General features: G+C 71.7%; 35 protein-coding genes and 1 pseudogene. 15 read left to right on the top strand and 21 right to left on the bottom strand.

Annotation, left to right across the window (positions count from 1 at the left end; translation table 11 throughout):
- Window positions 1–291: 291 nt before the first annotated feature.
- From IE294_RS39930 to IE294_RS39895, 9 genes are all read right to left on the bottom strand, one after another.
- Window positions 292–1,188, bottom strand: coding sequence for a LysR family transcriptional regulator (locus tag IE294_RS39930; protein ID WP_189894293.1), 897 nt, complete (start codon window positions 1,186–1,188; stop codon window positions 292–294).
- A gap of 194 nt (window positions 1,189–1,382) precedes the next feature.
- Window positions 1,383–2,243 carry an NAD-dependent epimerase/dehydratase family protein gene (locus IE294_RS39925; protein ID WP_189894292.1) on the bottom strand — a complete coding sequence of 287 codons (861 nt, stop codon included), beginning with the start codon at window positions 2,241–2,243 and terminating at the stop codon, window positions 1,383–1,385.
- 329 nt (window positions 2,244–2,572) lie between these two features.
- On the bottom strand, window positions 2,573–6,661 hold the full coding sequence (locus IE294_RS39920) for a discoidin domain-containing protein (protein ID WP_189894291.1): 4,089 nt from the start codon (window positions 6,659–6,661) through the stop codon (window positions 2,573–2,575).
- Between the two features lie 496 nt (window positions 6,662–7,157).
- Entirely contained in the window at window positions 7,158–8,423 is a 1,266-nt protein-coding gene (locus tag IE294_RS39915; protein ID WP_189894290.1) for an MFS transporter, read from the bottom strand.
- A 253-nt stretch (window positions 8,424–8,676) separates the two neighbouring features.
- Entirely contained in the window at window positions 8,677–9,327 is a 651-nt protein-coding gene (locus IE294_RS39910; RefSeq protein WP_229917818.1) for a flavin monoamine oxidase family protein, read from the bottom strand.
- A gap of 386 nt (window positions 9,328–9,713) precedes the next feature.
- Window positions 9,714–10,385, bottom strand: a complete 672-nt coding sequence (locus IE294_RS39905; RefSeq protein ID WP_189894288.1) for a hypothetical protein — start codon at window positions 10,383–10,385, stop codon at window positions 9,714–9,716.
- 25 nt (window positions 10,386–10,410) lie between these two features.
- A complete protein-coding gene (locus IE294_RS48250; RefSeq protein WP_229917817.1) occupies window positions 10,411–10,677 on the bottom strand; it encodes a hypothetical protein in 267 nt (88 codons plus the stop codon).
- Between the two features lie 10 nt (window positions 10,678–10,687).
- Window positions 10,688–10,996, bottom strand: coding sequence for a hypothetical protein (locus tag IE294_RS48245; protein ID WP_229917816.1), 309 nt, complete (start codon window positions 10,994–10,996; stop codon window positions 10,688–10,690).
- 107 nt (window positions 10,997–11,103) lie between these two features.
- Window positions 11,104–11,871, bottom strand: coding sequence for a hypothetical protein (locus tag IE294_RS39895; protein WP_189894287.1), 768 nt, complete (start codon window positions 11,869–11,871; stop codon window positions 11,104–11,106).
- A 172-nt stretch (window positions 11,872–12,043) separates the two neighbouring features.
- Between IE294_RS39895 and IE294_RS39890 the strand changes: the two genes are divergently transcribed.
- Window positions 12,044–13,048: a helix-turn-helix transcriptional regulator gene (locus IE294_RS39890; protein WP_189894286.1), complete on the top strand. Its 1,005-nt coding sequence runs from the start codon at window positions 12,044–12,046 to the stop codon at window positions 13,046–13,048.
- Window positions 13,049–13,173: 125 nt separating this feature from the next.
- Here IE294_RS39890 and IE294_RS39885 read toward each other — a convergent pair whose 3' ends face one another.
- The 4 genes from IE294_RS39885 to IE294_RS39870 form a co-directional block, all read right to left on the bottom strand.
- Window positions 13,174–17,004: a S8 family peptidase gene (locus tag IE294_RS39885; RefSeq protein WP_229917815.1), complete on the bottom strand. Its 3,831-nt coding sequence runs from the start codon at window positions 17,002–17,004 to the stop codon at window positions 13,174–13,176.
- Between the two features lie 163 nt (window positions 17,005–17,167).
- Window positions 17,168–17,440 carry a DUF6510 family protein gene (locus IE294_RS39880; protein ID WP_014670476.1) on the bottom strand — a complete coding sequence of 91 codons (273 nt, stop codon included), beginning with the start codon at window positions 17,438–17,440 and terminating at the stop codon, window positions 17,168–17,170.
- A gap of 29 nt (window positions 17,441–17,469) precedes the next feature.
- Window positions 17,470–18,192 carry a ferredoxin reductase gene (locus IE294_RS39875; RefSeq protein ID WP_189894285.1) on the bottom strand — a complete coding sequence of 241 codons (723 nt, stop codon included), beginning with the start codon at window positions 18,190–18,192 and terminating at the stop codon, window positions 17,470–17,472.
- Window positions 18,193–18,194: 2 nt separating this feature from the next.
- The gene (locus tag IE294_RS39870; RefSeq protein ID WP_229917813.1) at window positions 18,195–18,800 is read right to left on the bottom strand and encodes a sulfite oxidase-like oxidoreductase; all 606 of its coding nucleotides are present in this window, start codon (window positions 18,798–18,800) and stop codon (window positions 18,195–18,197) included.
- Window positions 18,801–19,029: 229 nt separating this feature from the next.
- On the opposite strand from IE294_RS39870, the gene IE294_RS39865 reads away from it, so the two are divergent.
- The 3 genes and pseudogenes from IE294_RS39865 (at window position 19,030) to IE294_RS39855 (ending at window position 22,687) form a co-directional block, all read left to right on the top strand.
- A complete protein-coding gene (locus IE294_RS39865) occupies window positions 19,030–20,016 on the top strand; it encodes an AraC-like ligand-binding domain-containing protein (RefSeq protein WP_189894284.1) in 987 nt (328 codons plus the stop codon).
- A gap of 53 nt (window positions 20,017–20,069) precedes the next feature.
- Window positions 20,070–20,793 (top strand): annotated as a pseudogene (locus tag IE294_RS39860) (ABC transporter substrate-binding protein); the annotation flags it as partial.
- A gap of 541 nt (window positions 20,794–21,334) precedes the next feature.
- Complete coding sequence (locus IE294_RS39855; protein ID WP_189894283.1) at window positions 21,335–22,687, top strand: M28 family peptidase; 1,353 nt, start codon at window positions 21,335–21,337, stop codon at window positions 22,685–22,687.
- 141 nt (window positions 22,688–22,828) lie between these two features.
- Here the strand turns inward: IE294_RS39855 and IE294_RS39850 are convergent, their stop codons facing one another.
- The 5 genes from IE294_RS39850 to IE294_RS39830 all read right to left on the bottom strand — a co-directional run bounded on the left by IE294_RS39850 (window position 22,829) and on the right by IE294_RS39830 (window position 28,918).
- Entirely contained in the window at window positions 22,829–24,097 is a 1,269-nt protein-coding gene (locus IE294_RS39850; protein WP_229917811.1) for an MFS transporter, read from the bottom strand.
- A gap of 57 nt (window positions 24,098–24,154) precedes the next feature.
- A complete protein-coding gene (locus IE294_RS39845; protein ID WP_229917809.1) occupies window positions 24,155–24,913 on the bottom strand; it encodes a thioesterase II family protein in 759 nt (252 codons plus the stop codon).
- Between the two features lie 47 nt (window positions 24,914–24,960).
- Entirely contained in the window at window positions 24,961–26,268 is a 1,308-nt protein-coding gene (locus tag IE294_RS39840; RefSeq protein ID WP_189894281.1) for a cytochrome P450, read from the bottom strand.
- A gap of 28 nt (window positions 26,269–26,296) precedes the next feature.
- Window positions 26,297–28,126, bottom strand: coding sequence for a non-ribosomal peptide synthetase (locus tag IE294_RS39835; RefSeq protein WP_268252841.1), 1,830 nt, complete (start codon window positions 28,124–28,126; stop codon window positions 26,297–26,299).
- Window positions 28,127–28,261: 135 nt separating this feature from the next.
- Window positions 28,262–28,918 carry a hotdog fold domain-containing protein gene (locus IE294_RS39830; protein ID WP_229917805.1) on the bottom strand — a complete coding sequence of 219 codons (657 nt, stop codon included), beginning with the start codon at window positions 28,916–28,918 and terminating at the stop codon, window positions 28,262–28,264.
- 606 nt (window positions 28,919–29,524) lie between these two features.
- Between IE294_RS39830 and IE294_RS39825 the strand changes: the two genes are divergently transcribed.
- The 8 genes from IE294_RS39825 (at window position 29,525) to glyA (ending at window position 44,645) form a co-directional block, all read left to right on the top strand.
- Window positions 29,525–31,354 (top strand): non-ribosomal peptide synthetase, encoded by a 1,830-nt coding sequence (locus IE294_RS39825; protein WP_189894279.1) that lies wholly within the window; start codon window positions 29,525–29,527, stop codon window positions 31,352–31,354.
- A gap of 8 nt (window positions 31,355–31,362) precedes the next feature.
- The gene (locus tag IE294_RS39820) at window positions 31,363–35,376 is read left to right on the top strand and encodes a condensation domain-containing protein (RefSeq protein WP_189894278.1); all 4,014 of its coding nucleotides are present in this window, start codon (window positions 31,363–31,365) and stop codon (window positions 35,374–35,376) included.
- A gap of 32 nt (window positions 35,377–35,408) precedes the next feature.
- Complete coding sequence (locus tag IE294_RS39815; RefSeq protein WP_189894277.1) at window positions 35,409–39,338, top strand: non-ribosomal peptide synthetase; 3,930 nt, start codon at window positions 35,409–35,411, stop codon at window positions 39,336–39,338.
- Window positions 39,335–39,514, top strand: a complete 180-nt coding sequence (locus tag IE294_RS39810) for an MbtH family protein (RefSeq protein ID WP_014670462.1) — start codon at window positions 39,335–39,337, stop codon at window positions 39,512–39,514. The genes IE294_RS39815 and IE294_RS39810 overlap by 4 nt, the downstream gene beginning before the upstream one ends.
- Window positions 39,511–40,281 (top strand): thioesterase II family protein, encoded by a 771-nt coding sequence (locus tag IE294_RS39805; protein WP_189894276.1) that lies wholly within the window; start codon window positions 39,511–39,513, stop codon window positions 40,279–40,281. Before IE294_RS39810 ends, IE294_RS39805 begins: the two co-directional genes overlap by 4 nt.
- Window positions 40,278–41,555, top strand: coding sequence for an ATP-grasp domain-containing protein (locus IE294_RS39800; RefSeq protein ID WP_189894275.1), 1,278 nt, complete (start codon window positions 40,278–40,280; stop codon window positions 41,553–41,555). The genes IE294_RS39805 and IE294_RS39800 overlap by 4 nt, the downstream gene beginning before the upstream one ends.
- A 121-nt stretch (window positions 41,556–41,676) precedes the next feature.
- Window positions 41,677–43,290, top strand: coding sequence for a condensation domain-containing protein (locus IE294_RS39795; RefSeq protein WP_189894274.1), 1,614 nt, complete (start codon window positions 41,677–41,679; stop codon window positions 43,288–43,290).
- A 2-nt stretch (window positions 43,291–43,292) separates the two neighbouring features.
- Entirely contained in the window at window positions 43,293–44,645 is a 1,353-nt protein-coding gene (gene glyA, locus IE294_RS39790) for a serine hydroxymethyltransferase (protein WP_189894273.1), read from the top strand.
- 431 nt (window positions 44,646–45,076) lie between these two features.
- Here glyA and IE294_RS39785 read toward each other — a convergent pair whose 3' ends face one another.
- The 3 genes from IE294_RS39785 to IE294_RS39775 form a co-directional block, all read right to left on the bottom strand.
- Window positions 45,077–45,802: a class I SAM-dependent methyltransferase gene (locus IE294_RS39785; RefSeq protein WP_189894272.1), complete on the bottom strand. Its 726-nt coding sequence runs from the start codon at window positions 45,800–45,802 to the stop codon at window positions 45,077–45,079.
- A gap of 345 nt (window positions 45,803–46,147) precedes the next feature.
- The gene (gene wrbA / locus IE294_RS39780) at window positions 46,148–46,762 is read right to left on the bottom strand and encodes an NAD(P)H:quinone oxidoreductase (protein ID WP_189894271.1); all 615 of its coding nucleotides are present in this window, start codon (window positions 46,760–46,762) and stop codon (window positions 46,148–46,150) included.
- Window positions 46,763–46,966: 204 nt separating this feature from the next.
- Entirely contained in the window at window positions 46,967–47,941 is a 975-nt protein-coding gene (locus tag IE294_RS39775) for a GlxA family transcriptional regulator (protein ID WP_189894270.1), read from the bottom strand.
- 135 nt (window positions 47,942–48,076) lie between these two features.
- Between IE294_RS39775 and IE294_RS39770 the strand changes: the two genes are divergently transcribed.
- The 3 genes from IE294_RS39770 to IE294_RS39760 all read left to right on the top strand — a co-directional run bounded on the left by IE294_RS39770 (window position 48,077) and on the right by IE294_RS39760 (window position 49,706).
- Window positions 48,077–48,715: an HD domain-containing protein gene (locus tag IE294_RS39770; protein ID WP_189894269.1), complete on the top strand. Its 639-nt coding sequence runs from the start codon at window positions 48,077–48,079 to the stop codon at window positions 48,713–48,715.
- Window positions 48,716–48,972: 257 nt separating this feature from the next.
- Window positions 48,973–49,263: a hypothetical protein gene (locus IE294_RS39765; protein WP_189894268.1), complete on the top strand. Its 291-nt coding sequence runs from the start codon at window positions 48,973–48,975 to the stop codon at window positions 49,261–49,263.
- An 8-nt stretch (window positions 49,264–49,271) separates the two neighbouring features.
- A complete protein-coding gene (locus IE294_RS39760; protein WP_189894267.1) occupies window positions 49,272–49,706 on the top strand; it encodes a hypothetical protein in 435 nt (144 codons plus the stop codon).
- The last annotated feature ends 183 nt before the right edge of the window (window positions 49,707–49,889 follow it).

Raw genomic sequence — 49,889 nt, 5'->3', positions numbered from 1 at the left:
ACGGCACCTTCTACGAACCGCAACCTGCCCCCACGGGTTGACGAAACCCATAGGGGCACCCCCAGGCCATGTGCTCGACAGGGGGAGAAAGTCATGCCAACTCCGGAGGCCGGGCGCCCCATTGCCGGGCCACCAAGAAGGTAATGGGGGGCACGCACCACGGCCCGGCCGGCGGTGAGGCCGTCCGCGCCTCTCCCCGCACTCCGGCACCGGGCCACCCACGCCTGAGGCCGAGCCCGGTGAGCCCGGCCGGTGTCTCCGGGGGAGCCGGAGTGGCTTCTCGGGTGGTCCTCAGCGTTGCGGCGGCTGTTCGTCGGTCCGGGGCCGGCCGAGGGTCTCCGCCGCGGCCTCGGCGAAGTCGTGGATGAGGGGCGAGCGCCGGGACGCCACCCATGCCAGGGCCACCTCGTTGGGGCCGATGCCCTCCACGGGCAGCGGGATCACATCCGGGCGGGTGTAGAAGGTGGCGGTGGACAACGGGAGCACGCAGATGCCCGCACCGGAGGCCACCAGTTCCAGCTTCTCCTCCACCTGGTGGATCGCGGGCACCCCGGGGCGCCGCCGCTCCCGCAACTCCAGTGCCACGTCACGCCATTCGGGTACGGCGTCCGGGTCCTGGAGCAGGTGCTCGCAGGCGAGGTCGCCGACGGTCACCGACGCCCTGTCCGCCAGACGGTGTCCCGCGGGCAGCATGACGACTCGGGGCTCCCGGAAGAGCGGTCGCACCTGAAGGCCCCGCTGGTCGATGGGCAGCCGTACGACACCGATGTCCGCCCGGCCGTCCTGGAGCACCTCCACCTGGTTGTCCCAACTGGTGCGCAGCAGACGCACGGCGACACCGGGGCGGCGTGCGGTGAAGACGGCCGTGGCCGGGGTGACCGTGATGCCGGGCATGAACCCGATGGTCAGCGTGGGGGTGCCCCGTGCCGCCGTCCCCACCCGCCGCAGCAGCGCCTCGGCCGAGGCGAGCAGCGGGACGGCGTCCTCCAGCAACTGCTGCCCGGCCGGAGTGAGCAGAGTGCCGCGCCGGTCCCGTGCGAAGACCTCGACGCCCAGGTCGTCCTCCAGGCTCCGGATCTGCCGGGACAGCACGGGCTGCGCGATGTGCAGCCGCTCGGCCGCGCGCCCGAAGTGGAGCTCCTCGGCCACGGCCACGAAATACCGGAGCTTCCGCAGGTCAAGATCCACCCGGACTCACCGCTCACTCTCTCCGAGGCGACGACCCAGTCGGGCGGTCGGCTCTTCCTGGAACGACTCCTCGATCGCCTCGCAGGACGATCCAGGCAGTTGCGCACGAATCTACCCGTCACGGCTACGGCGAGCCGTCACGGACGGTGCCCGCCGCCTTCGCGGTCGGGTGCCCGTCCTGTCCTTGACCGGGATCACTGCTCGCCGGCGAGGACGGCCAGCGGGTCGGTGTGCGCGGGGGTCCACCCCAGCTCGGCCTCGGCACGTGCCGGAGTGAGCCGCTGGTCCAGGGCGAAGGCGTCCGCTACCGGGCCCATCCGCTCACGGGCCCGCTCCAGCGTGATGGAGGCGACCTTGCCGTCGAGGCCGACGGAGCGGGCGACGGCCAGCGCGCACTCCTTGGCGGTGGGGTTCACGCCGCCCACACCGACGTACACCGAACCGGGCTTCGCCTTCAGGGCGGCGGCGTACAGCTCCGCGATGTCCTCGATGTGCACCAGTGCCCAGCGGTTCGCACCGTCGCCGATGTACGGAACGGCGCCCGCCTCCTTGCCCGGGACGGCGTAGAAGAGGTCGATCAGGCGGTTCTCACCGCCGTACAGCAGACCGGGCCGCACCAGGACGGGACGGCCACCCTGCTGTGCGCGCCCCAGTACGGCGTCCTCCACCGGCTTGCGCCAGGCGACCAGGGGCGGCGGGTTCCAGGGGGCGGTCTCGTCCACGACCCCGTCCGTGTCGCCGTAGACCCAGGTGCCGCCGGTGTGCACGTAGGTACCGGTGCCGATGCCGTCCTGCATGGCGGTGGCCGCCGCGAGGTCCTCGTCCCCGGTCCCGGCCTGCGCCAGGTGGACGACCGCCTCCGCGCGGGTCGCCGCCGCGTTCAGCACACCGAGATCCCCCAGCCCGCCGCGCACCGGCGCCGCCCCGAGGGAGGCGACGGTCTCGGCGGCGCGGTCGGTGCGGGCCAGCGCCTCGACGGTGTGTCCGTGGCGGACCAGCGCACTGATCGTGGCCTTGCCGATGTATCCGGACCCGCCGGTGAGGAAGATCTTCATGGCCAGGGCTCCTGTCTCCGTAGCTCGCTCGCTGACTTCGCTGACCAGCCTGAGCCCGGGGACGGACGCCCGTCCAAGACCTCTTCCGCCGCCTGTGATACCCGATGGGCATGAACTGCCTCGGGCCGTCTGCGTCGACTGACGCCCGTCAGGCGTCACCGGCGCCGACCATCACGGCGGCTCCCGCGTGCCCTGGCGCATCGCGCGCCCCGACCCTGCTCCTCGCGGTGGCCACCGGGGCGAGCACCGTCGAGCCGCGCAGGACGCGTGGCCGCCGCCCGGACCCGGCGTCTGCCGGGTCCGGGCGGCGGCCCGGTGCGCGCAGTGGCTCAGCCGCGCAGCGTCGCGGCCGGGCTGTTGTACGCCTCGGCCGTCAGCACCGGGCGCCGTGCCGAGCCGGCCCCCTTCGGCCAGGACAGCCGGACGGTCCGGGACTCGCCGGGCAGCAGCCACAGGTAGTTGTCGCTGTACAGCGTCGGCAGCACCCGGCGGCCGTGCGCGTCCTCCAGCAGCGACAGCCGGACCATGGCGGCCACCGCCGAGCCCTGGTTGCGGATCACGGCCGTCAGCTCCTGGCGGTCGCCGGAGCGCGACCAGCCGGTGATCGCACCCGTGAGCTTGACCTGCTTCACCTTGTTCAGCCCCCGCAGCGCGGCGGCCTCGCGGTAGCGCCAGTAGGTGTTCCGCGACAGCTCCCTGCCCCGGGAGTCCTCCAGCGTCAGGCGCAGCAGGTGCAGGTCCGGCAGGCCGTCCGTCCACGCGGCGGTGAACGCCTCGGCGGTGGCCGCCCGTTCTACGTCCACCCGGGCGGTCCTGCTGCCGCCGAGTTGCCGGCCGGACAGGTCGTACAGCCGGGCGGTGACGGTGGCGCCCCGCAGGTCCGCCGACGTGTGGTTCACCGCGATGACCCGCCACTTCACCGGATCGGCCTGCACATGCAGCGGCTCGCAGGCCGAACGGGCGCCGTAGTAGGTGCCGTTGACGTCGAAGTCGTAGTCGTACGTCTGCCAGACCGTGCTGTGCCAGGCCGGGTGGGACATCCACAGCATCAGACCGGAGGCGTTGTCCCACAGGTTGGCGTTCCACGCCTCGAACATGGCGCGGGTGTTCTCGTAGTTGACGAACTGCGCCTTGCGGGCGAAGTCGTCCAGGTCGCCGGACTCGCCCAGGCGGGCCTCGATGGCGGCCTTGTAGTTCTGCGGCGCCTGGTTCCCGCGCTCGCTCCAGTCGTGGTAGTACCACGCACCCCGGATCGGCCACTCCGGCTCGTCGCCCGTCATGTTGCGGGTGCTCGCCGCGGTGGAGACGACGGGCATGCCGATCTCGGTGTGGAAGCCGAAGTCATGGCTGCCGTACGTCATCGGGTCGAAGTACTTCTCCGGTTCCACCCAGCCGTAGGGGCCGCCGCCCGTGATGATGCCGCCCGCCGAGTTGTTCTGGTAGAGCACGCCGGGCACCTGCTGCTCCACCGCCTCGCGCATCCCCTTGTCGATGGCGGCCGGGGGATTGCCCTCGTTCGCGCCGCACCAGATCACCACGGACGGGTGAATGCGGTACCGCAGCACGGTGTCCCGTGCGATGGCGTTGAAGGCGTCGTGGTCCGGCGGGTCCATGCCCCACGCGTTGGGGAAGTCGTTCCACACCAGGATGCCGTGGCGGTCGCAGGCGGCGAAGAACTCCTCCCGGTCGCTGCTGCCGACCCAGTTGCGGATCATGGTGAAGTTCATGTCCCGGTGCATCCGCACCGCCGCGTCCATGCGCTCCGCCGGCATCCGGCGCAGCAGTTCGTCCCAGCCCCAGTTGCCGCCGCGAGCCAGCACGCGCACGCCGTTGACGCTGATCTTCAGCGGGTCCGGCGTGTTCGACACGGACTTGACGTCGGTCCACTGCTCGCCGTCGTCGGACACCTGGATCGTGTACGACTTCGGGTACGCGGTCTCCCAGACGACGGCGACGCGGTCGAACGTTCGCGGGGAGCCGAGGTCCACCTGGATCCACTGGTGGTCCTCGTAGGCGGACGACCAGCGGCTGTTCGGGTTTCCGTCGGTGGCGTTCGACGCCGGGTGGTCGGACTCCTCCGTGGAGGCGGTGGCCTTCTGGCGCAGGGCGAGGTCGGTGCCGGGCTCACTGCGGTCGACGACGGAGAGCGACCACAACGAGTTGCCCCAACTGGTATTGCGGAGCCCGCAGTCGAGGCGCACATAGCGTGCGGTCCGCCGGTCGAAGTCCTCGATCTGGAGGCTGGCGTTGCCGTTGTTGAACGGCAGCGGCACCGCCCCGTTGTCCACCGACTTCACATCGGTCCAGTCCGAGCCGTTCGAGGAGACCTGGACGACGAAGGTCTTCGCGTACGCCTGCTCCCAGGTGAGGTCGACCCGGTCGAAGGACTGGACGGACCCGAGGTCGACGCTGATCCACTGGTCGTCCTCGTAGGCGGAGGACCAGCGGGTGCCGGCGTCACCGTCGGTGGCGTTGGCCGCGCGGTTGCTGTCCTGATCGGTGCTGGACGCGTCGGCGTGGGCGTTCAGCGCGAGGTCGGTGCCCGGCTGGGTGCTGTCCCGTACGGACAGGGTCCACAGGGAGCTGCCCCACGAGGTGGCCCGCGTCAGGCAGCGGATGCGGACGTGCCGGGCCTGCCGCCGGTCGAAGGTCACGGTCTGCGTGTAGGCGTCGCCGGACGCCGTGAACGCGAGCGGTACGTCGTACTCGTAGCCGAACTGGCGGATGCCGAAGCGGGTGGTGCGCCGGTCGCTCTCCTGGCCGTCGACCGAGGCGGTGAGCGTGAGGTCGTGCAGGTGGGCCTCGCCCAGGCCGTTCGGCCACCACAGCCGGGGGTCGCGCAGCCTCAACTGGCCGAAGGCGTCCGGGGCGAAGACGACGTCCAGGCTCTCGCCCGCCTTCACGGTGACCGTCTTCGACACCCGTACCTTGTCGAAGGCGGCCGTGACCGTCGCCTGGTGGTCTGCGGTGTCCGCGTTGCGCACCGGCACCACGACGGTCAGCTCGGCCACCGAGACGTCCGGCAGCGAGGGCAGCACGGTGTCCACGCGAGGGTCGCCGATGACGACGTGCCCGGTCGATCTCAGCCGGACGTGGTTCCAGATGCCCGCCGCGCGGTCGCGTACGGCCGGCATCCAGTCCCAGCCCGAGGACGCCAGGTACGTCGGGGAGTTGAGGTTCATCTGCGGCGCGCCGGCGTCCACCCAGGACTCGCCCAGCGGACCCTTGTCACCGGGGCTGCCGGGGACCGGCATCGGCGTGATCCTCACCGCGAGCGCGTTCTCGCCGCTCTCGGCGAGCTGCCGGGTGACGTCGAAGGCGGCACGGGCGAACGGGTACGTAAGGTCGCCCACCTGCTTGCCGTTGAGCCACACATCGGCCTTGTGGTTGACGCCGTCGAACTCCAGCCAGACGTGCCGGCCGGCGCCGGTGCGCAGACCGCGCGGCAACGCGAAGTCCCGCTTGTACCACCAGGAGTGGCGCGACAACGCCTCCGGTATGTGCAGGTTGTTCAGACCCGCCACCGGGTCGGGCAGCTTGCCCTGCTCCACGAGCGAGCCCAGCACGGTGCCGGGAACGGTCGCGGGCAGCCAGCCGCTGGTGTCGACGGACGTCTTCGACAGGCCGGCGCCGTCCGTGCCGGCCCAGTCGTCCATGGTGAGCCGCCAGCCCGACTCCACGGGCACGGTCCCGTCGTCCGCGACCGTGAGCGCCGGTGCCTCGTCGTGCCGGGTGCCCCAGTCGGTCCAGCCGGTGGCCGAGGGGCGATGGCCCTTGGCGGTGCCGTACACCTCGAAGCCGTTGAGGCCGAGGGGCAGCGGACTGGAGCGCTTCCGCGAGGTCATGCGCACCCAGCGCGCGGACACCGGGCGGGGAAGCGGGATGTCCACGACGCCACCGGTCCCGGACGTGGTGCTGTACACCGTCGTCCAGGACTCGTGGTCCACGGACGTCTCGACCACGAAGACCAGCGAGAAGCTCGACTGGATCTCGTCGCCGGTGGTGCCGCTGTGCACATTGCCGGTGGTGGGCGGCGTGTACACCGGGTCGGAGGCGTCGGCCTCGAAGGTGAGGCGGACCCGCGTGACCTCGCAGGCCGCCTGGAGGTCGACGGCTATCCACTGCGGATCGCCGCCCTCGGCACGCCAGCCGCTGCCTTTGACACCGGGGGAGGAGAGGCGGTCGACGACGAAGGACCCGGGGGTCGCGGCGTAGGCCGTCGAAGAGGCCGAGACCGGCCGGTGGAGCGCCAGCTCACCGGGGGAGGCGGCGGAGCCCACCGGCGCGCCGTCGGGCGCGGCGACGGCGGTCGCCGCGGGAAGCACGGAACCCAGGCCGAACCCGGCCAGCAGGGTGGTACCCGTGGTGACGATGGCCCGTCGCGACGGATGGCGCGACGGATCCGACTGATCTGTCATGAACGTGACGTCCCATCAAAAGCGGTGCAGTCCGGACCTCTCTGGGTCTGCCGCAGGAGCAATGACAACGTTGCCAAAGGCTCGATGGCGCAGCGGCTCATGTCAACCCCTGGTACACGGATCGATGTCTGACCGCTTCCGCCGTCTTGTGACGGGTTCCGGTGGATCATGGCTGGAGCGAATGAGGGAAGCCTGCGGTCGCCATTCGTGTGCGTGCGGGCGGCTCGGGGGTGCCGCGTGGGGTCTGTGCGGGTGTGGAGGGCTTGAACGGGGGCCCTACGGCGGCGAAATCCCGCCATGTGGCACTCCTGCGGCGTGGCACGTCGTGTCGGCCGACCGTGACGAGGTGGGTGGGAGTTCGCCCCGAATCCGCAGGGTAGTTGCAGATGTGATCGGTGTCGGACGGCGATGGGTGCACGTCACGCCTCCGCGCCGGGAATGGCCGGTGCCGTCGACGGCGGTGTCCGGCGCGGGGATCTCCTGGCTCACGGGGCGCTCATCGACGGTAGGCGCTGGCGGCGACGGCGGGCAGGAGGGCGAGGGAGAGGAGGCCGCCGGTGAGGGCGAGGGCGGGGTAGCCGGCGGCGGCGACCATGATGCCGGAGGCCATGCCACCGGTGGCGCCGGCGATGGCGATGGAGACGTCGACCACGCCCTGGGTCCTCGCGCGGGTGGCCAGCGGCACGGTGTCGGTGATGATCGCCGTACCGGAGACGAGACCGAAGTTCCAGCCCAGCCCCAGCAGCGCCAGGGCGAGCGCCAGGAGGGCCACGGAGTCACCGGGCGCCGCGGCGGCGAGCACGCCGGCCGCCAGCAGGGTGATGCCGGAGGCGGCGGCGACCTTCATGCCGCCGTAGCGGTCGACGAGCCAGCCGGTCAGCGGCGACGGCAGGTACATCGCGCCGATGTGGAGGGCGATGACGAGGCCGGAGGCGGCGGTGCCGTGCCCGTGGTCGTGCAGGTGGACCGGCGTCATGGTCATGATCGCCACCATGACGAGCTGGGTGAGGACCATGACCAGCGCGCCGAGGACGACGCCTCCGCGCCCCTCGCCCCGGTCGACGGCCCCCGCGGCGGCCGGGTGCGCGGGCGCACCGGCTTCCTCGGCCTGGGCGACCTCGCGGGCCAGGAGCAGCGGGTCGGGGCGCAGCCGGAGGACGAGGACGAGCGCGGCCAGCGCGTAGGCGGCGCCGGACAGCATGAAGGGACCGGCGAGGTTCGGGACGCCGAGGTGTTCGGCGAACGTGCCGGTCGGAGCGGCGAGGTTGGGACCGGTGACACCGCCGAGCGTGGTCGCGACCAGGACCGTGGAGACGGCCCGGGCCCGGCGACCTGGGTGGGCGAGGTCGGCTCCGGCGTAGCGGGCCTGGAGGTTGGTGGCGGAGCCCGCGCCGTAGACGAAGAGGGCGATGAACAGCAGGACGGGGTTGTCCAGGACGGCGGCGGTGATGACGCCGGCCGAGCCGACGGCACCGGTGAGGTACCCGGCGGCGAGACCGGGACGGCGGCCGTGCTTGTCGGAGACACGGCCGACGGCCACCGCGGTGAGCGCGGATCCGGCGGTGAGCAGGGCGCCGGGCAGACCGGCGAGGCTGGTCGAACCGAGCATGTCCTGCGCGAGGAGGGCACCGACGGTCACGCCGGCGGCGAGGCCCGCGCCGCTGAGGACCTGGGAGGCGACGAGGACGCGCAGGATGCGGCGCTGTGCCTGTGCGGGGTCGCATATGGGGGCCGTCGTACCGGCGGGTGCGGTGCTGGTCATGTCTCTCCCGGGGCGGTGGTGTCGCCGTGCACGGGGAAGGCCGGGCACGGCCGGACAGGGCTTCGCACGGTGCGTCGGAAGGGGTTCCCGCGGTGCCGTCCGAAGGGGCTTCGTACGAGGGCGACGTCGTACGGTGTGTACGAAGGGGCTTCGTACGGTGTGTACGAGGGCGACATCGTCCGGTGTGTCGTAACGCGGCGGTGTGCCGGCCCACAACCTTCCCGTTGCGGGCCGGCGCACGACAACGGGATTTCTATGTGCCGGCGCCGATGACGCCGATGCCGGGCTCGTCCGCGCCCGAGGGCGCCGCGAGGACGGCCAGGGCCGCGCGCTCCCCGGAGGCGAGGGCGCCTTCGATGTGTCCGGCGTGCTCGGTCACCGTCTCGGTCGCTGCCCAGTGCAGCCGGTCCTCGAGCGCCGGGCGTTGACAGAGGGGGTGGCCGAAGAGGGAGTAGTCGTCGAGGCGCTGGACCCTGGAGGGGGAAGTCCACCGCTGCGCGCTCCCGTTCCGCGCGTACAGGGCGTCGGGGGTGGCCGCGGCCGGGCCGAAGAGCTGCGCGAGCTGAGCGAGGACGGTCTGGTCGAAGCCCGGGTGGACGGTGCGCGCGTGGGCGAATCCGAGGAGCGCGGCAGGCCGCCCGTCGGGCCCCGGCATGTCGTGGATCCCCTGGAGTGGTCCGGCCCTGCTGAACGCGGCACCGGCCGGTCCCCTCTCCCGCCAGAACGCGGAGGAGTACTGGGCGACGACCTTGACGACGGCCCCCATCCGGACCGGCGTGGACCGGGCGAGGCGCGGGAGGCCGGCGGGACGCGCGTCACCGAAGTCGATGCGCTCCACCGCCAGAGCGGGCGGCAGGGCCGGCACGACGTGCTCGGCGCGCAGTGTTCCGTCCGGGGTGTGCACGGCAAACCCGTCGCGGCCGTCCGGGTGGATGGAGCGGTGACGGGGCTCCTCAGTCGCACGGGCCCCATCTACGAGGAGTTCATCCCCAAGGCGGACGTCGACTCCGCGCTCGACGGGTTCGACACCTTCCACCCCCTCGGCCGCACCGGCACCCCGACGACGTCGCCACCGCCGTCGCCTTCCTCCTGTCGGACCGAACGACCGGGTCACCGGCGCCGTCTGGGACGTCGACGGCGGCGTCATGGCCGGACGCGACTGACCCGTCCCGGCCCCGCAGCCGCGACCACACCCGGTCGCGGCCGGCGAGGCGGGCCGGGCGATCCCCCGGCCCGCGGTGGCGCAGGGCGCCCGCCGCCCTGACGCCCGCCGGACAGCCGCACGGGTTCTCAGGCCGGGGGACCGATCCGCGCGAAGTCCCCGGCCAGACCAACGGGATCAGCATCCGGGTTCAGCGCCGCGACGATCTCCGGCGTCACCGGGCCTCCCGCCAGGACATGACGGACGGCCGCCACGTCGACGGGGGTCTCGTAGTGCTCGGATGCCCACTGCGCGTAGGCGTCCGGCGAACGGTCGACGAGGAGCTCGAAGAGGACCTCCGCGCCGTCCGGGTCGCCGTCGGCCTGCTCGGGGAAGACGATGACGCCGGTCCGCCAGCCGGGATCGGCCGCCCGCTGCCACAGACAGCAGGTGACGGCGGGGACCCCGGTCTCGTCACGCAGCGCGGGCTCCGTGACGTACCGGCGGAAGACCTCGGGCACGGTGTCGAGCACGCCGGGCCACACCGCGGGGGCGTCCGTGCGGGCCCAGGGGCTCATGGGCGATGCGTGGTCGAAGCCCCCGACGTACGCCCCTTCGTCCGAGAACACGATCGCGAACCCGCTCCCCATCCCGTCCCGCATCGACGCCAGTTGCACACCCTCGCTCCAGTGGGCGTCGAAGGAGTAGAACCGCGCGTCCCGCTCCGGGCTGAGCACGGCGTCCAGCACCGCGAGCCCACGGCAGTGGTCGCGCAGTTCCTCGATGCCCGGCAGCGCCCGGGCCACATCGTGCGCGGTCACGAGGCCGTTCCACCCCGCCCCGCTGTCAGACCAGGCATGCGAGGATCTCGTCCCGGAACGCGGAGTCGTCCACGTACGGCTCCAAGCCGATCATGCGCTCCCGCAGTTCGGCGACGACGGCCGCGCGTACCGCGTCGTCGTCCGACTCCAGGTCGTCGCCCGACTCGGCGATCAGCCCGAGGAGTACGGCGAGCACGGGGAGCGAATCGGCGGCCAGTCCCTTCCACCCGGCCCCGTGGTCCCACCCGTTGGGGTCATAGTGGGTGATGCCACCGTCCGCCGCTCCGAGCATCAGGCGCTGGTCACCCCAGAGGGCCACGGTGAAGCAGAAGTTCGTGGGCGGGGAGTCGTCGTCGGGGGGGGCGTTCCCCGTAGATCTCGTCGGCATCGAACGGTTCCCACGCGTCCTCGTCCCGCACGTGCCTCGTGTCGATCCCCACGACATCGAGGTCGACGGCGGGAAACCCGACCGCGAGCAGGAACTCCCTGGACCCGGCATCCGTCAGCTCGGCCGGCAGAGCGGCCTCGTCCGGTCGCCAGAGCGAGCCTTCGCCCAGCCGCTCCTCCAGCCACGCCGCATCCGGTACCAGTGGAATGTCGTCGCTCTTCACCGTATGGCCCCCATGGACTGCGCATCGTTCGATCCGTGCCGGCCCCAGTCAACCGCACAGCCGACCGGCGAACGGCAGGGAGGCCCACCCAGGCCCTGTCGTTCGGATCATCCCGGCGTCGCGGGGCAGGGCGTGGGCGAGGCGTCGGTGAGGGACATCCAGTGCCGGACCGTCTCCTGGTGGGAGCCGGTCGCCGTGCCCGCGGTCACCGCCTCCGCGTCGGCGACGCGGCACGGCACCCCCGCACGGGTCAGCAGCACGAGCGGCCACTCGGGGCCCGCGCCGGCTCCCGCTCCGTCGAAGGCGGTCCAGTCCCACGGTCCGTCGAACCGCCAGGCCCGCCCCGCGGCGTCGGCGACCTCGTCGCCCGGCCGGAGAAACGCGTACGGCCGCATCAACGGCTCGAAGGAGAACGGGATGCCGTCGCCCGGATGAAGGGTGTACCCCGAACCATCGAGGTGGCTCTCGTCCGGGAACTCCCGATAGGTCAGACCGCGGCGCAGCACGCTCACGGTCAGCCGGGGGCGCGGTAGCCAGCCCGTCTCCAGGGGCGGGTCGTGGTGGTCGACGGCGGTGACGTGAACCACGGTCGGCGGCACTCCGACCCGGCAGATGTCCCCCGCCTTCAGGTGCTCGGGCGGCGGGTCGGTCCGGAACAACTCCGACTCCGCCTCAGGGCCCGCGTACCCGCCGGTGTCCACCCCCAGGGCGACGACCCCGTTCCAGTGGACGAACGCGCTGCCGGTGTCGACGCGCCACCATGGCCACCGCACCGACACGTGTCCCCAGGCAAGGCCCTGTTCGACTCTGGCAGGTGTGAAGGGGCAGGCCACCGACAGTACGTCACCGACCCGGAAGTCCCCCTCATGCGCCATGGGCCCAGGCTAGTGCCGGCACCGCTCACGGTCCTCGCGGGTCCCGGTCACGGCCCCGGACCGGCCGCGGGCCGGCACCGTGCCGGTTCACCCCGTACGTGCTCCACGCGCCGCCTCCGCGCCCCGATGTACGATCTTCAACCGTTGGATTCCGAGATTCCGGGAGGCGTCCGTGGCGCTGGAGGTGGCTGGCGTCTCGCCCGAGGAGGAATCCCTCTACCAGATGCTCGTGACGTCCGGTCGGGCCACCAGCGAGGACATCGCCCAGCGGGCCGGCCTGACCGACGCGGAGACCGGGCGGATCCTGGACTCACTGGTCGCCAAGGGCCTCGCCACCCATACGGACGGCACACCCCGGCTGTTCCGTCCCGCTCCGCCGGAGGCGGCGCTGCTGCCCCGGCTGAAGCGCAGCGCCGACGCGCTGGACGTGGCCCGGTTCGAGGCCGCACGGCTCATCGAGTCCTACCGGGAGACGATGCGCAGGCATGACGCCGGCCAGTTGCTGGAGGTGATCACCGGGGCGGAGGCCCTGCGCCAGCAGCTCCGGCAGATCCAGTCGAGCGCGCGCCACGAGATGCTGTGGTTCTGCAAGGCCCAGTACGTGGCCATGCCGTCGGGCACCAACGCCGAGGAGTTCGAGGCGCTGGCCCGGGGCGTGCGCTACCGAGTGCTGTACGAGAAGGCGTTCTTCGACGACGAGGGTGCCTTGGAGAACGTCGTGGCGGGTGTACGGGCCGGCGAGGTGGCTCGTGCCGTACCGCACCTGCCGCTGCGCCTGGCCATCGCCGACCGCTCCGTCGCCGTCTTCCCCCTCGTGGCCGGTGGGCCGCACGGCAGCCCGGAAGAGCCGACCACGGCGCTGGTCAGGGACAGCAACCTGCTCGCGGCCCTCCTCGCCCTGTTCGACCGCTACTGGGAGGACGCCGTCCCCCTGGACATCGACGGCACCGGCACGCTCGCCGGGACCGACGGGGCCGGTCCGGGCGACTCCCTCTCGGCCACCGACCGCAAGCTGTTGTCGCTGCTCGTGGCGGGGGTCGCCGACAAGGCGATCGCCTCGCAGATGGGGCTGAGCCGCCGGACGGTCCAGCGCCGCATCCAGGGCATGATGGAGCGCGCCGGCGCGGTGACCCGTATGCAACTCGCCTGGCAGGCGTCGCGACGCGGCTGGCTGTGAACGGGCCCGCCCGGAGGTCCAGGACACCGGTATGCGCATACCGGCGCGGCGGGTGCCAGGCCCACCATGGGCATGGCACCCGCCGCACCGACTGACCGCACGAACCCGTCAGCGCCGTCCGCGCGTCACGCCGTACCGCGGTGCAGGTACGCCCGCTCCACGGTCTGGCGCACGCTGTCGCCCGCGGAGTCCGTCGCGGTCACGCGGAGTGTCACACAAGCGTCACCGCGTACCTTCGACGGCCGCTCCACGGTGGCCGTGAACTGCCGGCCGTCGCCGCGGCGTTCGGTGCGCGCCGTGGTCCAGGTCCTGCCGTCGTCGTACGACGCCTCGGCCTTCAGACGCACGCCGCGCGGGGCGGCCATGCCGTCCTGCATGCGGACGGTGAGGCCCAGCCGATGTGCGCGTGCCCGGCTCACGGCGCCCTGCGCGTCGACCGGTACGTCGTAGTCGAGTTGGAGCAGCGGCAGCAGGGCGGCATCGGCCGTGGTGTCCGAGCGGAACGTCCACGAGGTGCGCGTGCGCACGCCGAGGTGCCAGTCGTCCGAGACACGGGCGGTCGTCAGGTCCAGCCGGTATCGGGCATCACCCGGGGCCACTTCGAAACTGCCCCACGCTCCGTCGTCGGAGACCGCGGTCCGCTCGCCGTTCCGGTACAGCACCGCCGATGCGACGTCGTCGTCGGCGGTCGCCCGGCCGACGCCGAAGCCACTCCTCTCCGCGAACGACCAGTGGCCGGCGTCGGAATCGGTGAACTCCGGGACGTACACGGTCAGGGTGTCGCCGTTGCGGACCGACGGCCGGGTCCAGCCCCGGGGGATGGAGGGGCGGACCGGCGCTGCGAACCACCGCTCCGTCGCGTGCCGGCCGGGACGGTAGGTACGCGGGGCGTTCCGCATGCCGACCGCCAGCGGCAGGTCGGGGACGTCGACGACGTCGTGGTGCACGACGTGGTTCCACAGCGTGTCCCCGCCGGTCACGTACTCGACGCGTTCCCGGCCCACCGGGACGTAGCGGCTGTACTGGTTCCACGCGGTCTCTTGGTACGGTCGCCACCCGAAACGCTGCTCGCTGGCCCACAGCGCGGCACCGGTGCGGGTGTACGTGCTGCGCACCACGGCGCTCTCCCGCTCCGAGACGGTGTGCACGACCTGCTTGGGGACGAAGTCCTTCGACACCTGCATCACGTCGTACAGGTACGGGCTGCGCACCGTGCCGGAGAACGCCACCGTCGTGGTGCCCTTCCCGACGCGCTCCAGCAGGGCGGTGCCGTCCTTCCAGGAGGCCCGCATGCTGGGCAGAGCCGTCCGGTCACCGGTCGGCTGCCACCGGGTCCAGGCACTGCCCTGCTCCTCGGGCCACACCATCAGCAGCGCCTTGGCCCCGGCCTTCGCGGCGGACCGGGCGAGTTCCGGCTCGGTGACGGAGAAGTCGTACCGCACGACGGCGAGTTTCCCGCGTGCGCGGCGGAAGTCGGGCGCCGACGACGTGCCCGCGTCCACGGCGGTCAGCCGTGCGCCGCGGTCCGGGAAGACGGAGGAGTCGGGCTCGTAGAACGGGATGAACTCCCGGGAGCCGCCGGAGACCTTCGCCCGCAGTTGCGGGGCCACCATCTGCCAGCGCGAGGAGAACTCGAAGGCGCCGTCGGTCACCCGGGAGGTCGGGCTGACGTAGAGGCGTGTGACGTCGTCGAAGTACATGACTCCCTGGACCAGTCCGTGACCGTCGATCCGGCGGTACACGGTGGTGCTGAGGATGCCGTGCTGCTCGGCCGGGCGTGGTGTGCGGATGTGCACCTGGGTGGCCTCGGCGGCGTTCAGCGTCACCGTCCGGTCCTTGGTGACCTTGACCTCGGGGGCGACGACGGTGCCCGCCTCGCCGCCGTGATCGGTCATGTCGTAGAAGGCCGAACTGACGTAGTACGTGCCCTCCTCCACGAGGGCGACGTGGGCCTGCCTGTCCGTGTAGTCCACGAATCCGTCAGGGCCCCATATCGTGGGCAGCCAGTCCGGCATCACCTTGCCGTCGCGGTCGCGGTACAACACGGTCAGCCGGTGCTGCGGGGCGTGGACCGCGAGGGAGACGGTGGTGTGGGTGAGTACGGCGCCGTCCGCCGACTTCGCGGTGAGGTACCCGTAGTAGTTGCCGCGGACCGCGTTCCGGGCGTCGGTGCTCAGCGGCACCTCGGCCGTGGCGCCGGGGCCGAGCCGCACCGTGTCGGAGCCGAGGCCGACCACCCCGTCCGGGAGCGCGCGCCCGGATTCGGTGGCCAGGCCGAGGGCCAGGGAGAGCGTGACCGGGCGGTCGCCGGAGTTGGTGTAGCGCACGGTGGCCGACTGCTGCCGCCCTCCCGGGCCGCCGGTGGTCAGCGGGGCGAGGGAGACGGAACCGCTGGCCCGGACCGGACCCATGGCCGTGGCCACGTCGATACGGCCGCCGCCCTGTTCGGTCACCTGGGTGTGGGGCACGGTGTGCGCGGTGCTGATCAGGGCGTCCTTGAGCTGCTGGGCGTCCCAGTCCGGGTGCCGCTGGGCCAGGAGCGCGGCGGCGCCGGCGACGTGCGGGGTGGCCATGGAGGTCCCCGACAGGGCGACGTAGTGGGCGTCGACCGGGTCGCCCAGCGTGGTGCCGGACGCGCGGGCGGCGATGATGCCGACTCCGGGGGCGGTCACGTCGGGCTTGACCGCGCCGTCGCCCAGGCGCGGGCCGCGGCTGGAGAACGGGGCGAGGGAGTCGTCACGGTCGACGGCCCCCACGGTCAGCGCCGCGTCGGCCGCGCCCGGCGAGCTGACGCTGGACGGACCTGTCTCCCCCTCGTTGCCCGCCGCGACGACGAAGAGCGCGCCGCTGGACGCGGTCAGGGAGTCGACAGCCTGGCTGAGCGGATCGGTGCCGTCGGTCGGAGACCCCGACCCCAGGCTCATGTTGACGACCTTGGCGTGTTCGCGCGTCGCCCACTGCATGCCGTCGATGACGGCCGACTCGGTGCCGTAGCCGTCGTCGCCCAGGACCTTGCCGATGAGGAGGTCGGCCCGGGGCGCCACGCCCCGACGGGTCCCGCCCGACGCGGCGCCGCTGCCGCCGACGATCGAGGCGACGTGCGTACCGTGCCCGAAGTGGTCGTCCGTGTTGGCACTGTCGGAGAAGTCCACGGCTTCCGTGATGCGGCCGGCGAGGTCGGGATGGCTCGCGTCGACACCCGTGTCGAGCACGGCCACCTTGACGCCCTGGCCCTCGTCACCCGCCTTCCAGGCGGTGGGGGCGTTGATCTGCGCGGTGCTGCGGTCCAGCACGGCCTTCACCCTGCCGTCCAGCGACACCCGGGGGGTCAGCGCGGCACGGGCGACACCGGCCTTGCCGTCGGGGTTCAACGTCTTCCAGAAGGTCCCCAGTCGGCGGTCGGTGACCCGGAGCGACCGTGCGTGGATGCTCGGCAGGTTCCGGGAGGGGGTCCCCGGGGTGTTGAGCGCCACGAGCCGGTCGGCGGTGGCCGCCGCGGCCCGTGCCGCCTCGGCGGTGACCCTGGCCCCCTCCCGGGACGGCTCGGAGGAGACGATCAACGGCAGCGCGGAGGTGTGTGCCTCGTCGTAGCCCTGGGAGATCAGCGCGGTCACGTCGAACAGCCGGCGGTCCAGTGTGCCCGCGGACACCAGGCCCTCGGCGTCCCACGGGAGCACGGTCAGCGACTTGTCGTCCTCTTCGAGCGTCTCGAAGGGGATGTGCTCGCGACCGGGGCCGGGCCGCACCGACGCGGTGCGCCGTCCGCCGGGCAACGATGTCACGGTCACCTGGTCCCCGGTGATCAGCCGTACGGTCCTGGAGCGAGCCCCCGCCTCGGACGCGGGACGAGCGACGCTACCGCTGGTCGCCGTCCGCGCCACGGCGGTGGTGGGTACGACTCCGGCGAGCAGTATCAACCCTGTTGATATCACCGCCATGGGGCGGAACTTTGCCATCGGGGAAACACCTTTCGAACAGCCGTAGATCACAACTGTCCGAAATCATTTGGTGAGAAGGCCGGACCTGTCACGGGCGTGAGCTGTCACAGCTGCGACATGTCCCAACGGCGACACGCAGGAGCTTCCTGGGTGCGCGCGGCTCGTGCCGCCGCGTCGCCCCTCAGGCGGTGCGGAACCGGAAGGCGCCGCTCCCGCTGCCCAGGGTCAGCCAGATGTGGTCCTCCTCCTTGACCAGGCGCAGCGCGACATAGGCGCACCCCGGGCAGCGAGCGGTCATCCCTGGTTCGGGGCCGTAGAGGTGCAGTTGCGCCAGAGTCCCGGACCGCCGGCAGTTCGGGCATCGCCACCAGGCCGTGGTGGGCTCCACGGAGAGGATCTCCGACAACGGACCGGCAAGACTGTTGCCGTCGAGGAAGGCGGCGGGGTCTGACATGAGGATCTCCCCTGTCCTGGGCAGAAGGGTCAGCCGAAGCGTTCGGTGCGGATGGTCGCGGGTTCCTTCCCCTGGCCGGCGAACAGTTCGACGAGCAGGTCGCCGACGGTCTCCACGAATCCGGTGGGACCGCAGACGTAGACGGGGCTCACCGGTTCCAGGCGGGCCGTCGGCTCCCGCAGGTCCGCCGCCGTGATGCGGCCGGCCGCGCGGGAGGTGCCGGGCGGGGTCCGACGGGTGTGGATGAACCGGATGTCGAGGGACGGGCCGCCGTCGGCGAGTTCTTCCCGGTACCAGACGTCCTCGGGATCGCGCACGGAGTACACCAGTTGGAAGAGGCTGCGCGAGCCGGCCGAGCGGTGGGCGCGGATCATGGACATGAGCGGTACGACACCGGAACCGCCCGCCACCGAGAGCACCGGTTCGGTCCGCTCCGGGTGCCACACGAACCAGTTGCCGAGCGGTCCGCGCACCTCGACCTCCTCGCCCGGCGGCAGGTGGTCGGCCAGGTAGGACGAGACCTCGCCGTCGGCCACGGCCTGCACGCCCAGTTCCAGCCGGTCGTCGTCGGCGGGCGCGGCCAGGGAGTAGCTGCGGACGGCCTGGTAGCCGTCGTCGGCGGTGAGACGCACGTCGACGTGCTGGCCGGGCAGGTGGCCGGGCCAGCCGGGCACGGTGAACACCAGGGTGCGGGCGGTCGCGCTCTGCGCGCGGCGCCCGACCAGCCGTGCCGGCAGCCAGGCGAGAGCCATGGTCAGTCGCCCCAGTGACGCTGCTCGCGCCAGGGATCGCCGTAGTTGTGGTAACCGGCGGACTCCCAGAAGCCCGGGTCGTCCTCGTGCGCGAGCCGCAGCCCGCGCACCCACTTCGCCGACTTCCAGAAGTACAGGTGCGGGACCAGCAGCCGCGCCGGCCCGCCGTGCTCGGGTGAGAGCGCGTAGCCGTCGTAGGTGTGGGCGATCCACGCCCTGCCGCCGAGGAGGTCCGCGAGCGGAAGGTTGGTGGTGTAGCCGCCGTAGCTGTCGGCCACCACGTGTGCGGCGGTCGTCTCCAGTCCTTCAAGGAAGGCGTCGAGCGACACCCCGCGCCAGCGCGTGTCGAACTTGGACCAGCGGGTGACGCAGTGGATGTCCGTCACCGTGTCCTGCTGGGGCAGGGCCATCATCTGGTCCCAGGTCCAGCTGCGCGTCTCGCCGAACTCCGTGGTGACGGTGAACGACCAGTTCTCGGTCGGCACCCGCGGAGTGGGACCGGCCGACAGGACGGGGAACGACTCGGTCGGATACTGGCCGGGCGGCAGCCGCTCCGTCAACGCGCGCGGTCGCCCTCGGAAGCCGGGTGAGAAGGAAGTCAACGTCATCTCCTGCGCGATACGACCCGCCGCCGGAGGAGCAAGGGGGCTCTTCCTCCAGTCTCGGACCACGGAGGGGGTTTGACCACTCGGGCCGGGGCCGGGCGGAACCGCTGGAAAAGCGGGGGCAGGGACATGACCCGCTCTTCGGGGTGGACATTCCAGCCACCAGGGGTCAGGGTGGGCCCAATGCCGGCCGCAGCCTCCTGTTCACCGCACGACCTGTGGAGGAAGATCGATGCCCGTCATTGTGTCCACCGCGGAGCTGTCCGCCGCCGACCGGGTGGAGCGCTGGCACGAAGCGGTGACGAACACCTTCGTGCCGCTCGGTGTCGATCTCCTTGAGGAGGAGCCGTCACCCGGCGACATCGTCAGCGACCGGCTCGGTGTCCTGCGGATCTCCCGTGTCCGGGCGGGGCCGCAAACGGTGACGCGGAGCAGCCGCCTGATAACCGGCGACGATCAGGAATTCATCATCCTCACGCTCCAGGAGCGCGGTACCGCGATGAAAGAACAGGACGGGCGGCAATGCGTGGTCCGGCCCGGCCAGTTCTCCCTCTCGGATTCCTCCCGCGCATTCAGGAAAACGCTCCACGAACCATTTGCTTTCACATCCTTCCATTTTCCTCGCGAAGTGCTTTCCGTGCGGCACGAGGACCTGCGGTTGCTGACCGCGACCACCTTCACCGGCAGTGAGGGGAGTGCGGCCGTCCTGGCCCAGTACGTCGCGGGCCTGGCGCGCGTGGCGGCCGACGTCGACGACGCCGTCGGCCGCCGGCTCGCCGTGACCGCGCTGGATCTGCTGGCCCTGCTCATCGACGAGCGCCGCGGCGGTCTGTCCCGGCCGCACTCGGCGACGGCCGCGGCCACGCTGGTGCGCGTCAAGGACCACATCATGAGGAACCTCGCCGACCCCGACCTCTCCCCACGCACCATCGCCGCCGTTCACTTCATGTCGGTGCGCTACCTGCACAAGATCTTCGAGCAGGAGGGAACCACGGTGGCCGGATGGATCCGGGCGCAGCGCCTGGAACGGTGCCGCCGTGACCTCCTCCGCCCCCGCGCACTGGAGACCGGAGTGGCGGTCATCGCGCGGCGGTGGGGCTTCGTGAGCGCCGCCCACTTCAGCCGTGCCTTCCGCGACGCTTACGGGATGACACCCCGCGAGTGGCTGGTGCACGGGCTGTCGGACGTACGGCGGCCAGGGGGAGACGTGGCCGCCTGAGGCCCCGCTTGTGGCCCGAGGCCGGTTCGTGCGGCCCGGCGAGGACATAGTGCGTGCGGCCCGGCGAACAAGCCCCCGGGGAACGGCAACCGGGCGGATCATCCGTCCGGATCGGCGTACTCGCCCCGCTGACCCGGCCTGGCCGGGCCGAGGCCGGCCGGCCCTTGCTCGCCGGACTGGAACTGGCCGTGCGCGATGTCAACGACGCCGGCGGGATCGTCGGAAGGCCACTGGAGCTGGTGGTCCGGGACACCGAGGCTGATCCCCGCGGGGCCGCTGCGGCCGTGGACGAACTGGCCGGCCTGGGCGTGGCCGTCGTGGCGGGGGAGTACCACGGCGTCGTCGCCCGCGCGGCTGCCGCCCGGGCCGACGCCCTCGGCGTGTCCTGCTCGTCAGCGGTTCTCGACGCGCTCACCGAACAGCCGACGCCATGGGTCGCGCGCCTGGCCCCGCCGCAGTCCCGCGGGTGGCGGCCGCGGACTTCCTCCTCGGCGAGGGGCACAGCCGCATCGCCGTGCCAACCGAGCCGGTGTGTACTGCGCATCCGGGGCGCGCGTGCTGCGGGACCACCTCGCTCCGTACGGCGGCACCGTCATCGAACTCGACATGCGCGCGCTGGCCGACAACCGCGCGACAGCCCTGCTCCTCCTGGTCGGCCACCCGGAGCCGACGGTGCCGATCGGCGAGTCCGTCCGCCGCGACCGGCGCCTCGCCGGGATGATGATCGGCGCTCCGGCCGGGGAGCCGGAGTTCGCCGGATGGGCGATGTCGCCGGGGCTACGACACGGTCGTCGTCCTCGCCGAAGTACTGCGCTCTCCCGGCGCACCCCGATCGCTTCCGCGTCCTCCGCACTGGTTGAAAAACAGACAGCACCGAAGGGATCGAGCCAACCCCTTCTTCCTCAGGCGTTACTCAAGTACCACAGGGTATGGTCCTAGCGCCCGATCTCGAACAACCGTACGGATGAACGTCGCACTCGCGGCGAACGTGCATATGTCTCGGGAAATCGGGCGGACAGTACGGGGGCGCAGGTACGGGGGTACAGCACGGGGGTCCAGGCACGGGCGTGCACGGGGGAAACGTCCCCGTGCGGCTTCTCCGCGCCCCGAATCCCGCCGAACTCTCCTCCAGCCGCCTCTGCCGGGCCTCGGCCCCATTCCGCGGGCGGGGCATGCGACACGAAAAGGAGCCGACGGTTTCATGACGAGTTTTCCGCGACGGAATCGTTTACACATCCGGGCCCGGGCCTTTCTGGCCGCAGGGGCCGTTCTGCTTCTGGCCGGGTGGTCCCTCCCCGACCGGAGCGAGGTCTCGGACATGCCCGCGGACATCCTGGCCAAGAAGATGTCGCAGGCCGTGACCGGTGAGAAGGCCTGGCGTCACCTGGAGGCCATATCCGAGGCCACAGCGGCGAACGGCGGGCACCGGGCCGACGGCTCACCCGGGTACGAGGCGTCGACGGAGTACCTGACCCGCACGCTGACCGCCGCCGGCTACAAGGTCAAGCGGCAGGAGTTCTCCTTCCTGGACTACGAGATCTTCTCGGAGAAGGCGTCGGTCACGGCGCCGAATCCCCGGACGCTGACGCCGATCATCGCGCGCTTCTCGATCTCCACGCCCGAAGGCGGACTGACGGCCCCCGTCGTGGTCCCGTCGGGCAAGTCCACCGGCTGTACGGCGAGCGACTACGCCGGCCAGGACGTCAAGGGCAAGATCGTCCTGGTCGACGTCAACGACTGCTTCATCACCCAGAAGCAGATCACGGCGTCGGAGATGGGCGCGGCGGCCGTGCTCATGAACGTCAACGCCCCGAACCCCCAGCTGAACCTGCGCTACCGCATGGTGCCGCCGGAGGACGCCCGTATCCCGATCGCGACGCTGAACCGGGGTGAGGCCGAGCAGCTGAAGGCCGACATCGCGGCGGGGCCCGTCACCGTGAACGTCGATCTGCGGGGCCGGAACAAGATGACCAAGACCTACAACCTGCTGGCCGACACCCCGACGGGCCGTGCGGACAACACCGTGGTGATGGGCGCGCACATCGACAGCGTGGACACCACCCCGGGCATGAACGACAACGCGGCCGCCTCCGCGGTGCTGCTGGAGACGGCGGTGGATATGGCGCCGTACTGGAAGCACGTCAAGAACCGGGTCCGGTTCGCGTGGTGGGCCGCCGAGGAGAAGGGGATCTCCGGCTCCCAGTACTACGTCGACCAGTTGAACGACGCGGACAGGAGCGGGACCGCCCTCTACCTCAACCTGGAGATGATCGGCTCCCCGAACTTCCTGCGACAGGTCTACAACGGCCGGACCGCGGACGGTCCGGGCCCGGCGGGGTCGGACCGGATCTCCGGGCTCATCGGCGGATACTTCGCCGACCGGGGACTGCCGACCGCGGGACTGGTACTGGACGGCCGGTCCGACCACTCGCCCTTCATCGCCGCCGGCATCCCGGCGGGCGGGGTCAACGCCGGCTCCGACGCGGTGAAGACTCCCGAGCAGGCCAAGGTGTTCGGCGGCACGGTGGGCGAGATGCTCGACCCCTGTTACCACCAGGCGTGCGACACGCTGGCCAACGTCAACAGGACCATCTTCGAGCAGAACGGCCGGGCCATGGCCTGGGCGGTCGGCCGCTTCGCCGTCGACACCTCGGACGTCAACGGCAAGTGAGGACGGGCGCGGCCCGGGGACGGCCACGGCCGACCCGGCACGCCCCCAGGTGAATGACCGGACGGTCCGCCCGCGGCAGTACGCGGGCGGACCGTCAGGGTGCGACCACCGGTGTCGTGCCGGGACCCCCGTCGGGGGTGGTCAGTGGTCGTCCGCCGTCTCCGCGGCGGTCACCGTCTCGGGCACGGTCTCCTCATGGGTGACGAACCCCATCGTGCGCACCTCGCGCAGCGCCAGCAGGCCGAGGCTGCCGGCGCCGACCAGGACGGCCGCCACCACCAGAACGGCGGCGTTGCCGGTCGTGGCCGCGACCGGGGCGGCCAGGGCCAGGCCGAGCGGGCGTGCGGCGAAGGAGAGCAGCGCGTCGTAGGAGTCCGCACGGGCCAGGGTGTGCGGCTCGAACTGCTGCTGCATCACGGTCTGCCACACGGTGTTCAGGATGCCGAGACCCAGCATCGCCACGAAGTACGCCGCCGCGTTCACCGCGGTCGGAGCGGGCACCGCGAACGTGAGCAGCGGCAGGGCGAAGACGGCGCCGCCGAGCGAGGTCGCGACCAGCGGCCGTGGGATGGACAGCCTGGGCGCCAGATAGGCGCCGAGCAGCATGCCGACCATGCCGCACTGATAGGTGATGACCCAGGAGGTGTCACCCCCCAGTTCACGGACCGCGATGAGCGGACCGAGCGTCATCAGCACACCCGCGGTCAGGTTGGAGATGCCGTGGCCGACGAGGTTGGTCCAGAACCAGCGGTGCGAACGGACCACCTGCCAGCCCTCGGCCAGGTCCTTGAGGAAGGTGCTGTGGCCGGCCGGGCGCTCGTGCCGGGTCACCTTCAGGCCGCCCAGGGTGGTGGCGGCGACGAGGAACAGCACCGCGGTCAGCACGAACGACCAGCCCACCCCGATGGTGACGACCATGACACCGACGATGCCGGGGCCGGCGACCAGCGCGATGCCCCGTGCGGTGCCGAGGTGGCTGTTGGCGCGGAGCCGGGCCTCCGGCGGAACCACGGCGGTCACCAGCGGCGACACCGTGGGAGTGCCGATGGCGACGGCGGCGCCGGTGATGACGGAGAGGACCGAGAGGTGGAGGATGTTCACGGTCCCGGCCAGCAGCTCGATACCGATGGCCAGTTGGACCAGGCCACGCACCAGGTCGGCGGCGAACGCCACCCGCTGGGGCGGCTGCCGGTCGGCCAGGACTCCGCCGATCGGCAGCAGCACGAGCTGCGGGATCAGTTCGCAGGCCAGCACCAGCCCGAGGTCGCCCGCCGAACCGGTCGAGTGGATGACCGCCAGGGTCAAGGCGGTGGGAATGAGACAGGTGGCCAGCACGGACAGCGTCCGTCCGGTCAACAGGCGCCGGAATCCCGGGACACGGGTCAACGCGGTCGTAGGGGGAAGGGGCATGTGGTCAGAGTCCGCCGTTCACAGGGTGAGTTGAAGCCGTTGGGAGAGGTGACGTGCTCACCCGAACGGCTCTGCGGAGCACAGGCGCTCCGTCAGTGTGGTGAGGAGTTCGGAGGGAGCGTCGAGGAACGCGTGGTGGCCGCCCTCCAGGGTCGTCTCGGCGTACCGCCCGTCGTCCGCGTACGCGTGCCAGCCGCCCATCTGCTCCGGGCGGATCTCCTTGTCCTCGCTCCATCCGATCACGTGGACGGCGCAGGGCAGAAGTACCGGTTCGGTCAGGTGGTACCGCTGATTGGCGGTGATGTCGGCCCGCAGGACGCGCAGGCTCATCTGGATCATGTCCGGGCTGGGAGTACCTCCCATGGCCCTCGTCAACTCGGCCAGTTCGACGGCGAGTTCCGAGTTGGTGAGCTGGAGGAACCGCCCGAAGGGGCCGTCGTGCGGAGCGACCTGGGAGGAGATGAACAGCGTGTGCGGGGTGGGCAGCCCGGCCCGCGCCAGGTGCAGTGCGGTGGCGAACCCGGGCAAGGCGCCGCCGCAGTGGCCGAAGAAGGCGAAGGGCCGGTCGAGGTGCGGCAGCAGCGCCTCGGTGACCTGCTCGGCCAGTTCCTCGTAGGTGCCGTAGTGGGGCTCGCGGTAGCGGTTCTCGCGGCCCGGGGGCTGCACGCGGCAGATCTCCACCCCGTCCACCTGGTCGGGCCACTTGTTGTACATCGACGCGCCCAGGCCGGAGTACGGGAAGCAGAAGAGCCTCGCTCTGCTGTCCTGCTTCGGCGGACGCAGGAGCATCTTGTTCGGGCGGCTGCCGGGAGGCATGGACCACATCGCTTTCTCGGAGGGGGGAGGAAGGGCCCGCGCGGGCGTCAGGCCGGCACCGGGCCGTCCGCCGCGACGGCTTCGGCCAGCGTCCGCGCGGCGCCCTCGCGCAGGGTCGCGGTGAGGGGCATCCGCTTGATCCCCGCCACGAAGTTGGAGGTGAGGTGTTCGACGGGGCCGGCGGGAGCGAACGCCTCGACGAGGGCGACGATCTCCTCGAACAGCAGCCGCAGCGCGATGCGCGCCAGGGGCGCCCCGATGCAGTAGTGGGGCCCGAACCCGAAGGCCACGTGGCGGTTCGGGGAGCGGGTCACATCGAAGCGGAACGGGTCGGGGAAGACCTCCTCGTCGCGGTTGGCCGAACCCAGCCAGGCCACCACCGCGTCCCCGGCCCTCAGTTCCTGGCCGCGCAGGGTGATGTCCTGGGTGACGTAGCGCATGAAGTGGTTCGCCGGCGAGGCCCAGCGCAGCCCTTCCTCGACCGCGCTGGTCGTCAGCGACGGATCGGCCAGCAGCCGCCGGTACTCCTGGGGATGCTCCATCAGCGCGAGGACGGTGGCGGCGATCGCGTGCGGCGTCGTGACGTTGGCGCCCAGGAGCAGGCTGTAGCAGTTGTAGACGATCTCGTCGTGGCGCAGCCTTCTGCCGTCGGCCTCCAGTTCCGTCAGGAAGCCGATCAGGTCGTCCTCGGCGAAACCGTGCCGGACGCGTCGCTTGACCTGGCCGGAGAAGTACGCGAACAGCTCGTGGTGAGCGGCGGTCAGCGTGCTGTCTCCGGCGGTCTCCCGGAAATCGTGGTCCTCCGGGGCGACAGCCATCGTGGTCAGCCGGGTGAGCCGTGGCCAGTCCGCCTCGGGCAGCCCCATCAGCGTGCCGGTGAACGCCATCGGGAAGCCGGCGGAGGCCGCGGCCACGTCCCAGGTGCCCCCGTCCAGCAGCGGGGCGAGCAGCCGGTGCACCACCCGGCGGATCTGCGGCTGGCGGGACTTCAGGGCCCGGTGCGAGAGCACCTTGTTCAGCGGTTCACGCATCGCGGTGTGCACGGGCGGGTCGCTCGCCGCCATCATCTTGCCGCCCGCCGGGTCGGTACCGCCCAGGATGGACAGCAGTGTGCCGCGGTTGGACGTGAACCGGGTGTGGTCGCGCAGGACGTCGTTGACGTCGTGGTACTTCGTCACCGACCAGAACGACCGGCCGTCGGGGAGGGTCTGGCGGTGCACCGGGGCACGTTCCCGCATGACCGTCCAGATCGCGTGCGGGTCGCCGACGGCGTACAGCTCGGGGTCGAACAGGTCCACCGCGTCCAGATCGATGCCGGTGCCGGGGCCGCCCGGGTGGGGGGTGCTGATTCTCATCGGTCTCGCTCTCTCCAGGGGGAAGAGGTCACCCGGCCTGCGTGCCGTCGCTGTCGGGATCGGTCGTCAACGTGGTGAGGTAGGCCGCCAGTTCGTCGATCGTCGGGTGCTCGTAGAAGGCCACCGGGGGCACGTTCACGTCGTACTCGGCGCTGATCTCGCCGGTGATGCGCGCCGCCATCAGGGAGTGGCCGCCGAGTTCGAAGAAGTCGTCGTCGACTCCCACCGGGGAGAACCCCATGAAGTCGGCCCAGAGTTCGGTGAGCCAGGTCTCCATCTCGGTGGCGGGGGCGCGGTACTCGCTGATCATCTCGGGGCGTTCGGGCCGTGGCATCGCGGCGAGCCGCGCCCGGTCCACCTTGCCGTTGGAGTTCAGCGGGAGCGCGTCGAGCCGGACGAAGAGGGCCGGGATCATGTAGGCGGGCAGGCCGCGCCCGAGGTCACGGCGCAACTCGGCCGTGGTGACGACCTCTTCGCTGACGTAGTACGCCGTCAGCCGGCGTTCCGTGTCCGACGCCGGCTGTGCGACGACCGCGGCGTCGGTGATCTCGGGGTGTGCGCGCAGCGCGGCCTCGATCTCGCCGGGTTCGATACGGAAGCCCCGGATCTTCACCTGCTGGTCGGCCCGGCCGTGGAATTCGAGCGTGCCGTCGGGCCGGCGGCGGGCCAGGTCGCCCGTGTCGTACATGCGCGCGCCCGGCACGTCGGAGAAGGGGTCCGGCACGAACCGTTCGGCGGTGAGCGCGGGGGCGTTCAGATAGCCGTGGGCCAGGCCGAGTCCGGCCGCGTAGAGCCGGCCGACCTCTCCGTCCGGGACGGGCTCGTAGGCGTCGTCGAGCAGGTGCACGGTGGTGCCGCGGATGGGCCGCCCGATCGGCACGGGGCCGTCCGCCACGGGACCGGTGAAGGTGTGGCAGGCGGTGAAGGTGGTGTTCTCGGTCGGCCCGTAGCCGTTGGTCAGGGCGGTCTGGGGCAGTTCGCCCAAGGCGCGGTCGACATGCGCGGCGGAGAGCACGTCCCCGCCGGCCACCAGGTGACGCAGCCCGCGCAGGTTCTGGGTGCCGGACTCGACCATGGCGTGGAACAGACCCGCGGTCAGCCAGGCCACGGTGACCTGGTTCTTCTGGATGAACGCGGAGAGGTCCGCCGGCGTGATGTCGCCCGGGGGTGCCACCACGAGACGGCAGCCGTTGAGCAACGCGCTCCAGATCTCGAAGGTGGACGCGTCGAAGGCGACGGGCGCGAAGTGGAGGAAGACGTCGTCGGGCCGGACCGCCAGGAATCCGGGATCCGTCACCAGGCGGAGGATGCCCTGGTGGGGCACACAAACACCCTTGGGTTTTCCGGATGATCCCGAGGTGTACGCGATATAAGCGGTGTTCTGCGCGGATGTCGCGGGATGCGGTGATGTCGCGGGCGGCGTGGGAGTGGGCGCGGAGGCGGCATCGAGGAGGAGCGTGGTGGCCGAGTGGCCGAGCCGTTCGACGAAGTCGGATGTCGTGATGACGACCTTCGCTCCCGAATCCTCCAGGAGAGCGATGTGGCGTTCCCGGGGCTGTTTGGTGTCCAGCCCGAGATAGTTCCCGCCGGATTTGAGAACGGCGAGCAGGGCCACTATCAACCCCGCTGAGCGTTCCAGACAGATTCCCACGGTGTCTTCCGTGCCGACCCCCGCGGCACGGAGCCGGTCGGCCAGGATGCCGGATCGGGAATCCAGCTCGGCAAACGTGAGTTCCTCGTCGTGCGCACTGATCGCCACCGCGTCCGGATCCGCAGCAGCTCGCTGCGCGAATAAGCCGTGAACGGATTCCGTGGCCACAGTACCGGATGATCCTTTGGTTAGGGTTTCCGTCGACATTCTCCGTCCGTTCTGTGAGTTCTTGCGCACCACCGAGTTCTTGCGCACCACCGCGGAAAAGGAGGGCAGCACAGCGGGACCGGTGCGAGGGCGGGCTGCTGGATTGTCGGGGCGGGGCAGGGCCCGGAGCGCCTGTCAGGCGGAGGCGGGCAGCCCTTCGGGCACTGTCACCCAGACCGCCGACGCCCGGCCGGCCTCCCGGCCGGACGCGTCGAAGAGGGCCGTGTCCACGACGGCTGTCCTGCCCTGTCTGCGCCGCAGGACGCCCACCACGACGCAAGGGTCCCCCGGGACCGGCCGACGGCTGATCACCGCGGTCATCCGGTTGAGCACCATGGGCTCGGTCCGCGGGTCGCAGGTCCACCCGCCGGGGCAGTCCAGCACGCTCCAGACCAGCTCGTCGGGTATGCCGCCGTCGGCGGAAGCCTGCTCGTCCGTGGGTGTCCACAGACAGGCGACGGTGCCCGGACGTCCTTCCACGGGCCCCGGGGTGAGGGCGAGTCCGTCGCCGGCGGGACGTTCGTGGCCGCAGACGAAGCAGGTGGGGAAGGGGTGCCCGGTGAAGCCCTGGAAGGCGTGGGAGGCATGCTCGGCCTCGGCCGGGGAGAGCGGGTCGATCACGGCCGGTTCACCGGCGGCCTCGGCGACGGTGGCGATGAGTTGTCCGTCCCGTCTGACCTGCGATCTGCGGGAGCCCCGGTGGAATTCGAGGGGTACGCCGAGAGGTGGGGGAGACAACAGTGTCACGGCCGCCGCGGAGCCCTGGGACGGCGTGACGAGACCGGCGAACAAGCCGCAGGCATAACCGCCCTGAGCTGAATTGGGTGGTCCGTTGTGACGGTAATCGATGACCGGGCTGATGTGATCCGACACGTTGAACAGGATCCCCCTCCGTGCATACCGCGACAAGGGCGGAAGGGTCTCTTCCGGCCTTCGTACCGCCGACTCCCTCGACCCGGCCTTACCGGGGAGGAAGAGTTCGGGTCTGCGCAGGCTCACGCTGTCCGATTCCTTGATCAAACGAGCAGAGCCTAACTCAAGTCCGTACGGCGGGCAACTTTTTCAAAGCGTTTCACGTTCCGGGTAAAGTGGGCAAGCAGGGCATTTCCTCTTTTATAGATTGGATGATTGAAAGCAGTTTCATCGGGGAAAGCGAACACCCACAAGATGATCAGTGCTGGCGCGATTCGGATGGTCGTGCTTTACTGCCCGATGCGGCGGCATTGGAAGCTGCTGGTCCCGGCTGCGCACGTCCGGGACATCGATGGCTGAAAGTTTTCCATCGAGCTCGCACGCCGTCCTGCGAATTCGGCCGAAGATCTTCTCTCCCCCCGGAGGGACCCCGGCTGTCGTCCTCACACCTCCCACCCGGCCACCACGGCCAGCTAAGGAGCGCTCGTGTACGCCGCACCACTGACGCCTCCGTCCGAGTTCTCGTCCGACCACCGATCGGTCGCCGCCCTCTTCCACGAGGTGGCCGAGCGGTACGGGGTGCGCCCAGCCGTACGGCACGGCGACACCGAACTGAGCTACCGGCAACTGGCGTCGGCCGCCGGAGGACTGGCGTCGTGGCTGCGGGAGCAGGGCATCGGACGCGGAGACGTAGTGGCCACCCTGGTGGACCGCTCGGTGTGGTCCGTGGTGTCCATCCTCGGCGCGTGGTCGGCCGGCGCGGTGCACGTGCACCTGGAGCCCACGGACCCCGACACCCGGATCGCTGCACTCCTGACCGCGACCGGCGCACGGGCCGTACTCGTGGACGAGCGCAACCGGTCGCGTCTACCCCGACGGACCCCCGTGCTGCGTGTGCTGGACGGCTCGCTGCCCACCGCTCCGTACGAGCCGGCCCCCGAGACCCAGCCGCAGGACTCGGCGTATCTCGTGTTCACCTCCGGATCGACGGGCGTCCCCAAGGCGGTCGAGGTTCCGCACGGGCCCGTGCTCAACCACCACGCGGGCTTCTGGCGCTACCTCGCGCCGATCACGACCCCGCGGAGCTTCGCCATCGCCACGACCTTCGCCGCCGACCTGGGGCTCATCTCCGCCTTCGGCGCCATTCTCAGCGGTGCCCGTCTGGACATCTACGACCGCCACACCACGCTCGACGCCGACGCCCTCGCCGCCGAACTCGACAAGTACCCGGTGGACGCCGTCACCTACACCCCCTCCCTGCTGGAGGCGCTGGCCGCGGAGCGGGACATCGCGTCGCTGCTGCCCCGCCGCATGGCCATCGTCGCGGGCGAGGCGTTCCCGCCGCGGCTGGCCGCCGCGATGCTCAAGGCCCGGCCGGACCTGCACGTCTTCAACGCCTACGGTCCTTCCGAGGCGACCATCGAGATGATGCTGCACCATGTGCGGGAGGCGGACACCCGGCGAGCCCGCATCCCCGTGGGCAAGGCCATCGACGGTGTCTCGCTGCGCCTGCTCGGTGAGGACGGCGAGCCCGTGCCCGACGGCACCCCGGGCGTTCTCTACGTCGGGGGCCGCTGCCTCGCCCACGGCTACCGCGGCGATGCGGAGCTGACCGCGCGGAAGTTCGTCCGTGACGCCGAGGGCGAACGCTTCTACCGCACCGACGACCTGATGGTCCGCGACAGCGAGGGTGTCTACGAGTACCTGGGGCGGGCCGACCGCCAGTTGAAGGTCCGCGGCAACCGCGTCGAGCCCGGCGAGATCGAATCGGCGCTGCTCGCCGTGACCGGCGTCCAGCAGGCCCTGGTCGTCGGTGAGGAACCCGCCCCCGACGCACCCACCGAACTCGTCGCCTACGTCGTGACAGCCTCCGCGATCACACCGGAGGAGATATCCCGCCACCTGCGCGAGCGCCTGACGCAAGCGCTCGTCCCGAGCCGCATCAGCATCGTCCCCGCCATCCCCGTCACCGTGAACGGCAAGGCCGACCTCGCCGCCCTGCGCGCCACGGCCGCGCCCTCCGCCGCCCCGGACCGGCCCGCCGGCGACCTCCCGCGCACCGACACCGAGCGATTCGTGGCCGCGCTGTGGAGTTCCGTGCTGGGACGGCCCGAAGTCGGCCGGGACGAGCGGTTCATGGAGATCGGCGGAGACTCCTTCAAGGCGCTGCGGGTCTTCGCGGGCCTGCGCCGCACCTACCCCGCCATGACCATCGACCAGCTCTTCCAGCATCCGACCGTCGCCGCGCTGGCCGCCGCCCTGGACGGCGGGAACGCCCGGGGAACCGAGCCGTCCGCCACGACCGTCGAACTGTGAAGGGCCCCATGGACACCGGAGACGACACCACCGCGGTGGCCGTGGTCGGCCTGGCCTTCGAGTTCCCCCAGTGCGACGACTGGGACACGCTCACCGAGATCCTGCGCGCGGGACGCGACTGCCTGGGACCGATGCCCGCCGCCCGCGCCCGGGCCACGGGGGTCCTGCGCTCCGACAGCGACCAGGAAGGCGGCTGGATCGACGACATCACCGGCTTCGACCACCGTGCCTTCGGCCTGTCCCGCGCCGAGGCCGAGCTGATCGACCCCCGGCAGCGCAAGATGCTCCAGCTCGCCGTGCGCGCGATCGGCCATGCCGGTTACGCCCCGGCGGAGCTGCGCGGCCACGACGTCTGCGTCTACACCGCCGGGTACGGCGGACCGGAACCGACCCTGTACGAGCTGCTGGACGAGACCGGCCGCCGCCACGGCGCCGCCCTCACCGGCAGCATCCGGGCCTTCGCCGCCGGCCGCATCGCCTACCACCTCGATCTGCGCGGAAGCGCGATGGTCGTGGACACCGCCTGTTCCTCCTTCCTGGTCGCGCTGCACGAGGCGCGCCGGAAACTGGCGTACGGCGAGGGCGCGTCGGCCCTGGTCGGCGGCTACGAACTCGTCCTGGGCCGGCCCCCGTCCCGGCCGGAGGGCGCGGACGGCCTGGGGGTGCTCTCCGCCACCGGCCGTTGCCGCCCGTTCGACGAGAAGTCGGACGGCACGACCTTCGGCGAGGGCGGCGGCTTCGTCCTGCTCAAGCGGCTGGCGGACGCGCTGCGTGACGGCGACACCGTGCACGCGGTGATCCGTGGCAGTGCCGTCAACCAGGACGCCGGGCGCAGCAACGGCCTGACGGCGCCCAGCCCGGTGGGCCAGGCCCAGGTCATCGCCGCGGCCCTGAGGGACGCCGCCGCGGACCCGGCGACCATCGGCTACGTCGAGGCCCACGGCACCGGCACCCGGATCGGCGACCCCATCGAGATCCAGGGGCTGGCCGCCGCGCTGTCCGAGGTGGCGGCGGACTTCCCGGCCACCGCCCGGGCCACCACGCTCCCCGTGTCCTCGGCCAAGGGCAACTTCGGCCATCTGGACTGCATGGCGGGCTTCGCGGGCCTGGTGCGCATCATCGCGCAGTTCCGTGCCGGAGAGATCTTCCCCACGGCGCACTTCACCGCGCCGAACCCGCTGCTCGGCCTGGACGGCACCGCGCTGCGCGTCGCCGACCGGTGCGAACCGTGGCCGACGGGTGCCCTCCCACGGCGCGCCGGCCTGAGCAGCTTCGGGCTCAGCAGCACCAACGCGCACGTCGTCGTCGAGGAGGGCACCGCCGCCCGGCCGGCGGTGCGGCCCGCGGCCCCGGGCCGCACCGACCACGTCGTCGTACTGTCCGCGCGCGACGCGTCCGGACTGCGGCGCTACGCCGCGCAGCTCCGGCAGGCCGTCGCAGCCGACCCGCGGCGCTTTCCCCTCGCGGACGCGGCCGACGTCCTGGTGCTCGGGCGCGACCACGGGGAGCGCTTCGCCCACCGCCGGGCCTGGGCCGTGACCGACGCCGCCCACCTGCTGGGCGAGCTGGACGGCTTCCTGGCCACCACGGACCCCGCGGCCACCGACGCGACCGGCACCGGAACGACGGTCCGCGCCCCTCTCGTCCTGGCCCTCGGCTCCCCCCGGGACATGGCCGCGGCCCCTGACGCGGCCCACCTGTCGGACATGGCGGAGGCGTTCCCCGGCTTCGCCCGTGTACTGGACGAGGCACGGCGCCACGTGCCGGCCCAGCGCTGGACCGCGGCGCAGCGGCACCTGCTCCGCCTCGCGGGAGTGCGGGCACTCCTCGCCGATCTCGCCCTCACCCCCGACCTCGTACTGGCCCACGGGACAGGGGCGTTGGCGGACCGGTACACCCGCGGCACGGTGGACCTGCCCACCGCCCTGGCCCAGGCGGACGAGGAAGCGCACACCACGGCACCCGACGCGGGCCGGCTCACGGCGGCGCTCGCCGGATTCGCCGACACCACCGTCGTCGTCGACCTGGCACCGGACAGCGCCCTCTCGCTCCTGCTGCGCGAAGAGGCCGGCTCCCGGTTCGAGACCGTGACCCCGCGCTCTCCCGCCGAACTGCTCGCCGCCTGCCACCGCCGGGGGTTCCCCCTGGACTGGCACACCGGCCTGGGGCGCAGGCCGGGGCGCCGGATCGAGCTGCCCACCGCCCCGTTCGCCGAGGAGCACTGCTGGCCGGACACCGCGCTCGCCACCCCCGTGGCAGAGGGCCCGTCAAACGCCCCGGCCGACGCCGCACCGGAGCGGACCGCCACCGACACGACACCCGCCGCCTTGGTGCTCGAACTGGCCAGGGACGTTCTCAAGGAGCCCGGACTGGGCCTGGACGACGACTTCTTCGAGGTGGGCGGCAACTCCCTCAACGGCGTCCAGCTGATCACCAGGCTGAACGACCGGCTCGGCACCGACCTCGACGTCATGGACCTCTTCGACTTCGCCTCCCTGGGCGAACTGGCTGCCTCGCTCGGCACGGAACCCCCGGTCGGAACGGCGGCCCCGACCGCGACCGGCGGAAGCGCCGTCACCGGGAGTGGCGGAACGACCGTGACCGCGGCCGGCGGAGCCGCCGTCACCGCGGGTGGCGGGAGCGCCGGAGCCGCCGCCCCCGCCGCGGTCGAAGGCCCGCTCTCCGGGCAGCAGGCCGCGATCTGGGCAGCCGTCCAACTCGCCCCGGAATCGGCCGCGTACAACGTGGCGAGCGCCTTCCTCCTCGACGGCCCGGTGGATCCGCAGCGGCTGACCCGGCGGCTGGAAGCACTGGTACGCCGCCACCCCATGCTCCGCGTCACCCTGCACGACGGCGCGGACGGACCCGTGCAGGTGATCAGCCCGCCCGAGGAGGCCCGGCTCACCCTGGAGCGCCTCACCCTGGAGTTCCCCGGGACCACGGCCGCCGACGGCCGCGACCGGTTGCTGGCCCGGCTGAAGGACCTGGTGGCCGAGCCGCTCGACCTCTACGGCGACACACCGGCCCGCTACCAGCTCGTACGGGCCCGGTTCGGCGACCGGGACCAGCACGTCCTCGTGCTCACCTTCCACCACCTGTTCTTCGACGGCTGGTCGTGGCGGATCCTGATGGACGACCTGGGCAGCGACACCGACCGACCCGCGCCCGCCCGCACCTATCTCGACTACGTCCGGGAGCAGCGGGAGCTGCTGGACGGCGAACGCGGCCGGCAGCTGGTCGAGTTCTGGAGGAAGCGGCTCGCCGGAGTGCCTGCCGTGTCGCTGCCGGCCGACGTCGCGGACGCCGATCCCTCCCGGCTCCCGGACCGGGGTGCCGATCTTCCGTTCCCGATCGAGCCCGAACTCGCCGCCCGGCTGCGCGCCCTCGCCCGTGGGGCGCGGGGCACGCTCAACATGGTGCTGCTCGCCGGATGGATGGCGCTGCTCTGGAAGATCGGCGGCAGTCGTGACGTGTCCGTCGCGAGTGCGGTCACGGGCCGGGTGTCCGGTCACGACGACGTGATCGGCTGCTACGCCAACACCGTCGTGATCCGGGCCGCCCTGGTCCCCGAGGAGCCGTTCTCCGCCCTGCTGGCGGCCGTCCGTGACGCCCAGCTGTCCGCGCTGTCGCACGGGGACCTGCCCGCCGACCGGATCGTACGGATCGCCCGGCCGCACTCGGCGGAACCCGCCGCGACCACCAACTTCAGCTTCCACAACGCGGTCGAGCCCCTGCGCGACCTGGGCCCCGACGGCCCGGCCGTGGAACTGCTCGACGTCGACCCCGCGGCGCCCACGTTCCCGCTCAGCGTGTCGGTCATGGAGTACGGGGACGCCCTCTGGGCCGGCCTGAAGTACGCCACGGACCTGTTCCGGCCGGAGACGGTCGCCGCCTGGCTCGACGAGTACCGCACGCTGCTGCGCAACCTGGCCGCGCGGGGCCCCGGCGCCACCTTGTTCGACCTGTTCGACGCGCCGTCCCGGACAGTCGCAACGCCGGACGTGCCGGACTTCACGTTCTGAGGCCGAAGGTCTGCCAAGAGGAGAACCCCCACGTGAACACCACCACCGACTCCGCCGGCCTCGCCTCCCGCGAGTTCTGGCTGCGCCACCGGGACGACCTGCGCGCGGGCTCCCTCGCCGCGGCGCAGGCCCTGGGCGGCGGTTCGCACGAGACCACGCCCGGCGCACCGACCACCGTGCGCGCTCCTCTGCCCCCCGCCACCCGTGCGCACCTCGACCGGGTCACCGGCGGTGAGCCCCTCCTGCGCTGGACCGCCGTCGCCGCCGCCACGGGACTCGTACTGCGCCGCTTCGGTGCGGAAGACGCCGTCACCCTGCTGGCCGGTGCCCCGCTGGAGCACGGGCTGCCCGCACTGCTGCGCCCCGACCCCGCGGCGACCTTCCGGCAGTGGCTGGGCAGCGTACGGTCCGTGGCCGCGCAGATCCTCGAACACAGCGATGTCGACGCGGGCACGCACCGCAGCCTCCTGGAGGAGGACATCGTGCTCACGGTCGGCGTCGACGGACCGGACACCGGCGGCACCACCGCCGAGACCGCCGCGACCCTGCGCCTGGGCACCGCGGAGGTCACCGTGACCTCGCGGCTGCTGCCCGCCGCACGGCTGAGCGCGCTGGCGACGGGCGTGGCCACCGTACTGGAGCAGGGTCTGGCCGACCCCGGCCGGCGCCTCGCGGACCTCGGCGTCCTCGACGAGCCCACCCGCCACCAAGTGCTCACCGCCTTCAACGAGACCGCCCTCCTGGACAACGGCCGGCCCTACCGGGAACTCCTGCTGGCCCAGGCCGCACAGCGCCCCGACGCCGTCGCGATCCACGACGGGACGGATACCTTCACCTATCGGCAACTGTGCTCCTACGCCACCGCCGTGGCACTGAACCTGCGCGCGGCGGGCGTCGGCAGGGAGAGCCAGGTCGCCCTGGTCGCCCAGCGCAGCGCGTGGTTCCTCGTCATGGCCGTCGGTGTCCTCTTCGCGGGCGGCGTGTACGTCCCGCTGGACCCGACGATGCCCGCCGGGCGCCGGGACCGGCTGATGCGCGGCGCCCAAGTCGTCGTCACGGGCCCGGAGGTGGAACTCCCGCAGGACCTCGACGCGCCCCGGCTGCTCCCGGAACACCTGCGCAAGGAGGCCGAGTCCACCCCGGGGCCGCACGACCCCGAGACGGTGGCCGAACTCCTCGGCCCCCCGGCGGCGCCCACCGACCTCGCCTACATCATCTTCACCTCCGGTTCCACGGGCACCCCGAAGGGAGCCGGCGTCGAGCACCACTCGTTCCTCAACCTCCTCGCGACCCGGGTGCCGGACTACGGCCTGCGCCCCGGTGTGGAGGTGCCGCAGACCGCGCCGCTCACCTTCGACCTGTCCATCTGGCAGATGTTCGCGGGCCTGACGGCCGGCTCCACGGTCTGCGTCGTCCCCGACGACGTCGTGCGCGATCCCGCGGCGCTCGCCGCCATGGCGGTGGAGCACCGGTTCGGCTGTCTCGCACTGGTACCGACCTTCGTCGCCGTGCTCCTGGAGCACTTCGAGGCCGCACCCGACTCGGCCGCGGCCGTCCGCTCGACCCTGGGCCGTCTGATCGCCACAGGGGAGCCGCTCAGCGGCGAACTGGCCCGCCGGTGGCACACCGTCATGCCCGGCGTGGAACTGCTCAACGCCTACGGACCCGCCGAGGTCGCCGACGACAGCACGGGCGGGCCCGTCACCGCCGACGAGGGCATGTACACCTCGGTCGGCAAGGTGCTGCCCAACGTCCGCGTCCATGTGCTCGACGCGGATCTGCAACCCGTGCCCCCGGGCGTCACCGGCCAGGTGTACATCGGCGGCGAGAGCGTGGGCCGCGGCTATGTGGGCCAGCCCGCGATGACGGCGGGCGCGTTCCTGCCGGACCCGTTCGCCACCGAACCGGGACGGCGCATGTACCGCACCGGAGACCTCGGCCGGTGGCGTACGGACGGCTCCGTCGAACTGCTCGGCCGGGCCGACAACCAGGTCAAGCTGCGCGGACGCCGCGTGGAGCTGGGCGAGATCGAGCACGCCGTGGAGAGCCATCCGCAGGTGGCCCGGGCCATCGTCGAACTCCTCAAGGACGACGGCCTGGAACGGCTCGTCGCCTTCGTCACGCTCACGCCCGGCAACGCCCCGACCGACCGGCGGATCCAGGAGTTCGTCGCCGGCCGGCTGCCCGCGTACATGGTGCCGAACGAGGTGCTGACACTCGACGAGCTGCCCCGCAACCGCAACGGCAAGGTGGACCGCACGGCGCTGCGCGCCCGCGCCGCCGAGCGGACCGTACCGACCGCCGCGTACACGGCGCCGCGCACGTCCCTCGAAGCCGACCTGTGCGAGCTGTGGGCCACCGTCCTCAAGCTCGAACGCGTGGGCGTCACCGACGACTTCTTCGCGCTGGGCGGCGACTCCATCACCGGCATCCGCATCGTCCAGGCGGCCGGGCGCCGTGGCATCGAACTGCGCCCCCGGCACCTGCTGGAGCACCGCACCGTCCAGGAACTCGCCGCGGTCGCGCGACGACGGCCCGCCGGCACCACCGGCCCCCGAACCGCCCCACACCCCGGAACCGGCACGGACTCCTCGCCCGCCCCGCTCACCCCCGCCCAACTGAGCTTCTTCGCCCGTCACGTGCCCCGCCCGGACTACTGGAACCACGGGGTCCTCTACGCCGTACGGCGTCCCGTCACCACCGACGAAGCCGAACGCGCCGTTCACCTGCTGGCCGGGCGCCACCCGATGCTGCGCGCCCGCATCGGCTCCGTGGACGGCGCACTGGCGCAGACCGTCTCCGACGTACCGCCGCCCCTCACCGAGTTCGACCTGAGGGACGTGGCGGCGGACGAGCTGGAATCCCGGATGCACGCCTCGGCGACCCGACTGCACGCGGCCCTCGACCTGCGCGCGGGCCCGGTGTGCCGGGCCGGGCTGCTCCGGCTCCCCGAAGGCCTGCACGACCGGCTGGTCATGGTCGTCCACCACGCGGTCGTGGACCTCTACTCCTGGAACGTGATCACCGAGGACCTCTCCACGATCCTGCGGGACGGCGGTACCGAGGCCCTGGACCCCGTCGGCACTCCCTACACCGAATGGGCCCGGCGCCTGGTGGAGTTCGTACGCGACGAACCGGAGCGCCTGAACACCGAGTACTGGCTGACCCGTGACTGGAGCCGCTGCGTGCCGGTCACGGACGCCCCCTCCCCGGGAACCGAGGGCAACACACGGGAACACACCTCCGTCTTCGACGAGGACTTCACCCGCCGGTTCGTCGAGGGAACGGCACGCCGCGGACTGACCGTGTACGAGAGCCTGCTGGCCGCGGTCGGCGCGGGCTTCCGGGAATGGCTGGGCGTCCCCGCCGGTGACCTCCTGGTCCAGCTCGGCGGCCACGGCCGGGAAGACCTCTTCGACGACGTCGACCTGAGCCGCACGGTCGGCTTCTTCAACACCGCCTACCCCTTCGCCCTGCCCATGCCCACCGACCCCTCCGACGCGCGACAGGCCCGCGCCGTGGCCGAGCTCGTCAGGAACATCCCGGGCCGGGGCATCGACCACGACCTGCTGCGCCACCTCCACCCCGATCCGGCGCTGCGCGCCCGGATCGCCGCCATCCCCGCGCCCCAAGTGCTCTTCAACTACTGGGGAGAACCCGGCTATCTGCACGCGGACGGCGACGGCGGAGACGGCGCCGGCGAGGGCCGTACGCCGGGACCGCTCGGGGACGTACGCATCGACATCTCCGGGGACGACCGGCCGGCGGACATGCCCCGCTCCCACCCCATCGAGATCTACCCCAGCATCGTCGACGGCCGTCTGCACATCCTGTGGCGCTTCAGCGGCGAGGTCTGTGCGGCACCCCGCAGGAGCGCGCTCGTCGCCTCCTGCGCCGAAGCCCTGCGCGCCGCCGTCGCCGACGCATCCCCTCGTCCGACCAGTGAGGAGACCACCCGATGACCTACACCGTTGTGGTGAACGACGAAGAGCAGTACTCCCTATGGCCCGAGGCCAAGACCCTGCCGGCCGGCTGGAGGACGACCGGCTTCAGCGGCAGCCGGGAGGAGTGCCTGGACCACGTCGCGACGGTGTGGACCGACATCCGCCCCAAGTCCGTGGCGCCCGCCGCATCGTGAAACGCACCGAACCCACCCCGCTGCTGTGGCACTACGGCGCGGCAGCGGGCACCCGCACCTACGTCCTGGCCCCGTTCGCCGGAGGCAGCGCCTACTCCATGGGCGACTGGCCCGCACACCTCCTGCGCGCAGGCGAGAGCGCCCTCGTCCTCCAGTATCCGGGCCGGGGCCCCCGCGCCGCCGAAGGGCTGCCGACGAGCCTCGGCGAGCTGGCCGCCGAGGCCGCTCAGGCGGTCCAGCGGCATTCCACGGGGCCGGTGGTCATCGTCGGCCACAGCCTCGGCGGTGTGCTCGGCCACGCGCTGGCCGTACACCTGGAGAGCGCGGGCCGCGAGGTGGAACTGCTCGTCGCCTCCGCGGCCCGCACCCCGTCCTCGCCTCGCCTGGACGCCGGACAGGTCCTCGCCATGACCGACGCCCAGTGGATCCAGGAGATCACCCGCTACAGCACGTTCGATCCCGGACTGCTCGACGACTCCGCCGTCCTGGACCTGATCGTGCCCGTCCTGCGCGCCGACTACCTGATGCTGGCCCGCCACGTCCCCGAACTCCGCGTCCTGTCCTGCCCGCTGCTCGCGGTCGGCGGCGCGGACGACGCCTGGGTGCGTACCGAGCACCTGGAGTCCTGGGCCGAGTACACGGCCGCGGACCTGACCACCCGCACCCTGCCCGGCGGCCACTTCTACTTCCGGGACGACCTGACCCGCGTGATCGAGCTGATCCACACCGTCCTGGACGGCGACCGGGCACGAAAGGAGCATCGGTGAAACCACTGATCGTGGTGTACGACTTCGGTGCGGCGCAACCGGGCGACATCGCCGTGGGGCTGGGCGACTGGGCCACATGGGTCTTCGCCGCGGAACGCAACGAGCACACCCGGGGGATGGAGCCGCTGCTCGCCCAGTTCGCGCCCCTCGTGTGGATCGACGACCTCGACCAGGCAGTGGCCCAGCTCGGCGCGCACAACCCCGGCGGCATCGTCACGTTCAGCGAGAAGGCGCTGCGCCTCACCGGCGAACTGGCCCACCGGCTGGGGCTGCCGCAGCACTCACCGGCCACCACCGCGCTGCTGACCGACAAGTGGAACCAGCGGAGCGCTCTGCGCGCGGCGGGAGTCGACTCGGTCCGCTTCCACCGGATCGACACCGTCGGCCAGTGGGCGGACGCGGTCGCGCACGTCGGTCTTCCCGCGGTCCTCAAGCCCGCCTTCGGCGGTGCCAGCCGCAACACCTTCCTCATCGAGGACGAGGCCGACGGCCGCCGCACCGTCGAACGGCTCCTGGCCGCGGGGACCCCCGGATACGACCCCGAGGGCGCCCTCGTACTGGAGGAGTACCTGGTGGGGCGGGACTGCGCGCCCTTCGGCGACTACGTCTCCATCGAGCAGCTCGTGCAGCAGGGGGAGGTCACCGACATCGCCGTGACCGGCAAGTTCCCCATGGTGCCCCCCTTCCGGGAGACCGGCAGGTTCTGGCCCTCGCCCTTGGACCCCGAAGAGACGGAGCAGGTCTTCGACCTGGCCCGGCGGGCCGTCACGGCACTGGGCATCACCACGGGCCTGACCCACACCGAGGCCAAACTCACCCCCCAGGGGCCCCGGTTCATCGAGGTCAACGGGCGGCTCGGCGGCGGCATCAACGAACTCTCCCGCCGGGCCATCGGCACGGACCTGATCGAGCTGGCCGGCCGGATCGCCCTCGGCGAGCGCGTCGACGTCCCTCCGCTTCCCCCCGGCCGGACGGTCTACCAGATCATCCATCCCGCTCCCCGCGACGCTTGCGAACTGGTCGCGGTGGAAGGCACCGACGAGATCCGGGCCCTGCCCGAGGTGACCCTCTACCGTCCCTACGCCCGAGCGGGCACCCGGCTGGAAGGCGGCGTGCACACGCGGGAACTCGACGTCGTCATCGGCGAGACGACCGGACTGGCCGAACTCGCCACGGCCTTCAAGGACGTGGAGTCCAGGCTGCGCTTCACCTTCGCCTTCCCCGGGGAGCCCGGTGTCCGGACGGTCACCGGAGCCGAACTCGGCCGGCTGTGACACCGATCCGCACACCCCCGTACGTCCAGCACAACCCCGTACACCCAGCACAGCCGTACGTCCACGGCGTTCCGTACCCCCACCACAGTTCGTACGCCCCCACGAGAAGAAGGAACGGATAGTGAGTGAGACTGCCACCGACGCGTCGCCCCAGCAGGGAGGCATCTCCGACGCCGCCGTCCTGGCGCGTGTCTGGGAGGAGATCCTCGGAGTCGACGGCGTCGGCCCGGACGACGACTTCTTCTCCCTGGGCGGGGACTCCCTCCTCGCCGTCCAGGTCGTCGGCGTGGCCAAGGAACGCGGGCTGCGACTGACACTCCTGGACCTGTTCAAGAACCCCACACCTCGTGGCGCCTGCACCGGCTCCACGACCGGTGCGCAGGACGAAGGCGCGAGCGAGGAGCTTCTCACCCCCGGGGACCGGGCGCTGGTCCCGGACAGCGCCGAAGCGGCGTACCCCGCCACCCGGCTGCAACTCGGCCTGATCTACGAGAACCTGCTGAGCGGGGGCCGCCTCTACATCGACGTGGTGTCCCGCGCGGTCACGCTCCCGCTGGACCCGTCCGCGCTGCGACAGGCCGTCGACCGTGTCACCCGGCGCCACCCGATGCTGCGGACCCGCTTCGACCTGACCACCTTCAGCGAGCCCATGCAGGTGGTGGAGCGGGACGTCGACGTCCCGGTGGAGCAGGCGGACTGGTCGGATCTCGGCCCGGCCGCGAAGGCCGAGCGGTACGACGAGGTCATGCGGAGCCTGCACGCCCCCTTCGACCCCGAGCAGGCACCGCTGTGGCGCGTGCACGCGGCCCGCACGGGCCCCTCGGAGTTCCAGCTCGCCTACGCGTTCCACCACGCGGCACTCGACGGCTGGAGCGAGACCGTCCTGGCCAGCGAGCTGATCCGGCTGTACGCGGCCGTACTGCGCGGCGAGAACCTCGAACTCGCCGAACCCGCGCCCGCGGAGGAGTACGTACGCCTGGAGCGCGCCGCGTTGCGGAACGACGCGTCCCGGCGGTACTTCGAGGACCTGGGCACCGGGCCGGCGGCGACGCTGCCGGAGCGGGGCGACGGCACGGGCGACCCCTACCGCAAGGCCACGGCCCGGATCCCCGACGACGACATCCAGCGCATCCAGCAACTCGGCGCCGAGTGGGGCATTCCGGTGAAGAGCCTGTACCTGGCCGCGGACTGCGCGGTCCAGGCAGCCTTGGCCGGCACCACCGAGGTCACGGTCGGGCTGACCGTCAGCGGCCGGCCGGAGACCGTGGGCAGCGAACTGACCCTCGGGCTGTTCCTGAACACCCTGCCCCTGCGCCTGGACGTGGCCGAGGTGTCCTGGCACACCGCGGCCAGGCGCGCCTTCGAGGCGGAGAACGGTCTGCTGGGCCACCGCCGCTTCCCGGACGCCGAGGTGCGCGCGCTGCTCGACGGGATCCCCTTCCCCACCGTCTTCAACTACGTCCACTTCCACGTCCGCGACCGGCTCCTGGACACCGGCCTGGTCACCACCGACGAGGACCTGAGGGACACGTCGAGCTTCCCCGTCCGCGTCGAGGTCATCGACGACCCGCGCGGTCGCGGCCGACTGCTGGAGGTCGTCGTCGACGAGACCCGGTACGGCCGGGGAACCGCGGAAGAGCTGCTCCAGCACGTGCTGTCCGCGCTGCACCAGATGGCCGAAGGCCCCGAAGAGCCGGCCCTCGCCGGCCTCCTGGAACGAGTAGGTAGCCGATGACCATGTCCTCCAGCCCTCTGGCCACCTATGCGCAGCTCGGCTTACGTCAGCTGCACGACCAGGACCCCGAGCTGTACGACCTGCTGGAGCGCGAGCACCGGCGCCAGTCCGAGACCCTCGCCATGATCGCCGCGTCCAGCGTCGCGCCCGCCTCCGTGACCGCCTGCGAGGGAACGGTCCTCGGCAACGTCACGACCGAGGGATACCCCGGTGCCCGCTTCCACGCGGGCTGCGAGGTGGTGGACGAGGTGGAGCGGCTGGCGGTCCGCCGTGCCAAGGCCGCCTTCGGCGCCCGGTACGCCAACGTCCAGCCCCACTCCGGCAGCACGGCCAACCAGGCCGTCATGTTCAGCCTGCTCCGACCCGGTGACGTGCTGCTCGGCATGGAGCTGAGCGCGGGCGGCCATCTCACCCACGGCTCGCGCGCCTCGGTGTCCGGCAACTACTTCACGTCGATCGGCTACGGCACCGACGCCTCCGGCTGGATCGACATGGACGAGGTCGAACGCCTCTCCAAGGAACACCGGCCCCGGCTGATCGTCTGCGGGGCGAGCGCCTACCCCCGCGAGATCGACTTCGTCCGGTTCCGGGCGATCGCCGACGAGGTGGGAGCCTTCCTGCTCGCGGACATCTCCCACATCTCCGGCCTGGTCGCGGCGGGCCTGCACCCCAGCCCCGTCGACGTGGCACACGTGACCACGACCAGCACCTACAAGCAGCTCTACGGCCCCCGTGGCGGCCTCATCCTGATGGGCAGGGACGCCGACACTCCTGTACCCGGCTCACGCAAGACCCTCGCCGAGACCCTTCAGAGCGCGGTCTTCCCCTATGTGCAGGGCACCCCGCAACTCCAGGCCGTCGCCGCCAAGAGCAGGGCGCTGGCACTGGTGGCACAGCCCGCGTTCCAGGAACTGGCCCGGCGTATCGTCTCCGGAGCCACGGCGCTGGCCGCGGCACTGTCCGCCGCCGGCTACCACGTCCTCACCGGCGGCACCGACAACCACATGGTGCTCATCGACGTCAGCCGCAAGGGACTGACCGGACTGGTGGCGGAACAGGCACTGGAGTCCTGCGGAATCATCGTGAACAAGAACAAGATCCCCGATGATCCGCACGGCCCCCGGGTGACCAGCGGTCTGCGGCTCGGCACGAACCACCTGGCCGCACGCGGCATGGACACCGACGCTGTCCGCGAGTGCGCCGCGCTGGTCGACCGCGTCCTGTCCTCCGTACGGGCCACGGACACCCACACCTGGCACCTCGACGAGCCCATCCGCTCCCGGGCACGCGCGGACGTGACCGGCCTGTGCGCCCGCCACCCCCTGCCGGACCTCCCGCTGGAGGCCACCGTGTGAGGCATCAGCCGACGACGGTCGGCCGGTGCCACCGATCCTGCCCACTCGCCGGCCGGCCCGGCCGCGCGTGATCGTCGAACGGCGGATCCGGCGGCCTGTCCCTGGAGCAGCTCAAGCGTGCGCGGGCCCAGGCGGTCGCGGCCGCTGTGGCGGAACATGTGAGAGCCGGAAGGCGAAGAACACTGTGTCGTACCGTCGCGGCGGCTGCCCCGCGAACGGACCGGCCTGGAGGAACCGGACGTCGGGGAGGGGGCGCGCGCACGAGCGACGGCCGGCGCCTCGGCCGCCGCCGCGCGGCAGGAAGCCCTCTGCTCCGCCGACAAGGCGTCGCCTTCACTGCTCATGACCAGGAGGATCAGGTCTGCCCCTGAGGCAGGGTCAATCCGGCGGGTGCGTGCCGTCGACGTCTGACGGGCGTGAGTCCCCGGGGATCAGGGGCGTTGAGCGAGGAAGACGAACTCTTTGCCCGGCCGGTCGGGTGCGTCACGGACCTCCCGCACCACGTAGCCGTGCGCGACCAGGTCCGACTCGACCTCGTCCCGGTCCCGGAAGCGCAGGGTCGAGTCCGACGTCAGCACCTGACCGTCCGCCGCGAAGGCGTAGGTCCCACGGAAGGTCACGAAAGGCCCGCTCACCTCGATCAGCTCGACCCAGCTTTCGACGGAGCCGACACCCGGGACCTCCGTCACCCGGTAGGAGTTCTCGCGGGTCCACTCTTCCCAGGCGCGTCCGGCCGGATCACGGGTCTCGAAGACCAGGTGCCCGCCGGGCCGCAGCGCTGCGTGGGCTCCCCGCAGCGTCGTCTGCCATGTGTGCGGATCGGCGATCGCCTGGGCGACATTCGCCGTCATCGTCGCGAGGTCGGCCTGGAGCGGCGGGAGGGCCGTCACGTCACCGCAGAACCACCGCACGCGGTCACCGCCCGGTTTGGCCCGTGCGACGTCGAGGGAAGCCCGGGCGGGATCGACGCCGACGACCTCGATCCCGCGCTCGGCCAGGAGCAGGGCGAACACCCCTGTGCCGCAGCCGATGTCCAGAACCCGGCGCGCCCCGAACTCCTCCGCGATCCCGAGATAGGCATCGAGATCACCGCGGTCGGGGTCGAGCGGATCGTAGATCGCGGCGAGTCGTGGATGCGCGAAGCATGCGTCGGCCATGCGGCCGAACGTACGCGGAGCCTGCCCCGAAGAGCTACCGAGTTTCACCGGATTCAGCCGGCGGGGCTCCCGGGCGCACTTCGCTGCCACGGGCCAACCGCCGGCCTCACCGCAGACGGCCGGGCTGTGGCCCGACTCGCATCCGTAGAGGCCGACTTCAGCGGCAGGCTTCCCGTACGGATCCCCACCCCACCGGGCGGCCGGCTCCACCGCGTCCACGCCGTACGGACCCGCGGACGCGTGTTCACTGCCCCACGCCACAGGGCGTTCCTTCCGCGACATCTCGTGGAAGGAACGCCCGGTCGCGCGCGGCACTCACACGTGGCAAGCCGCGCGTCGGATGTGTCAGGCGAGGCCGGCCTTCAGGGCGGCGGCGACCTGGACCACACGCTCGGCCTGGTGACGGGCCGCGTTGCGGGTCTGCTCGCCGACAGGGTTGTTGCCCTGGGCGTCGACGTGCGACGTGCCGTACGGGTTGCCGTCGACGAACTTGACGGGGTCGGTGTAGCCGGGGGACACGATGATCCCGCCGAAGTGGTGGATGGAGTTGTACAGGGCGAGCAGCGTGGACTCCTGGCCGCCGTGCGCGGTGGCGGTGGTCACGAAGCCGCTGTAGACCTTGTTGGCCAGCTTGCCCTGCGCCCACAGGCCGCCCAGGGTGTCGATGAACTGCTTGAGCTGCGACGAGATGTTGCCGAAGCGGGTCGGGGTGCCGAAGACGATCGCGTCCGCCCACTCGACGTCGGCGGCCGTGGCCACGGGCACGCCCGCGCTCTCCGCGGCGTGGGCGGCCCACGCCTGGTTGGAGGCGATGGCGGCCTCCGGAGCCAGCTCGGCGGCCTTCAGCAGGCGCACCTCGGCGCCCGCCTTCTCGGCCGCCTCCGAGATCTCCTTGGCGATCTCGGCCGAGAAGCCGGTGGAGGAGTAGTAGATGACGGCGAGGCGGACAGGGGTGGTCATGGAGTCGTCTCCGATCCTGGGAATGCGTGCGGTGCGCCGCGGCGGACGCAGGTCACCCAGGGGAACGGGTGCCGTGCGGACGCGCTGATCGACGCGGTAGGTGAATCTTAAACCAGTTCGTTCAATCGTCAACCACTGGCATCCTCGCCACGGACGTACGCACGCGGGCCCCGAGCCCGGGCCTCGACGCGTACGGGTCGGTCGCTACTCGGCCTGTGCGCGGCGGGCGGTGGCGAACCGGCGCTGGTAGGCGGCGGGGGAGATGGACAACTCCCGCGCGAAGACGCGGCGGAGACTCTCGTAACCGGGGAAGCCGGACAGGGACGCCGCCTGCGTCGCGGTGTACCCCTGGTCGAGCAGTGACTTCGCGATGTCGAACCGGATCGACTCGACGTACCGGGCCGGCGTGGTGCCCAGTTCCTCCCGGAACAGCCTGGTGAGGTGGCGCGTGCTGAGGTTGAGGTGCCCGGCGAGTGCGGTGAGGGAGTGGTTGCCGGTGGGATCTGCCGTGACCAGGTCGACGACCCTGCGCAGGGCGGGCGACCGGGGCGGCGGCCCTTGCAGGGGAGCGGAGAACTGGGACTGACCGCCCGCCCGTTGCAGGTAGACCACCAGGGAGCGGGCCACCTCCCGGCTGACGTCGGGACCGTGGTCCTCCTCGACGAGGGCGAGCGCCAGGTCGATGCCGGCGGTGACTCCCGCCGAGGTGTACGTGGTGCCGTCACGCACGTAGATGGCGTCGGGTTCGACGTGGGTCTTCGGGTGCCGGGCGGCGAGTTCCCCCGCGATCTTCCAGTGGGTGGTCGCCCGCTTGCCGTCCAGAAGGCCCGTCGCGCCCAGGACGAAGGCACCGGAGCACACGGAGGCGACCCGGCCGGAGCGGGCCGCCAGATCCCTGGCGGCTTCGACCAGATCGCGCGTGACCGGGGTCCTGGGGTAGACGTCTCCGCCCGGCACCAGGAAGGTGTCCGGGTCCGGCTCCTTGGCGGCGCTGCCGTCTACGGCGATCCGCATGCCGATCGAGGAGGCGACATCGGCACCCGTCGTCGACACCAGGGCGATGCTGTAGTCGGCACCGAGGAGATTCGCTTCCCCGAAGACCTCGGCGGGGCCGACGACGTCCAGCAGTTTGACCCCGTCGTAGACGAGGATCGCTACACGATGCGTGTCGGAGCTCACAGAGCCATCCTGAGGTGACTGGATTCGAGTGGTTCATGGCCGGACCGAGGCGGCGCCGGAGGCCGCATGGTCGGCACCGTGGAGAACGGACGCACGGTCCACTCGTAGCACATCGCACCGGAAAGCACGGACATCATGACCGACATCATCGCAGGCGTGGAAATACCCGAGACCTCGGCTGTCGCGGAGGCCACGGAATTCCTCCGGGAGCGGACGAATCCCTTGATCTTCCACCACTCCCGGCGGGTATTCCTGCTCGGTTCCCTGCACGCGCGGAAGCTGGACCTCCGGCCCGACCCCGAGCTGCTCTACATCTCCGCGATGTTCCATGACACGGGCCTTCTGATCCCGTTCTCCGACACGCAACAGCGCTTCGAGGTGGACGGCGCCGACCACGCGCGCAAGTTCCTGCTCGACCGCGGGTTCTCCGAGAGCGCCGCCGAAGTGGTCTGGATGGCGATAGCCCTGCACACGACGCCGGAAATCCCCGGCCGCATGGGCCCCGAGATCGCCGCCACCAACTACGGCGTGCTGACCGACGCGATCGGCTGGGGTATGGACAGACTGGAAGGCGACCAGCTGGACGAGATCGTCGCCGCTCATCCGCGCGGGGATTTCAAGAAGGAATTCTTGCAGGCATTCCTCGACGGCCTCAAAGACCGCCCCGACACCACATACGGCACCATCAACGCGGACATCCTGGAACACTTCGTCCCCGGATTCCGCCGTGTGTCCATGGTCGAGCGCATCAACGACGCTCCCTGGCCGCGGTGACCCGGCAGCGGCCGGGCACGAAGCGATGCGACCGCCGCGTCCTCGCCGCACTCCTCGTCGTCCGAGCCGGCGTGCCGCCTTCAGCGTGCTGACGGTCACCACCGTCGTACTGATGGCGACCGCGAGCGCACCCTCGCCGATCCACCCCCTGTCCTGGGAGCGCTGGGACGGGCGTCGCCACCGGAACCGTCGTCGGAGGGCCGGCCGCCGGTCTCGTCGGTTTCTCCCCGGCGGGGCGCCCGCACGCGGGGACCACGGTGACGGCGGTCGGGACGAGCGTGGGCCTGGCCGCCGGCGCCGCCCTGGTGGGACTGCTGGTCGAGTCGGTCGCCCACCCGGACACCTACGTCTTCTCCGTCCTCACCTGCGTCTTCCTGCTCCTCGCGGTGGCGGTGTGGTACCTCCCCGAGACGGTCGCACGGCCGGCGGGAGGGCCGGTCCGGCTCCGCCCGAGGGTGCGGATCCCGCCGGGCTCCCGGCACCGGTTCCTGGCCGCCGTACCCGCCCTCGTGGCGGGCTGTCCGTCACCGGGCTGTTCCTCGCCCTGACCCCTTCCGTGGTCGCCGGTGTCCTCCACGTCATCCACGTCACCTGGGCAGCCGCAGGCGGGCTCGCCATCGCCGCGCTGTTCCCGGCCGGAGGTGTGGGCGGCATGTGGTCCGCCCGGCACACGGTGCGGCGGGCCACGCTGCTGGGCGCCGTCCTGCCAACCCTGGGACCGGCCGGACTGGCCGTGGCCATCGCCCTGCCGTCCCCGGTCGTCCACGGGGGCGGGGCCGGCGTGGCGGGGCCGGGCGTCGGCCTGACCTCCAACGGCAATCTCCGCGCCATCGGCGAGGTCACCACCGCGCGGTCACGATCGGAGGTGTTCTCGGCCGTGTACGTCGTCAGCTGTGCGGCGCTGAGTCCTGGCCGTTCCGCTCGGGCGGGGCCGGCTGTCGCACATCGCCCACCCACGAGCGGCGACGCTTCCCCGCCGGAGAACCGCTGAAGTCCTCCGCCTCTCCGCACAGATGGAGTGCTCGTGCGAGCCGTCACCGTTCGGAACCGCGAAGCAGGGGTCACCGGACGAACCCCGCAAGACGAGTCACTCACCCGTCAAAGAGACAGGCTCTAGTACTCCAGCAGCACTTTGACGTTTTCCCTGTTCAGGGGCGGTTTGGGTGAGTGTAGT

Source organism: Streptomyces canarius (genome assembly GCF_014650735.1).
GTDB classification, from domain to species: domain Bacteria; phylum Actinomycetota; class Actinomycetes; order Streptomycetales; family Streptomycetaceae; genus Streptomyces; species Streptomyces olivaceoviridis.
This window is presented reverse-complemented; position numbering and strand designations above follow the sequence as displayed.

What these genes read in the sequence shown, in the direction of transcription:
- IE294_RS39870 (WP_229917813.1), bottom strand. Translation starts at nt 18,800, where the DNA reads ATGACGTTGACTTCCTTCTCACCCGGCTTCCGAGGGCGACCGCGCGCG.
- IE294_RS39850 (WP_229917811.1), bottom strand. Translation starts at nt 24,097, where the DNA reads ATGCCCCTTCCCCCTACGACCGCGTTGACCCGTGTCCCGGGATTCCGG.
- IE294_RS39875 (WP_189894285.1), bottom strand. Translation starts at nt 18,192, where the DNA reads ATGGCTCTCGCCTGGCTGCCGGCACGGCTGGTCGGGCGCCGCGCGCAG.
- IE294_RS39810 (WP_014670462.1), top strand. Translation starts at nt 39,335, where the DNA reads ATGACCTACACCGTTGTGGTGAACGACGAAGAGCAGTACTCCCTATGG.
- wrbA (WP_189894271.1), bottom strand. Translation starts at nt 46,762, where the DNA reads ATGACCACCCCTGTCCGCCTCGCCGTCATCTACTACTCCTCCACCGGC.
- IE294_RS39920 (WP_189894291.1), bottom strand. Translation starts at nt 6,661, where the DNA reads ATGACAGATCAGTCGGATCCGTCGCGCCATCCGTCGCGACGGGCCATC.
- IE294_RS39835 (WP_268252841.1), bottom strand. Translation starts at nt 28,126, where the DNA reads ATGTCGACGGAAACCCTAACCAAAGGATCATCCGGTACTGTGGCCACG.
- glyA (WP_189894273.1), top strand. Translation starts at nt 43,293, where the DNA reads ATGTCCTCCAGCCCTCTGGCCACCTATGCGCAGCTCGGCTTACGTCAG.
- IE294_RS39885 (WP_229917815.1), bottom strand. Translation starts at nt 17,004, where the DNA reads ATGGCAAAGTTCCGCCCCATGGCGGTGATATCAACAGGGTTGATACTG.
- IE294_RS39785 (WP_189894272.1), bottom strand. Translation starts at nt 45,802, where the DNA reads ATGGCCGACGCATGCTTCGCGCATCCACGACTCGCCGCGATCTACGAT.
- IE294_RS39840 (WP_189894281.1), bottom strand. Translation starts at nt 26,268, where the DNA reads ATGAGAATCAGCACCCCCCACCCGGGCGGCCCCGGCACCGGCATCGAT.
- IE294_RS39895 (WP_189894287.1), bottom strand. Translation starts at nt 11,871, where the DNA reads ATGGCGCATGAGGGGGACTTCCGGGTCGGTGACGTACTGTCGGTGGCC.
- IE294_RS39820 (WP_189894278.1), top strand. Translation starts at nt 31,363, where the DNA reads ATGGACACCGGAGACGACACCACCGCGGTGGCCGTGGTCGGCCTGGCC.
- IE294_RS39925 (WP_189894292.1), bottom strand. Translation starts at nt 2,243, where the DNA reads ATGAAGATCTTCCTCACCGGCGGGTCCGGATACATCGGCAAGGCCACG.
- IE294_RS39770 (WP_189894269.1), top strand. Translation starts at nt 48,077, where the DNA reads ATGACCGACATCATCGCAGGCGTGGAAATACCCGAGACCTCGGCTGTC.
- IE294_RS48250 (WP_229917817.1), bottom strand. Translation starts at nt 10,677, where the DNA reads ATGCTCGGAGCGGCGGACGGTGGCATCACCCACTATGACCCCAACGGG.
- IE294_RS39915 (WP_189894290.1), bottom strand. Translation starts at nt 8,423, where the DNA reads ATGACCAGCACCGCACCCGCCGGTACGACGGCCCCCATATGCGACCCC.
- IE294_RS39855 (WP_189894283.1), top strand. Translation starts at nt 21,335, where the DNA reads ATGCCCGCGGACATCCTGGCCAAGAAGATGTCGCAGGCCGTGACCGGT.
- IE294_RS39865 (WP_189894284.1), top strand. Translation starts at nt 19,030, where the DNA reads ATGCCCGTCATTGTGTCCACCGCGGAGCTGTCCGCCGCCGACCGGGTG.
- IE294_RS39880 (WP_014670476.1), bottom strand. Translation starts at nt 17,440, where the DNA reads ATGTCAGACCCCGCCGCCTTCCTCGACGGCAACAGTCTTGCCGGTCCG.
- IE294_RS39845 (WP_229917809.1), bottom strand. Translation starts at nt 24,913, where the DNA reads ATGCCTCCCGGCAGCCGCCCGAACAAGATGCTCCTGCGTCCGCCGAAG.